Origin of the sequence: Micromonospora haikouensis (assembly GCF_000876225.1) — a bacterium.
GTDB lineage: Bacteria > Actinomycetota > Actinomycetes > Mycobacteriales > Micromonosporaceae > Micromonospora > Micromonospora haikouensis.
The window spans coordinates 3,850,249-3,907,601 of record NZ_JXSX01000001.1 but is presented as its reverse complement, the minus strand read 5'-3'; the positions used below and the strand labels follow the sequence as shown (position 1 = coordinate 3,907,601).

The 57,353-nt window shown below is 75.3% G+C and carries 46 protein-coding genes (2 of these 46 only partly in view); 12 read left to right on the top strand and 34 right to left on the bottom strand.

The features are described from left to right. From TK50_RS15980 to TK50_RS15905, 16 genes are all read right to left on the bottom strand, one after another. Positions 1 to 1,245, bottom strand: the 5' portion of a protein-coding gene (locus TK50_RS15980) for a glycoside hydrolase family 43 protein (protein ID WP_043963453.1). The gene continues 117 nt to the left of window position 1, outside the view; 1,245 of the gene's 1,362 nt are visible here — the first part of the coding sequence; the start codon lies at positions 1,243 to 1,245; its stop codon lies beyond the left edge, outside the window. A gap of 80 nt (positions 1,246 to 1,325) precedes the next feature. Continuing rightward, positions 1,326 to 2,549, bottom strand: coding sequence for a multidrug effflux MFS transporter (locus TK50_RS15975; RefSeq protein WP_043964704.1), 1,224 nt, complete (start codon positions 2,547 to 2,549; stop codon positions 1,326 to 1,328). A gap of 222 nt (positions 2,550 to 2,771) precedes the next feature. Then, positions 2,772 to 3,836, bottom strand: a complete 1,065-nt coding sequence (locus TK50_RS15970; protein ID WP_043963452.1) for a cellulose binding domain-containing protein — start codon at positions 3,834 to 3,836, stop codon at positions 2,772 to 2,774. 453 nt (positions 3,837 to 4,289) lie between these two features. Further along, entirely contained in the window at positions 4,290 to 7,430 is a 3,141-nt protein-coding gene (locus tag TK50_RS15965; RefSeq protein WP_043963451.1) for a M48 family metalloprotease, read from the bottom strand. After that, positions 7,412 to 7,876 carry a hypothetical protein gene (locus TK50_RS15960; protein ID WP_043963450.1) on the bottom strand — a complete coding sequence of 155 codons (465 nt, stop codon included), beginning with the start codon at positions 7,874 to 7,876 and terminating at the stop codon, positions 7,412 to 7,414. Before TK50_RS15960 ends, TK50_RS15965 begins: the two co-directional genes overlap by 19 nt. Before the next feature lie 201 nt (positions 7,877 to 8,077). Next, complete coding sequence (locus TK50_RS15955) at positions 8,078 to 9,232, bottom strand: hypothetical protein (RefSeq protein ID WP_043963449.1); 1,155 nt, start codon at positions 9,230 to 9,232, stop codon at positions 8,078 to 8,080. Between the two features lie 51 nt (positions 9,233 to 9,283). Next, positions 9,284 to 10,792, bottom strand: a complete 1,509-nt coding sequence (locus TK50_RS15950) for a PQQ-dependent sugar dehydrogenase (RefSeq protein ID WP_229406312.1) — start codon at positions 10,790 to 10,792, stop codon at positions 9,284 to 9,286. Between the two features lie 155 nt (positions 10,793 to 10,947). Further along, on the bottom strand, positions 10,948 to 11,478 hold the full coding sequence (locus TK50_RS15945; RefSeq protein ID WP_043963447.1) for a flavin reductase family protein: 531 nt from the start codon (positions 11,476 to 11,478) through the stop codon (positions 10,948 to 10,950). A 31-nt stretch (positions 11,479 to 11,509) separates the two neighbouring features. Continuing rightward, on the bottom strand, positions 11,510 to 12,304 hold the full coding sequence (locus TK50_RS15940) for an alpha/beta hydrolase (protein WP_043963446.1): 795 nt from the start codon (positions 12,302 to 12,304) through the stop codon (positions 11,510 to 11,512). 26 nt (positions 12,305 to 12,330) lie between these two features. After that, complete coding sequence (locus TK50_RS15935; protein WP_043963445.1) at positions 12,331 to 14,067, bottom strand: FAD-dependent monooxygenase; 1,737 nt, start codon at positions 14,065 to 14,067, stop codon at positions 12,331 to 12,333. A 12-nt stretch (positions 14,068 to 14,079) separates the two neighbouring features. Further along, positions 14,080 to 14,940 carry an ABC transporter ATP-binding protein gene (locus TK50_RS15930; protein ID WP_043963444.1) on the bottom strand — a complete coding sequence of 287 codons (861 nt, stop codon included), beginning with the start codon at positions 14,938 to 14,940 and terminating at the stop codon, positions 14,080 to 14,082. Further along, positions 14,930 to 15,802: an ABC transporter ATP-binding protein gene (locus TK50_RS15925; RefSeq protein ID WP_052503804.1), complete on the bottom strand. Its 873-nt coding sequence runs from the start codon at positions 15,800 to 15,802 to the stop codon at positions 14,930 to 14,932. Before TK50_RS15925 ends, TK50_RS15930 begins: the two co-directional genes overlap by 11 nt. After that, the gene (locus TK50_RS15920; RefSeq protein WP_043963443.1) at positions 15,802 to 16,674 is read right to left on the bottom strand and encodes an ABC transporter permease; all 873 of its coding nucleotides are present in this window, start codon (positions 16,672 to 16,674) and stop codon (positions 15,802 to 15,804) included. The genes TK50_RS15925 and TK50_RS15920 overlap by 1 nt, the downstream gene beginning before the upstream one ends. 1 nt (position 16,675) lies before the next feature. Continuing rightward, complete coding sequence (locus TK50_RS34425) at positions 16,676 to 17,659, bottom strand: ABC transporter permease (protein ID WP_043963441.1); 984 nt, start codon at positions 17,657 to 17,659, stop codon at positions 16,676 to 16,678. Beyond that, positions 17,656 to 19,203, bottom strand: coding sequence for an ABC transporter substrate-binding protein (locus TK50_RS34420; protein WP_199486035.1), 1,548 nt, complete (start codon positions 19,201 to 19,203; stop codon positions 17,656 to 17,658). Before TK50_RS34420 ends, TK50_RS34425 begins: the two co-directional genes overlap by 4 nt. Next, complete coding sequence (locus TK50_RS15905; RefSeq protein WP_043963440.1) at positions 19,200 to 20,570, bottom strand: NtaA/DmoA family FMN-dependent monooxygenase; 1,371 nt, start codon at positions 20,568 to 20,570, stop codon at positions 19,200 to 19,202. The genes TK50_RS34420 and TK50_RS15905 overlap by 4 nt, the downstream gene beginning before the upstream one ends. Before the next feature lie 470 nt (positions 20,571 to 21,040). On the opposite strand from TK50_RS15905, the gene TK50_RS15900 reads away from it, so the two are divergent. The 3 genes from TK50_RS15900 (at position 21,041) to TK50_RS15890 (ending at position 23,906) form a co-directional block, all read left to right on the top strand. Then, positions 21,041 to 21,943 carry a LysR substrate-binding domain-containing protein gene (locus TK50_RS15900; RefSeq protein ID WP_043963439.1) on the top strand — a complete coding sequence of 301 codons (903 nt, stop codon included), beginning with the start codon at positions 21,041 to 21,043 and terminating at the stop codon, positions 21,941 to 21,943. After that, a complete protein-coding gene (locus TK50_RS15895; RefSeq protein WP_082106340.1) occupies positions 21,940 to 22,458 on the top strand; it encodes a cupin domain-containing protein in 519 nt (172 codons plus the stop codon). The genes TK50_RS15900 and TK50_RS15895 overlap by 4 nt, the downstream gene beginning before the upstream one ends. Before the next feature lie 221 nt (positions 22,459 to 22,679). Further along, positions 22,680 to 23,906, top strand: coding sequence for an ROK family transcriptional regulator (locus TK50_RS15890; RefSeq protein ID WP_043963438.1), 1,227 nt, complete (start codon positions 22,680 to 22,682; stop codon positions 23,904 to 23,906). Between the two features lie 98 nt (positions 23,907 to 24,004). Here TK50_RS15890 and TK50_RS15885 read toward each other — a convergent pair whose 3' ends face one another. From TK50_RS15885 to TK50_RS15875, 3 genes are all read right to left on the bottom strand, one after another. Then, a complete protein-coding gene (locus tag TK50_RS15885; protein ID WP_043963437.1) occupies positions 24,005 to 25,603 on the bottom strand; it encodes a cellulose-binding domain-containing protein in 1,599 nt (532 codons plus the stop codon). Between the two features lie 148 nt (positions 25,604 to 25,751). Continuing rightward, positions 25,752 to 26,801 carry a hypothetical protein gene (locus TK50_RS15880; RefSeq protein ID WP_043963436.1) on the bottom strand — a complete coding sequence of 350 codons (1,050 nt, stop codon included), beginning with the start codon at positions 26,799 to 26,801 and terminating at the stop codon, positions 25,752 to 25,754. Continuing rightward, positions 26,765 to 27,916 (bottom strand): transporter substrate-binding domain-containing protein, encoded by a 1,152-nt coding sequence (locus tag TK50_RS15875; RefSeq protein ID WP_241774002.1) that lies wholly within the window; start codon positions 27,914 to 27,916, stop codon positions 26,765 to 26,767. Before TK50_RS15875 ends, TK50_RS15880 begins: the two co-directional genes overlap by 37 nt. A 225-nt stretch (positions 27,917 to 28,141) precedes the next feature. On the opposite strand from TK50_RS15875, the gene TK50_RS15870 reads away from it, so the two are divergent. Beyond that, positions 28,142 to 29,782, top strand: coding sequence for an alpha/beta fold hydrolase (locus TK50_RS15870; protein WP_063838582.1), 1,641 nt, complete (start codon positions 28,142 to 28,144; stop codon positions 29,780 to 29,782). Here the strand turns inward: TK50_RS15870 and TK50_RS15865 are convergent. Then, positions 29,775 to 30,260 carry a DUF7144 family membrane protein gene (locus tag TK50_RS15865; protein WP_144420258.1) on the bottom strand — a complete coding sequence of 162 codons (486 nt, stop codon included), beginning with the start codon at positions 30,258 to 30,260 and terminating at the stop codon, positions 29,775 to 29,777. The genes TK50_RS15870 and TK50_RS15865 overlap by 8 nt on opposite strands. A 324-nt stretch (positions 30,261 to 30,584) precedes the next feature. Here TK50_RS15865 and TK50_RS15860 point away from each other — a divergent pair, with 324 nt between their 5' ends. The 3 genes from TK50_RS15860 to sthA all read left to right on the top strand — a co-directional run bounded on the left by TK50_RS15860 (position 30,585) and on the right by sthA (position 35,032). After that, positions 30,585 to 30,974 carry a DUF1304 domain-containing protein gene (locus TK50_RS15860; protein WP_043963432.1) on the top strand — a complete coding sequence of 130 codons (390 nt, stop codon included), beginning with the start codon at positions 30,585 to 30,587 and terminating at the stop codon, positions 30,972 to 30,974. A 528-nt stretch (positions 30,975 to 31,502) separates the two neighbouring features. After that, on the top strand, positions 31,503 to 33,491 hold the full coding sequence (locus TK50_RS15855; protein ID WP_144420257.1) for a family 43 glycosylhydrolase: 1,989 nt from the start codon (positions 31,503 to 31,505) through the stop codon (positions 33,489 to 33,491). A 137-nt stretch (positions 33,492 to 33,628) separates the two neighbouring features. Next, on the top strand, positions 33,629 to 35,032 hold the full coding sequence (gene sthA, locus TK50_RS15850) for a Si-specific NAD(P)(+) transhydrogenase (protein ID WP_043963431.1): 1,404 nt from the start codon (positions 33,629 to 33,631) through the stop codon (positions 35,030 to 35,032). A 61-nt stretch (positions 35,033 to 35,093) separates the two neighbouring features. Here sthA and TK50_RS35440 read toward each other — a convergent pair whose 3' ends face one another. Next, a complete protein-coding gene (locus TK50_RS35440) occupies positions 35,094 to 36,971 on the bottom strand; it encodes a copper resistance CopC family protein (RefSeq protein ID WP_043963429.1) in 1,878 nt (625 codons plus the stop codon). A 216-nt stretch (positions 36,972 to 37,187) separates the two neighbouring features. Between TK50_RS35440 and TK50_RS15840 the strand changes: the two genes are divergently transcribed. The 4 genes from TK50_RS15840 (at position 37,188) to TK50_RS15825 (ending at position 41,330) form a co-directional block, all read left to right on the top strand. Next, complete coding sequence (locus TK50_RS15840; protein ID WP_043964693.1) at positions 37,188 to 37,799, top strand: copper chaperone PCu(A)C; 612 nt, start codon at positions 37,188 to 37,190, stop codon at positions 37,797 to 37,799. After that, positions 37,796 to 39,022, top strand: a complete 1,227-nt coding sequence (locus TK50_RS15835; RefSeq protein WP_043963427.1) for a Dyp-type peroxidase — start codon at positions 37,796 to 37,798, stop codon at positions 39,020 to 39,022. Before TK50_RS15840 ends, TK50_RS15835 begins: the two co-directional genes overlap by 4 nt. Positions 39,023 to 39,121: 99 nt before the next feature. Beyond that, positions 39,122 to 39,715, top strand: a complete 594-nt coding sequence (locus TK50_RS15830; RefSeq protein ID WP_043963426.1) for a copper resistance CopC family protein — start codon at positions 39,122 to 39,124, stop codon at positions 39,713 to 39,715. 157 nt (positions 39,716 to 39,872) lie between these two features. Continuing rightward, positions 39,873 to 41,330 carry a PepSY-associated TM helix domain-containing protein gene (locus TK50_RS15825; protein WP_043963425.1) on the top strand — a complete coding sequence of 486 codons (1,458 nt, stop codon included), beginning with the start codon at positions 39,873 to 39,875 and terminating at the stop codon, positions 41,328 to 41,330. A gap of 49 nt (positions 41,331 to 41,379) precedes the next feature. Here TK50_RS15825 and TK50_RS15820 read toward each other — a convergent pair whose 3' ends face one another. The 3 genes from TK50_RS15820 to TK50_RS35435 form a co-directional block, all read right to left on the bottom strand. After that, the gene (locus TK50_RS15820; RefSeq protein WP_043964691.1) at positions 41,380 to 42,942 is read right to left on the bottom strand and encodes an aminotransferase class I/II-fold pyridoxal phosphate-dependent enzyme; all 1,563 of its coding nucleotides are present in this window, start codon (positions 42,940 to 42,942) and stop codon (positions 41,380 to 41,382) included. A 23-nt stretch (positions 42,943 to 42,965) separates the two neighbouring features. Next, on the bottom strand, positions 42,966 to 44,288 hold the full coding sequence (locus TK50_RS15815) for an NAD(P)/FAD-dependent oxidoreductase (RefSeq protein WP_043963424.1): 1,323 nt from the start codon (positions 44,286 to 44,288) through the stop codon (positions 42,966 to 42,968). Between the two features lie 323 nt (positions 44,289 to 44,611). Next, complete coding sequence (locus TK50_RS35435; RefSeq protein ID WP_277814340.1) at positions 44,612 to 46,372, bottom strand: tetratricopeptide repeat protein; 1,761 nt, start codon at positions 46,370 to 46,372, stop codon at positions 44,612 to 44,614. 260 nt (positions 46,373 to 46,632) lie between these two features. Between TK50_RS35435 and TK50_RS15805 the strand changes: the two genes are divergently transcribed. Continuing rightward, positions 46,633 to 47,223: a DUF4334 domain-containing protein gene (locus TK50_RS15805; RefSeq protein ID WP_229406327.1), complete on the top strand. Its 591-nt coding sequence runs from the start codon at positions 46,633 to 46,635 to the stop codon at positions 47,221 to 47,223. On the opposite strand, the gene cobA is transcribed toward TK50_RS15805, so the two are convergent. The 10 genes in view from cobA to TK50_RS15755 are tightly spaced (at most 29 nt apart) and all read right to left on the bottom strand, a layout consistent with a single transcriptional unit that may run on beyond the window. After that, complete coding sequence (gene cobA / locus TK50_RS15800; protein ID WP_043963423.1) at positions 47,216 to 48,892, bottom strand: uroporphyrinogen-III C-methyltransferase; 1,677 nt, start codon at positions 48,890 to 48,892, stop codon at positions 47,216 to 47,218. The genes TK50_RS15805 and cobA overlap by 8 nt on opposite strands. Continuing rightward, entirely contained in the window at positions 48,889 to 49,482 is a 594-nt protein-coding gene (locus TK50_RS15795; protein ID WP_043964685.1) for a precorrin-8X methylmutase, read from the bottom strand. Before TK50_RS15795 ends, cobA begins: the two co-directional genes overlap by 4 nt. After that, positions 49,479 to 50,642, bottom strand: coding sequence for a HoxN/HupN/NixA family nickel/cobalt transporter (locus tag TK50_RS15790; protein WP_229406328.1), 1,164 nt, complete (start codon positions 50,640 to 50,642; stop codon positions 49,479 to 49,481). Before TK50_RS15790 ends, TK50_RS15795 begins: the two co-directional genes overlap by 4 nt. Further along, positions 50,639 to 50,839, bottom strand: a complete 201-nt coding sequence (locus TK50_RS15785; RefSeq protein WP_357752714.1) for a 4Fe-4S binding protein — start codon at positions 50,837 to 50,839, stop codon at positions 50,639 to 50,641. The genes TK50_RS15790 and TK50_RS15785 overlap by 4 nt, the downstream gene beginning before the upstream one ends. Then, positions 50,836 to 52,536 (bottom strand): precorrin-3B C(17)-methyltransferase, encoded by a 1,701-nt coding sequence (gene cobJ / locus TK50_RS15780; protein WP_043963421.1) that lies wholly within the window; start codon positions 52,534 to 52,536, stop codon positions 50,836 to 50,838. Before cobJ ends, TK50_RS15785 begins: the two co-directional genes overlap by 4 nt. Beyond that, complete coding sequence (locus TK50_RS15775) at positions 52,533 to 53,879, bottom strand: bifunctional cobalt-precorrin-7 (C(5))-methyltransferase/cobalt-precorrin-6B (C(15))-methyltransferase (RefSeq protein WP_043964683.1); 1,347 nt, start codon at positions 53,877 to 53,879, stop codon at positions 52,533 to 52,535. The genes cobJ and TK50_RS15775 overlap by 4 nt, the downstream gene beginning before the upstream one ends. Positions 53,880 to 53,905: 26 nt before the next feature. After that, the gene (locus TK50_RS15770; protein ID WP_043963419.1) at positions 53,906 to 55,057 is read right to left on the bottom strand and encodes a cobalt-precorrin-5B (C(1))-methyltransferase; all 1,152 of its coding nucleotides are present in this window, start codon (positions 55,055 to 55,057) and stop codon (positions 53,906 to 53,908) included. Beyond that, positions 55,054 to 55,938, bottom strand: a complete 885-nt coding sequence (gene cobM / locus TK50_RS15765; RefSeq protein ID WP_043963418.1) for a precorrin-4 C(11)-methyltransferase — start codon at positions 55,936 to 55,938, stop codon at positions 55,054 to 55,056. Before cobM ends, TK50_RS15770 begins: the two co-directional genes overlap by 4 nt. Then, a complete protein-coding gene (cobI, locus tag TK50_RS15760) occupies positions 55,935 to 56,711 on the bottom strand; it encodes a precorrin-2 C(20)-methyltransferase (RefSeq protein ID WP_043964681.1) in 777 nt (258 codons plus the stop codon). The genes cobM and cobI overlap by 4 nt, the downstream gene beginning before the upstream one ends. A gap of 29 nt (positions 56,712 to 56,740) precedes the next feature. Beyond that, positions 56,741 to 57,353: the end of a cobyrinic acid a,c-diamide synthase CobB gene (locus tag TK50_RS15755; RefSeq protein WP_043963417.1), read on the bottom strand. 770 nt of this gene lie beyond the right edge of the window; 613 of the gene's 1,383 nt are visible here — the last part of the coding sequence; the start codon falls outside the window, past its right edge; the stop codon is at positions 56,741 to 56,743.

Sequence of the window (57,353 nt, the reverse complement as noted above, 5' to 3'; positions counted from 1 at the left end):
GTAGGACTCCAGCGAGACCGCGCCGGTGACCGAGCCGGGCCGGGCGCAGAAGGTGGCGTCCCGTCCGAAGATCGCGCTGCCGTCGTTGGCGTCGGCCCGGATCCGGTAGTCGTAGTGCCGCAGGTACCTGCCGTCGGCGGTGCGCAGCGAGTAGCATTTGGCGTCGGCGAGCCCGGCGACGACGGTGAGGGTGGCGTCCTGGCGGGCCTGCGCCGGGCTGGCCGTGGAGACCGGGTCGAGGTAGCCGAGGTTGTCGGCGCGGCGGGCCACGTACCGGTCGGGAAAGTTGACCGACTGCAACGACCGGGTGCCGGTGGGGAGCGTGACGCCGCCGGAGACCGTCTCGCGGAGCACCGTGAAGTGCCGGGCGAATCCGGACAACCCGGGCAGCTCGACCGGCGGGGTCCAGGTGCGCAGCCCGTCGGAGCTGTCGCTGAAGAAGTACTTGCCGACCGTGTACCCGTCGAAGTAGATCCGCCAGCCCCCGTTGTCGAGCGGCACCAGCGCCTGGCCCTCGCGCGGGCCGCCCCAGCCGGCCCAGTCACCGGTGCCGACGAAGGTGTAGGGGCCGTTCAGGCTGCTCGCCGTGGCGTGCTCGATGTACTTGGTGGTCTCCTGCTTGGCGAAGGCGTGGTACGTCGCGCCGACCTTCACCACGAACGTGTCGATGTGGTTGGGGCCGATCCCGGAAAGGAGCGTGGGCGCCCCGAAGGCGGTGAGCGAGGCGTTGGTCGCGCGCAGCCGGTACGGCTTGAAGTCGGCCCCGTTGGTGGAGAGCGAGACGATCACGTTGACGCTGCCGTCGCTGTCGACGAACCACTCGGGGGCCCAGGTGTTCTGCACCGTCATCGGGATGGTGTGGTTGCGCAGGAACGTCCAGTTGACCCGGTCGGTGCTGGTGGCGAAGCCGATCGTGTTGCCGGTCCAGTTGGTGGTGTAGACGACGTAGTAGCGCCCGTCGGTGTGCCGGATGATGCTCGGGTCGCGGATCAGCCCGGTCGGCGGCGTGTAGGCGGGCCCGCGCAGCAGCCGGTAGCCGGTGGCGTCGGCCGACTCGTAGACGTACATGTTGGATTCGCTGCTGTTGGTGAACGCCGTCATCGTGTAGCGGGAGGTCTGCCCCGGTGGAGGCGCGGCGGCCGCCGGGGTGGCCCCGGCGGGCGGCAGCGCGGCGGCGAGCGACGCGAGGACGGTCGCGGCCGTCAGCGCCGCCCGACGCCACGACCGACGGACGGTTCGGACCATCTGCCACCCCCACGCGAGCAATCGAAGTTACTCGATGTTAACGCTCGCCTCACCGGGTGACAACGAGGGCGTGCCGCCGGTCAGTGCGCCGCCACGACCACCGCGTCGGCCGGCAGGCCGGCGAGCCGGGCCGGCCGCACGACGACGAGCAGGACCGCCATGGCCGCCACCATCCCGCCCGCCACCACCAGGGCCATCGCCACCGCACCGGTGCCGAGCATCCCCACCAGGGGCGCGGCCACCGCGCCGACGCCGAACTGCACCGCGCCGAGCAGGGCCGACGCCGTGCCCGCCGCCTCGCCGTGCCGGGACAGCGCCAGGGCCGGCGCGTTCGGCATCGCCAGCCCCGCCGCCGCGAGCACCGCCCACAGCGACGCCAGCAGGGTCGGCAGCCCACCCAGGCCGGTCGCGGCGAAGACGAGCAGCGCCAGCCCGGCCACGGTCCCCGCGCCCAGGGACGCGACGAGGATCCGCTGCGGGGAGTGGCGCCGCAGCAGCCGCACGTTGAACTGGGTCGCCCCGATCAGCCCCACCGCGCCCGCCCCGAAGGCCAGTCCGAACTGCTGCTCGTCGAGGCCGTACTGCTGTTGCAGGACGAACGACGACCCGGCCACGTACGCGAACAGCGCCGCCATGGCCAGGCCGGCGACCAGCACCAGGCCGACGAACGTGCGGTCGCGCAGCAGCGAGCCGTACACGGCCAGGGTGGCGAGCGCGCCGCCGCGCCGCCGCCGCTCGGCCGGCAGCGTCTCGCGCAGGCCGAACACGGCGACCACGACGAGCACCGCACCGAAGGCGGCCAGGGCCACGAACACGCCCCGCCAGTCCGTCCAGCGCAGCAGCCCGCCGCCGAGGGTCGGCGCGAGGACCGGCGCGGCCCCCATGACCAGCAGCAACCGGGACAGCAGCGTGGCGAAGGCCGCGCCGCTGAACAGGTCGCGGACCACGGCCATCGCGACCACCGAGGCCGCCGCGACGCCGAGGCCCTGCACCACCCGCAGCGCGCCGAGGACGGCGACGCTCGGCGCGACCACGCAGAGCGCCGACGCCACGACGTGCAGCGCGATGCCGGCGATCAGCGGCTTGCGCCGCCCGACGGCGTCCGACAGCGGGCCGATCAGCAACTGGCCGACGGCGAGGCCGGCGAGGGTGCCGGTGAGGGTCAACTGCACCGCCGCCGACGTGGTCTGAAAGTCGGCGACGAGCGCCGGGAAGGTCGGCAGGTACATGTCGATGGTCAGCGGGCCCACCGCGATCAGCGAGCCGAGCACGAGGACGAGCCGCAGGCGCTGCCGGCGACCCATCGCGTCGCCCGGCGTCGGCGGGGCTGCCGGTGCCACGGTGGCGGCCTTCATCGGGACGCCCCGGCGCGGCCGGCGCGCGGCCGGGCGGGAAATGATGCAACGGTCACAACAGGCTCCAAATCCGGAGCCCGGCATCTGATTCCCCGCCCGGCGACAGGTAACGCAGGTCACAGGCCGGCGGGCCCCCCACGAAGGGTACGGGCGCGGGGGGCCCGCCGGGCGTCAGACGGTCGAGCAGGTCGCGCCGTTGAGGGTGAAAGAGGACGGTTTGCCGGCGTTGCCGGTGTGGTTCGCCTGGAACCCGATGTCCACCGATCCGTTCGGGGCGAGGCTGCCGTTGTAGGAGACGTTGCGGGCGGTCACCGCGCCGCTGGTGGGCGAGTAGGTGGCGTTCCAGCCGCTGGTGATGCTCTGCCCGGTCGGCAGCGTGAACGCCAGGGTCCAGCCGTTGACGGCCGCGGTGCTGGTGTTGGTGATCGTGACGGACGCGGTCAGGCCGGTGCTCCAGGCGTTGACCGTGTACGCCACCCGGCACGCCCCGGACGCCGGAGGCGTGGTCGGCGGCGGGGTGGTGGGCGGGGGCGTCGTGGGCGGGGGCGTGGTCGGCGGGGGCGTCGTCGTCGGGGGCGTGCCGCCGATGCTGCCCGGCACCGCCCGCAGCGCGTTGTACCAGGCGGTGGCCATCTTGCCGTAGCCCGTCGCGTTGGGGTGGATGCCGTCGGCGAGGTCGGCGTAGGTCAGCGCGCTGCCGATGTCCACGAGGTGCACGCGGCGGCCGGCGTTGACCTTGCCCTGCACGATGCCCGGGATGGCCGCGTTGTACGTCCGCACGGCGTTCTCGGTGCCGGAGCGCGGGATGATCGTCGCGACGAAGACGTCCGCCGTCGGCGTGGTCGAGGTGATGCGGTCGATCAGCGTGGACAGGCGCGACGCGGCGGCGGTCGGGTCGCCGTACATGTCGTTGGTGCCGATGTGCAGCAGCACCGTGCGGGGCGTCGTCGCCCGCAGCCAGTTGACGACGTTGGCGTCGACCTGGGAGATGGTCCACCCCGAGTGGCCCTCGTGGTCGTGGTCGCCGAGGCTGGCCGGCCCGTTGAACATCGAGCCGACGAAGTCGATCCGGTAGCCGCCGGCGGCGAACTTCTGCCACAGGTCGATGCGGTAGCCGCCGGGGACGTTGAAGCCGTCCGTGATCGAGTCGCCGAGCGGCATCACCCGGACGCCGCCGTTGGACTCGGCGTTGGCGGGGGCGATCGCGAACGTGACGGCGGTGGCGACGACCGCCATGACGGCCGCCGCGGCGCCGAACAGGCGAGTTCTTCGTGTCATGCGTATCCTCCCGATGGTGGTTGCCCGGGCGAGGGACACGCCGGGCGAGGTGCGGAATCCGGGCGCGGCGGTGGCCCCGTCGAGGTCCGCCCACGGGCGGACGAGGGTGAACGGAGGCGCGGCGGGTCGGCGCACCACCGCAACTGCCGGGTACGGCATGGGAAGGCCAACCGTCAGCAGTGCCCGTGCGGCTGCGCCGCCGGCCCCGGCGTCCGGGCGGACGACCGGCGGCCCGTGGCTGGAGCGTGCCCTTCACCCTGGCCGCCGACACCATAGCTTGTGACCGCTAACACCCACAATGGATCGTCACCGGGCGATACTTCCAGGCGCGCGGCGGGCCGGACCGGGCCCCGGCTGCGGCGGTCAGAACAGCGCGTACCGGGCGCGAAGGAGGGTACGTCGGGACCGCCGTCAGCGCGGGGTCGACGACGGGGGCGACGGGGGCGCGGACGCCTGCGGCGTCGGGCTGGGCGACGCGCCCAGCGGCCCGTCGAACACCACCGCCGGCCGGTCGGCGTCGCGCACCCGGTGGAACACCTCCATGCGCAGCCGCGCCGCGTCGGCGGGGACGGCGAACGCGTAGTTGAGCCGCCGCACCGCCCCCGCCTCCACCGTCGGGCCGGCGTTCGGGTACTCCGGGTCGGGCACGACGATCGCCGGGGTCAACCGGTCGTCGACCAGCCCCCGGAAGGAGAACTCGTTGACGTCCAGCGCCCCGGGCCGGCCGTTGGTGAGGCTGGCGATCACCACCGCGTACCAGGTGCCCTGGAGCTGGACCCGCTGCGGCACGGCAAGGGTGAGCGTGACGCCGTCGGGCCAGGCGTACGTCTGCCCGAAGGCCAGCCGGGCCGGCGCCGGCACCGGTCCCGTCGGGCCGGGGTCCGGCGGCGGTGGGGTGTCCGGGCCGGGCCGGCCGCCGGTGGGCAGCCACCGGCAGTAGGTGGTGAGGGCCACCTGGGCCCGGCCCGGGCGGCGCACCTCGCCGCGCCGGGTCCCGTCGTAGAGCACCTGACCGAAGGCGCGCAGCCCCGGCGCGTCGGAGCCGGCGGCCCGCCGGCCCACCTCGACGTTAGTGATCGCCTGCTGGTCCACCAGCAGCGGGCGACCGGCCGCGGTCTGCGCGAACCGGCAGACGTCGGCCGCGGCCACGGTGCCGGCGGCCGGCGGGGGCGCGGCGGCGGCGACCTGCTCCGGCACCCATGATCCGCCCCGGCCGGGTATGAACTCGTTGGCGGACAGCCACAACCCGACGACCGGGCCGACGTAGCCCAGCACGACCGGCCCGGTCACGGCGACCACGACGACGCGGGGCCAGCGCCGGGCCCGGCGGGCACCGGCGGGCGCGGCCGGGTGGCCCTGCGGCCACCGCGCGCGGCGCCACCGCACCAGCCGGCCCACCGACGCCACGAGCGTGCCGGCCACGACCGCCGCCGCCAGGCCGAACACCCCGACCAGGGTGTACGCGCCACCGATGGTGAGCACGCCCTGGTAGACGCTGCCGCAGCCGGCGCCCAGGCACAACTCGACGAAGGAGAGCGTGAGCAGCACCGACACCAGCGCGTAGCCGGTGAGCACCGCCGCGACGAGGGCGTGCGCCGGGCCGAGCCCGACGCCGGACCGGCCGCCGAGGGCCGCGGCGACGAACGCGACCACCAGCTGCACGAGCGCGACGACGCCGAGCAGCGCGTAGACGTTGAGCAGGGCCCGCTGGTAGCTGCCCGGGTCCAGCTCACGGCCCAGCCAGGTCGCCGCCGCCACCAGCAGCCGACCGGAGCTGGCCTCGTTGACGGCCAGCGCGACGACGAAGACCAGCGCGGGCGGCAGCAGCGCCGCCGCGGGCCGGATGCGCGGCCGGGGCAGGGCCGCGCCGTCGGCGCGGTCGAGGCGCACCGCCCGCAGGATCCCGCCGCGCCGCACGGCGGCCGTCAGCGGGTACGCCGCAGCCGCGAGCAGCGGCAGCAGCACCCACGGGTCCAGCGCGCTGCCGAACACGCCGACGGGCAGCGCGACGGGCACGCCGGTGCCGGCCACCGAGGTCCCCGTCGACCAGGCCGTCAGGCCGGCGCCGAAGGCGAGCGCGGCCAGCGCCTGGCCCGCGCGTACGGCCGGGGTCAGGGTGCGGCCGGCCGCCGACGGCAGCCACGCCGCCGCCGAGGCCACCGACCAGCGGGCGAACAGCAGGCAGCCCAGGGTGAGCAGCACCAGCGCGAGCACGCCCTGCGCCGGGAACTGCCGCAGGATCGACGGCCAGGTCGCGTCGTCGCTCAACGGCGCGGCGACGAGTTCGCCACCGGCGATGCCGGCGGCCAGCGCCAGGCCGGGCCGGACGCCGGTGGGCAGCGGCGTGCCGGTCACCAGGGACACGAGGGCCTGCCGCCACAGGCCGGTGCCGACGACGGTCACGGTCAGCGCGCCGAGCAGCGCCGAGGCCAGCAACAGGCCGTGCAGCCGGTCACCGCCGAGCAGGTTGGTGGTGATGGTGCTCAGGTACGGCAGCGAGACGCCGACGGTGACGCCGGCCGCCAGCGCCTCGACGGCACCGGCGCGCAGCAGCGCCTCGGGCCGGCGTACCACGTCGGCGCGGTCGCCGTTGGTCGGGTGCAGCCGCAGCAGCCGCCACCACGCGCGCCGCGCCGGCCCGAGCGGCCCGCCCGCCGGGGGCTCCCGCTCCGGGAATGCCTGCGGGTGGAAGGGCGGGTCGGTGCGGTCGGGGCCGGCCACGGACGCGCGCACGTCGGCGTGGTGTTCCCGGGCGCGGATCACCGCGGCCCGGACGAGCCAGAGCAGGGCGACGGCGACGCCGAGCCGCCACCCGACGGGCCACAGCAGGGCGGGCGTCCGGACGGCCACGAACGCCAGCAGCGGCACGGCCACCACCAGCACGAACGCCCAGCCGCTGAGCAACGCCAGGACGGTGCGGTCGACGTCGCGGTTGCGCAGGTGGGCGAGTTCGTGCCGGACCACCGCCCGCAGCGCCAGCAGGCCGTCGTCGCTGGTGTCGTGCAGCAGTCCCCGGTTGAGGCGGACGTGGTGGTGGGGGCGGCAGCCGAAGGCCCGGCCGCCCGGCCCGGTGCGGTACGGGTTGACGACGAAGCGGGGCGGGCGGGTCAACCGCGCCTCGTCGACCAGCCGCGCGATCTCCCGCGCCGCGACCGGGTAGACGACCGGGTCGAGGGGACGCAGCCCCTGCCGGCGGATCAGCCGGCGGGGGTGCCGCCGGTAGCCGACGAACATCGCGGTCGCCACCAGTGCCGCCGCGCCCAGGCCGACCCCCGCCCGGCGGACGTCGACCGCCGAGTTGCAGGCCAGGTAGCCGTCGGTGACCCGCTGCGGCGGCCCGGTCGCGGCGGCGGTGTCGGCGGCGACGACGCACCGCCGGTAGCTGCTCTCCCAGCCGGTCAGGCCGCCGGCCACGGCGTCGTAGGTGTAGGCGGCGGCGCTGAGGGTGAGCGTCATCAGCAGCAGGAACAGCGAGGTGGTCGCGGGCGGGAGGGTGAACGGGTTCAGCCGTGCCCGGTCGGTGGCCGGGTCCGCTACGGCCGGGCGTTCCACCGCTGCACCAGCGCGGCGGCGAGGTCGGCGGCGAGGGCCTCGGGCGCGCCCCGGTCGGCGGCGCGCCGGGCCGCCAGCGCCCTGATCCGCTCCTCCTGGCCGGGCGGGATCGGCGGGGCCGTGCTGTCCTCGCCGACGGCGGGGCCGCGGAACGGCCACCAGCCCGCCGCCCGGTAGCGGCGTCCGGCGGCCTTCGCGCCGGTGACGACGAGGTCCTTGCAGATGTCCACGACCACCGCGGCGGCGAGCACGCCCACCGCATGGCCCGCCTCCTCCCAGCCGGCGGCGGTGGGCTCCGCGCCGGCCCGGCCCGCCCGGCTGGCGGCGGCCGGATCGCGCAGGTAGGCGGTCGCCACGAAGTCGAAGTCCGACAGCTCGTCCGGTGCCACCTCCGCGACGATGTCGCGGGCGATGTCGATGACCTTGCGCTGTTCTGTGACCGGCACCGCGCTCTCCCCTGAATCCGGAGTCAGGGGCAGCGTGGCAGAGCGGCGCGGGGCGAGGTGTCGGCTGACCGACACCGCCCACGCGTTCGCCGGATCGGCCGAGCGTCGGCGCGGCCGATCGGCTGGCGGCTCCCGGTCGGGTGGCGGGCCGGGCGGATGACGGGCAGGGTGGCGAGCCGGGCGGGCGGGTGGCGGGGACGGTCACCGCCCGCCGCTACGGCGGACGCCCCGCGCGCCGACCATCGCGAGGGCGACCAACGCCAGCGCCACCGCGACGCCGCCCACCACGCGGGATGCGGTGCCGCCGCGCCCGGCCCGGTCCCGGGAGCCGGGTCCGGCGGCGGCGCGGTCGCCGGCCCGGTCGGCCGCGCCACGGTCGGCGGCACGCCCGGTCGGCCCCGGTCCGGTCCGGCGCGCGGACGGGGTCGGGCCGGGGGGCAGGGCGTAGCGCAGGATCCGCGGCCGCGTGCCGGGTGGCTGGTTCGCCGTCTCCGAGACAGTGAGCAGGGACCGGCCGTCGGGGCTGTAGCTGACCGACTCGCCCTGCGGTTCGTCGGGCAGGGCGATACTCCTCGGCTGGCCGGTGGTGAGCGCCCCGACGAGATCGCCGTCGGCGACGTCGAACTCGAAGGCGTCGGCGTAGGTGCGCAGCACCACCCGCCGCCCGTCGGGCGCGCTCGCCCCGCCGGTGACCACCCTGCGGCCCAGGAAGGAGTACGGGTTGCCGGTCGTGGTGGACGGCAACCGCACCTGCCCGACCCGGGCCAGCGGCACCGTACCGCCGGCCCGCAGCGGCGCGGCCGGGCGGTACAGGCCCGCGCTGCCGCCCTGTTTCGTCACGATCACGGGCCGCCCGGCCGCGTCGACCAGGAGGGCCTCCGCGTCGTGGGCCCCGTCCGGGTACGTCAGCCGGTGCAGCACCGGGCGGGCCGCGCCGGGCGACAGCCGCCACAGGGCGACCGTCCGGCGGGCCCGGTCGTTGTCTCCGGTGTCGGCGACCCAGATCGTGCCGTCCGCGCCCACGGCCAGGTCCTCGGTGTCGCGGGGCCGCGAGGGGTAACGCACCGTCCGCACCACGCGGCAGCGGTCGTCGAGGAAGAAGATCCGGCGGCGGGACTCCTCGTCGGCGCCGTCGTTGACCACGACGAACCCGTCGTCGGTGGCGACGAGGCCGGAGATCTCGGTCAACCGGTCGTCGCGGATGTCGCACACCGGCCGGCCCGCCGGCGGCGCGGGCGCGGTGACGGGTCCCGCCGCCGCGACGCCGGGGGCGAGGGCGAGGGCGACGACCGTGGCCGCCGTGGCTGCTGCCGCCGACCACCGCCGAGGGTGCCGGATCGATCCGGGGTTGGTCACCCCCGCATCATTCCGGCCCCACCGTCCAGTGGGGAATCCCGGTGCCGCCGGCTACTGGTCGACCTGGCACGCGGCCCCGTTGAGGGCGAAGTCGTCGGGGCGCGGGTTGCTCGTGCCGTAGCTGGCCTGGAAGCCGAAGCTCGCCGTGGCACCCTGCGGCAGACCGGCGTTCCAGTCGACGTTGCGGGCGGTGACACCGGCCCCGGATTGGGTGACCTGCGCGTTCCAGGCGTTGGTGACCCGCTGCCCGGCGGCGAACGACCAGGTCAGCGCCCACCCGTTGAGCGCCGGCCCGCGGTTGGTGAGCCGCACCTCCGCCGTGAACCCGCCGGTCCACTGGTTGGGCGTCCAGGTGACCAGGCAGGGGGCCGGCGCACCGGTCGGCGGGGGCGTCGTGGGCTGGGTGGTCGGCGGAGCGGTCGTCGGCGGGGGCGTCGTGGTGGGCTGGGGCGTGGTGTCGCGCGGCGGGAAGCGCAGGATCCGGTCGTCGGTCGCCGCCGGCGAGCCGCGCCCGTCGCGGTTGCTGGTAGCGACCCAGAGCCAGCCGTCCGGGCCGTACTCCACCGTGCGCAGCCGCCCGTACGCGCCGACCAGCTCGGCGACCGGGGTGCCCGCGCCGCCCGCGCCGTCGAGCGGCACGTTCCACAGCCGGGTCCCGCGCAGCGCGGCGACGAAGAGCCGGTTGCCGGCGATCGTCGCGCCGCTCGGGGACGCCTCGGCGGTCGTCCACACCAGCAGCGGGTCGCGGAAGCGGGGGTCGTTGCCCCGGCCCTCCACCGTCGGCCAGCCGTAGTTGCCACCGGCGACGACGAGGTTGACCTCGTCCCAGGTGTTCTGCCCGAACTCGGTGGCGTAGAGCCTGCCCTGGGCGTCCCAGGCCAGGCCCTGCACGTTGCGGTGGCCGAGGCTGTAGACCAGCGACCCGGGGAACGGGTTGTCCGGCGGGACCGATCCGTCCGGCCGCATCCGCAGGATCTTGCCGTTGCGGCTGGCCGGGTTCTGCGCGTTGGCGGTCTGCCCCGCGTCGCCGACGCCGGCGTAGAGCAGGCCGTCCGGCCCGAAGGCGATGCGTCCGCCGTCGTGGTTGCTGGCCCGGGCCAGGCCGGTGAGGATCGGCGTCTGGGTCTGCGGGGCGGTGAGCCGGAACCGGACGATCCGGTTGTCCGTGGCGGTGGTCAGGTAGACGTAGACGTAGCCGTCCTGGGCGTACGTCGGCGAGACGGCGAGGCCGAGCAGGCCGCCCTCGCCGACCGGGGTGACGCCGGAGATCTGGGCCACCGCCTCGGGCGGCTGCCCCGGCCGCACCCGCAGCACCTGCGCGGAGTTGCGCAGCGTCACCAGGGCGCTGCCGTCGGGCAGGAAGTCCATCCCCCAGGGCACCGTCAGGCCGCTGGCGGCGACCTGCGGGCGGCTGAGATCGAAGTCACCGACGGCCAGGGCGACGCCGGCCGCCGGGCGGGGGCCGGCGGGCGACGGCGGGTCGGCGAGGGCTGCGGCGCCGGCGCCGCTCACCGCGAGACCCGCCACGACCGCTGCCACCATCATCGACCGGGCTCTCACGGCAAACCCCTCCAAACCATCCAGAGAATGACGTCAATATATCCGGCCGGCGGGAAATGCGACAGACAGCGACGCGGGCGACCACGTCGGGCGGGGGCCGGCATCGGCCCGGTCGAGGCGGCCGGCTCGACCGGGCCGGGCCCCGCCGCATCCGGTCAGGCCGCGCCGCGCCTGACGACCGGTTCGGCCCCGGCGGCCAGGCCGGCGTACCGGCCCTGGTGGTAGAGCAGCGGCGAGCCGACGTCGGCGTGCCGGAGCAGCTCCGGCTCGGCCAGCACGATGGCGTGGTCGCCGACGGTCACCCGGTCGACCACCCGGCACAACAGCCAGGCCAGGGTGTCGTCGAGGACAGGCACCCCCTGCGGTCCGGTACGCCAGCGGGTCGGCGCGGCGAACCGGTCGATGCCGCTGGTGGCGAAGGTCCGGGCCAGTTCCTGCTGTTGGTGGGCGAGCAGGTGCACCCCCACGTGCCGGGCCTTCGCGACGGCGGGCCAACTGGACGAGCGCAGGTTCAGGCAGAACGAGACGACCGGCGGCGCCAGCGAGACCGAGGTGAACGAGGTGGCGGTGAAGCCCGCCTTCGGCGGGCCGGGCGCGGTGACCACGACGACGGTGCTGGCCTGGTGGCGCAGCAGCGTACGCAGCGCGTCGGCGGCAGTCGGCGGGGCGTCCAGGGGTGTGGTCATGAACTGGCCTCCGGTTCGAGGGGTCGGTTGGTCACCAGGCGGTGTGTTGCAGCGCGACGATCGGCGCCAGCGGCGCGCCGAGGCGCAGTCGCTCGAGGAAGCCGACGATCTCCGCGGCCACGGAGCGGTGTTGCAGGTCGTTGAGGACGTCGTGGTGGGCGCCCCGGATCACCGACAGCCGCGCCAGCGGCAGGGCGCGCGCCAGCCGGGTCAGCCGGTCCCGGTCGGCGTACGGGTCGGCCTCCCCCACCAGCAGCAGGTGCGCCACCCCGGCCCGGCCGGCATACGCGGCGTCGAGCAGCGGCGCGGGAACCGGCTCGGCGAGGGTGCCCGGATGCACCGACGGGTCGTCGCTGAGCACGCCCCGGTGCACTGCGCAGTGGGTGCGGGTATCCAGTTCGTCGGCCCAGTCGCCGGGGCGGTGGGCGGCCTGGCCGGGCAGCCCGGCCAGCACGACGGCGGCCGGCCACCACACCGCCTCCGGGGTGGCGCGAGTGACGAGGGCGGCCACGACGGCGGCACCCGTGTCGGCGCCGACGAGCACCAGCGGGCGCACCGGGCTGTCGGCACCGGTTCCCTCGGCCGCGTCGTCGCCGGTGCCCTTGACCGCGTCGGCGAGCACGGACGCGAACCGGTCCAGGGAGCCGGCGACGTCGGCGTCGTCGACGATGGGGGCGGGCACGACGCGTACCCGGTAGGAGTCGGCGGCCAGCCGGCGGCCGAGGCGTACGTAGCTGGCCTGGCTCTCGCCACGTCCGGGGGCGACGAGGACGGTGCCTCGGGTCCGCAGCTCGGCGGGGCCGGTGAAGTCGAGGTAGTCGGCCATGAGGGGCCCTTTCTTCGGAGGACGGCTCAGGTGGCGGGGGCGGCGGCGACGAGGGCTCCGGCGGCGTCCGGCGCGACGGTCGACCGGCCGAGGACGCGGTCGAGCACGGCGGCGGCGCCGCCGGCCGGCAGCGTCGTCCCCCGCCAGGCCACGTGCTGGTCGGGGCGGACGAGTACGACGCCGCCCGAGTAGACGTCGCGGGCCGCGCTGTGGGTGAGGTGCACGACGGACAGCCGCAGGCCCCGCGCGGCGGCCTCGGCCGCGAAGGCGGGCGCGACGGCCTCGTCCCCGTCTGCGACCAGCAGGCCGAGGTCGTCGCCGAGCCGGTCGTAGAGGGTGTCGCCCCACGGGTCGACGTACGCGTCGGGTGCCCGGTGTCCGGGGCGCGGGTCGTCGACGTACGCGTCGGCCGCCCACGGGGTATCCGAGGTGAGCTGGTCCGGCTCGTACCAGATGACGCCGGAGGCGTCGTAGCGCTCGTCGTAGGTCACGCCGGGCGCGTCCCCGCCCCGGTCGCCGGCGAGCAGCGCGCCGATCTCGGCGCGGCGGCGGGCCGCGTCGGGGCCCGTGTCGGCGTCGTCGGGCACGCCGATGTCGCGGATCGCCCGCAGGGTGTCGCGGGCGCGGCGGGCCCGGTCGAGGGCGTGGTCGGCGACGCGCCAGTTGTGCGGCCGCCGCTCGTGGTCGTACGAGTCGAGCAGGGCGTCGCCGCCGTGGCCGGCGAGGACGGCGGCGAGCTTCCAGCCGAGGTTGACCACGTCGCCGAACCCCTCGCCGAGGTTGCCGCCGGGGGTGCGCACGTGGGCGGCGTCGCCGGCGAGCAGCACCCGGCCGGCGCGGAACGTCTCGGCGATGCGGGTGGCCTGGTAGAAGGACGTGACCGAGGCCAGCTCCAGGTCGAGGTCGACGCCGAACGCCGCGCGGGCGCTGGCCAGCAGCTCGGCGTCGGCGGGCTGGGCGTCCAGCGGGTACGGGCCGGCGTACACCCGCCACTCGTGGGTGCTGATCGCGGCGAGGAACCCCGACGCCCGCTGGTTGAACACGATGTTCGTGCCGCTCGGGGCGGGGCCGAGACGGTCGGTGGCGTCGCCGGTGCGCACGACGAGGCGGAACATCTTCTCGTCGGCGTACGCGCCCTCGCGGGCGATGCCGGCGAGGCGGCGCACGGTGCTGCTGCCGCCGTCGGCGCCGACGACGTACGCGGACCGGATCGTGCGGGTCTCGCCGGTGGTGGTGGACACGACGGTGGTGTCCACGCCGTCGCCGGTGTCGCGCAGCGCGTCGACCCGCCAGCCGCCGCAGACGGGCACGTCGTGCTGGCGCAGGTGGTCGAGGAAGACCCGCTGGAGGGCGGTCTGCGGGCGGCGGATCGGCCGGGCGAGGGAGAACCGGGCGCGCTCGGCGTCGGCGGCCGGGCGGGGCACGAGGTCGTGGCCCACGAGGGAGGTGGCCAGGCGGATGCCCCGGTTCCACTCGGGTGGGAAGGTCCATTCGGCACGGATGCGGTGCAGCAGCCCCCACCGGCGGAAGTGCTCCACGACGCGGGGTGAGTGTCCCATCGCGCCGGCGCGGACGAGGGCGGCGGAACGGGCGGCGTCGACGACCGCGACCGGCACGCCCCGGGCGGCGAGTTCCACGGCGGCGGCGAGCCCCACCGGTCCCGCGCCGACGACGAGGACGCCGGTGCTCACCGATGGCGTGGTCGACGGAAAGTGGACGGTGTGCACGTCCCGTCCGCCGGTGGCGGAGTGCTGTTCGGGCATGACGGTTCTCCTTCAGGCGTCGGTGGTGGCGTGCGCGGCGGAGTGCAGCAGGTCACGCAGCGCGTCGCGCCGGGTGCGGTCGGCAGCGGCCGAGCGCAGCGTGGGCGCGGAGCCGACGAGCAGGCGGGTGTAGGGGTGCCGGGGCGCGTTGACGACGGACCGGGCGGGGCCGACCTCGACGATCTCGCCCTGGTAGAGCACGGCGATCCGGTCGGCGACGCCGGCGACGGAGCCGAGGTCGTGGGAGATGAACAGCAGCGCCGTGCCGGCGTCGCGCAGGTGTTTGAGCAGCTCCAGCGCCCGTACCCGGTTGGCCGAGTCCAGGGCGCTGACGGGCTCGTCGAGGATGACCAGCTCCGGATCGGTGACCAGGGCCCGGGCCACGGCGACGCGCTGGCGCTGGCCGCCGGACAGCTCGCCGGGCAGCCGGGACAGCAGCGCGGCGTCGAGGTGTACGCGGGCGAGCTGCGCGCGGACGCGTGCGGCGGCCTCCGCCCGGGTCCGGCCGGCGATGAGCAGCGGTTCGACCAGGGACTCCTCGACGCTGAGGTCGGGGTCGAGGCTGCGCAGCGGATCCTGGAAGACGTACTGCAGGACGCCCCGGCGGCGCAGGGCCCGCCACCGGCGGGCGGAGTGGCCGGTGACGTCCTCGCCGGCGACGACGACGCGGCCGGCCGAGGGGCGGACCAGGCCGAGCACGGCGCGGGCGAGGGTCGACTTGCCGGAGCCGGTCTCGCCGATGACGCCCACGGTCTCGCCGGGCGCGACCGACAGGGTGGCGGCGCGCAGCGCGTGCAGGCGCCCGTGCCGGCGGCGGTAGTGCACGTCGAGGCCGGTCACGTCGAGGACGGGCCGGGTCGGGTCAGCCGACATGGTCGAGCTCCTTCGCGTGGTGCGCCGGAGCCCCGGCGTGGGCGTCGGCCGGCTCGCGGTCGTCGAGGAAGCGGTCGAGGCCGTACTGCTCGTGCTCGGCGACGAGCAGCCGGGTGTACTCGTGCCGGGGCCGGAACAGGATGTCGGCCGTGGGTCCCTGCTCGACGACCTCGCCGGCCCGCATGACGAGCACCTCGTCGCAGAGCTGCGCCACGACGGCCAGGTCGTGGGAGACGACCACGAGCGCCAGCCCGGCGCGTTCCCGCAGCTCGGCGAGGAGGTCGAGGATCTCGGCCTGCACGGTGACGTCGAGCGCGGTGGTGGCCTCGTCGGCGATGAGGACCTGCGGGTCGGCCGCGATCGCCGTGCCGATGAGGACGCGTTGCAGCATGCCGCCGGACAGCTCGTGCGGGTACTGCTGGTAGACCCCCTCCGGGTCGCGCAGCCGCAGGGTGGCGAGCAGGTCGACGGCCCGCCGCCGGGCTTCCCGCCGCTTCAGCCGCCGCTTTGCCCGCAGCACCTCGGCGATCTGGGCGCCGACGCGCAGCGACGGGTTGAGGTAGGAGGCGGGGTCCTGGAAGACGGCGCTCACGGTCGCGCCGCGCAGGTCCGTCCACTCCCGCCGGGTGAGGTCGGCGACGTCCCGGCCGGCGAGGTGGATCGCGCCGCCCGCCACGGTGAAGTGCTCCGGCAGGATGCCGAGCACGGCCCGGCAGGTGAGGGTCTTGCCGCTGCCGGACTCCCCCACGATGCCGACCGCCCGGCCGGGGGTGAGCGAGAAGGACACCCCGCGCACCACGTCCCGGTTGCGCACCGCGTCGTGGATGCGCACGTCGCGCAGGCTCAGCACCTCGTCGGCCATCAGGCACTCCCTTCCGCGGCGGCCAGCCGGCCCCGGATCGTCCTGCTGTGCAACAGCGCGCGGCCGGCCTCGCCGGACACGTCGCGGATCGCGTCGGCGAGCAGGTTGCACGCCCACACGGTGGCCATGATCAGCACGGTCGGGGCGAGCGGCGCCCACGGCCGGTAGCTGAGGTAGCCGAGGTCGGAGGCGAGCACCCCGCCCCAGGTGGGGGCGGGCGGGCGTACGCCGATGCCGAGGAACGTCAGGCTGGACACCACGACGAAGCCGACGCCGGCGGTGTTGGCCAGCGCAATCGCGATGGGCGGGAGCACCTTGGCCCAGACGTGCCGGCGCACGATCCAGCCGACGGACGCGCCGGAAATGACCGCCGCCTCGACGTACGGGGAGCGGGCGACCGACAGCGTCGCCGCCCGGGACACCCGGAAGAACAGCGGCGAGACCATGATGCCCACCGTGAGCATCGCCTGCGGGATGCCGTTGCCGAGCAGGGCGGTCACCGCGACGGCGAACACCAGGAACGGCAGCGCGATGAGGGTGTCGGCCAGCCGCAGCGTCACCCACTCGAAGCCGCGCCCGAGGTAGACCGACAGGATGCCGGGGACGACGCCGACGACGAGCGCCATCAGCGTGACCTGCACGGCGCCCAGGACGCTGAGCCGGGAGCCGGCCAGCAGCCGGCTGAACACGTCGCGGCCGAGGTAGTCGGTGCCGAGCAGGTGCCGCGCCGACGGCGGGGCGAGGATGTCGGTGCCGCCGGCCAGGGGGTCCTGCGGAGCCAGCAGCGGCCCGAACAGGGCCAGCAGCGCGACCGCGGCGAGGATGCCCACGGCGATGCGGCCGGAGGTGAGGCCGAGGATCCGGCGGATCATGTCACACCCCTCTCGCCGAGGCCGGGGTGACCCGGCTCAGAACGACGTTGACCAGCAGGTTGAACACGACGACGAGCACGATCGAGACGACCAGGACGCCCTGCACGGCGGGGACGTCGCCGCGCTGGGCCGAGCTGGCGGCGAACTGGCCGAACCCCGGCATCCCGAAGATCGCCTCGGTCACCACCGCACCGCCGAGCAGGTTGGGGAACTTCATCCCCAGCACGGTGAGCGCGGGCCCGATGCCGTTGCGCAGCACGTGCCGGAAGAAGATCCGGCGGGGGCCGAGGCCGCGCACGACGGCCCCGGTGACGTAGTTCTCCCGGTAGGCCGCCACGAGGCCGGAGCGCAGTTGTCGGGCCACGTCGGAGACCGTGTCGAAGCTGAGCGCGATCGCCGGCAGGGTGATGTGCGCCAGCCAGACGCCCAGCCCCCGGTCCGCCGGGGCGTAGCCGGCGGACGGGAACCAGCCGAACCCGACCGCGAACACCGCGACCAGGACGATGCCGACGACGAACGACGGCATCACCGACACGACGGTCATGAACCCGGTGATGGTCCGGTCGACCCAGGTGCTGCGCCGCAGCGCCGCGAGGACGCCGAAGCCGAACCCGAACACGACGCCGATGGCCAGCGCGAGCCCGGCGACGGACAGGCTGATCACCGCGCCCTCGGCGAGCAGTCGGGAGATGTCGGCCCCGTTGTGCCAGCTCGTGCCGAGGTCGCCGGAGAGCACGTCGCCGAACCAGTCGAGGTACTGGGTGAGGAAGGGCCGGTCCAGGCCCCACTGGTGCTCGATTCGGGCGATCGACTCCGGCGTGGCCGACTCGCCGAGTTGCAGTTGCGCCGGGCTGAGGCCGCTGAGGGCACGCAGCGCGAACGTCACGAACGTCGCCACACCGAAGACGGGGACGAAGATCGCGACCGAGCGGGCGGTCACGGCCGCGGTGCGGCCCAGGGCCCGGCGCAGACGGGTCGCGGTCACGGCGTCACCTTGACGCCGGTCCAGTGCAGTTGCCCCGGGACGGCCGGCAGCGCGGACAGCTTGGTGCTCTTGACGAGGATGTTCGGCTGCGAGTAGGTGAAGACCAGCGCCCGGCTGGCCAGCCCGGCCCGGGTGGCCGCCTGAAGGTTGCGGGCGTAGTCGGGCGATTCCAGGGGCGTGCGGCGGGCCAGGGATACGGCCTCGGCGAAGCCGTCGGGCTCGTACGGGGTGCTGAGGTTGAGCGGGCCGTTCGGGCCGAAGTGGGCGGTCAGGGTCTGCACCGGCGACTCGCGGCCGGTGGTGCCGTACAGCGACAGGGTGAGGTCCTTGGCGAAGAACGGCGTGGACCAGTTCGGGTCGACCTTGATGGCGACGTCGATGCCGACGGCGCCGAGCTGGGACTGGACGATCTCCGCGGCCGTCGACTGGGCCGGGACGACCAGGTCGAGCTTGATCTGCCCGGGGGTGTAGCCGGCCTCGGCGAGCAGCTCGCGGGACCGGTCGGGGTCGTAGGGATAGCGGTTGGCCGACTGCTCGTCGTAGGCGACGTAGCCCGGGGGGAACGGCTGGTCGGTGGCCTTGCCGTAGCCGAAGGTGACCTTGTCGACGTACTCCTGGCGGTTGACGGCGTGCCGCACCGCGTCGACGACCTTCGGGTCGTCGAAGGGCTTCTTGTTGACGTTGATGCTGATGTTGGCCGCGTTGAAGCCGGGCTGGAAGACCACGTCGAGCCCGGCGGCCTTGGCCGGCTTGACCTGGGTGGGTTCGAGGTACGCCAGGTCGTAGACGCCGGTCTGCACGCTGGAGACGACGGTGGCGGCGTCCGGCGCGGAGTGCAGCTCCACCCGGTCGAGGTGGATGTTGGCGGCGTTCCAGTAGTCCGGGTTCTTCGCGAGGTAGACGTGCGAGCCGGGCACGTTCTCGGTGACGACGAACGGGCCCGCGCCGACCGGGGACTGGTCCAGCTTGGCCGGGTCCCGGGCGGCCCTCGGGCTGGTGATCTGCGCGACGCGCTGGCCCAGCAGCAGCGGGATCTGGTAGTCCACCTGGGTCAGCCGGACGACGACGTCGAGGTCGCCGCGGGTGGTGACCTCCCTGATGGAGGTGAGGTCGCCGAACAGGGCCGAGTTCTGCTGCGTCTTGGCGCGTTCGAGGTAGAGCTTGACCGCCTCGGCGTCCAGCGGCTCGCCGTCGGTGAACTTCAGGCCGGGTCGCAGGTGGAAGGTCACCTCGTCGCCGGCGGCGTTGTAGTCCCAGCCCTGGGCGAGGCCGGGCACCGCCTTGCCCGACTCGTCGATCTCGGTCAGGGACGCGTACGCCAGGGAGAGGATGCGGAACTGGGCGCCGCTGCCGCTGACGACGGGGTCCCAGTGGGCGGGCAGGGCCACCGCCCACCGCAGGGTGGGCGCGCCGCCGGAGCTGCCGGCGTCGGTGGCGCAGCCGGTCAGCGCCAGGGCGAGCGCCGCCCCGAGCGCGGCGGCCCATCTCGTACGTCGGGCGATGGTCATGGTGGTGCCTTTCCGGATCGTGTCGGGGATGGTCACGGGACGGGGCTGAGGTCGGCGGGGGCGGAGTGCGCGGCGGCCCGGCGGGCGGCGGTGTGCCTGTTCTCGGGGATCGGCAGGCCGAGGTTGCCGCGCAGGGTGCTGGCCGCGTAGCCGCTGCGCGCGACGCCGCGTTCACGCAGGATGGGCAGGACGTCGTCGGTGAACTGGGCGAACTCGCTGGGCACGGTGACGCTGACGTTGAGCCCGTCGAGGGCACCGGCGCGGAACCACCGCTCGATCTCGTTCGCCACGGTCAGCGGCGACCCGACGAACGGCGACCGCTGGGCGTCGAGCAGGTGCTGCACGGTCTGCCGGAGGGTCAACCCGTTGTCCCGGGCGAGCTTCTTGATCCGCTCGGCCTGGGTCCTGAAGCTGCGGTCGCCGGCGGCGCCGACCTCCGGGAACGGCGCGTCGAGGTCGTAGCGGGAGAAGTCGTGCCAGCCGAAGGGGCGGCCCAGCTCGGCCAGCGCCCGGTCGAAGCTCTTGCCGTCGCGGGTCGCGCGCTCCTTCTCCCGGGCCTCGGCGTCGGTGTCGGCGACGACGGGGTTGATGCCGGGGAAGATGAGGACGTGGTCGGGGTCGCGGCCCCTCGCCGCCGCCCGGGCGCGGATGTCGCGGGCGAACGCCTGCCCCTGCTCGATGGTCTGGGCGTGGGTGAAGATCGCCTCGCCGACGGTGGCGCCCAGGTCGCGCCCCTCGTCGGAGTCGCCGGCCTGGAAGATGACCGGCTGGCCCTGCGGGGACCGTTCGATGTTCAGCGGCCCGGCGACGGAGAAGTGCTCCCCCACGTGGTGCAGGGCGTGCTGGCGGGACCGGTCGAAGAAGACGCCCCGCTCCTTGTCGCGGGGGAAGGCGTCGTCCTCGTAGGAGTCCCAGAGGCCCTGCACGACGCGGACGTGCTCCAGCGCCCGGCCGTAGCGGGTGGCGTAGTCGTAGTGCTCGGCGCGGCCGTAGTTGCCGGCGGTGCCGCCGTCACCGGTGGCCACGACGTTCCAGCCGGCCCGGCCGCCGCTGATCAGGTCCAGTGAGGCCAGTCGGCGGGCGACGTTGAACGGGTCGTTGTAGGAGGTGGTGAGCGTGCCGACCAGGCCGATGTGGGTGGTGTGCACGGCCACGGCGGACAGCAGGGTCAGCGGTTCCAGCCGGTTGAGGTAGTGGTGCGGCGAGTCCGGCGTGATGAACTGGCTGTCGACGATGAAGACCAGGTCGAACCCGGCCGCCTCGGCCTGCCGGGCGCGGGCGATGTACCAGTGGATGTCGACGCTGGCGGTGCCGGGGATCTCCGGGTCGAGCCACGTGTGGTGTTGGCCGGGGCCACCGACGCCGAGCAGGACGGCGCCCAGCTTGAGGGTCTTTTCGGTCATGAGGGTGCCTTCTCGGTCAGCAGGGTGCAGGCGGAGGCCACGCCGACGCCCGCCGGGCACAGCCCGGCGTCGGGGCGGAGCGGTCGTGGGGATGCGAGCCGTCGGCCCGCCGGGGCCGGCGGGCGGTACGGGTGGGCGGGGTGCTCGCGACGGTGCGGGGCACCCCGGAGGATCAGCGCGCAGGCGGTGCGGGCGCCTCGCAGGGCGGGCGCGGCGGTGCGACTCGCTCGATCAGCGACGTCGCCGGTTCAGCAACAGAGCGTTGCGCGGCTGCGTGCGTTGTCGAGCCAGCGGCGACGTGTCAGCTTCACGGCGGCTCTCCGACTCATGGGCTCAAGCCTGGCCCCTGAGCAGGGCGGATGTCCAACAACGGATCGTGATGGGGACCGATCACGATTCCTGATCGTTGTTCACGTTCTGTGAAACACTGTTCATAATCCGCGGCTCCCCCGCTCCTAGACTGACCAGCCATGAGCCGCATCCTGGACATCGCCCCGCTGCGCAGCTTCGTCGCTGTCGCGGACTGTGGCGGCTTCCAGCGCGCGGCGACCGCGCTCTACCTGAGCCAGGGGGCGGTGAGCCAGCACGTCCGCCGGCTGGAGGCCGCGATCGGGCGGCCGCTCGTGCAGCGGCAGGGGCGGGGTTCGCGGTTCACCGCCGACGGTGAGATCCTGCTGCGCCAGGCCCGGCTGATCCTCGCCGCGCACGACGAGACGCTGCGCGGCTTCGGCGTCGAGCCCGAGCAGACCCTGGTCGTCGGCTCGACCGAGCACGCCGCCGCGCAGCTGCTGCCGGAGCTGACCGCGGCGCTGGCGCAGACGTTCCCCGACTGGCGCGTACGGTTCCGCATCGACCGGGGCGCCCCGCTGCGCTCCGCCCTCGCCGACGGCCGCATCGACCTCGCGCTGCTGCTCGGCCGGGTGGAGCAGCCCGACGCGCGGATCGTCGGCGAGCTGGACCTGACCTGGTATTCCGCCCCCGACTGGCGGTGGCCGCCCCGGGACGAGCCGATCCCGCTGGTGGCCTTCGACGCGCCCTGCGCGCTGCGTACCCGGGCGCTGGACACCCTCGCCGCGCACGGCCTGCCCGCCGAGGTCGGCTCCGAGGCGGCCTACCTGGCCGGCGTGCAGGCGGCGGTGCAGGCCGGGCTGGGCGTCGGCCTGATGGCCACGCTCGGGCAGACCCCGCAGGGCCTGGTCGCCCGCGACGACCTGCCGGTGCCGCAGCCGCTGGAGCTGTCCGTATGGGCGCGCCGGGGGCTGCGCCCGGACGTGCCCGACAACGCCGCCGACGCGCTGCGCCGCCTGCTGTCCGCCTCCCAGGGGCGTCCGCCGTCGGACGCGACCGTCCTCGCCGCGCAAGGAGCCCGATGAGCATCGTGCACGTTCCCGCCGGTTCCGCCGGCGGCGACCTCGTCCGCACGCCGAGCGGCGTCCTGCTGCCGGCCGACATCGACCCGTTCCACCGGCGGCTGCACCGGATCGCTCCCGACGGGCTGGTCGGGCAGACCACGCAGACGCCGGGGATGAGGCGCCTGGAGGCGGTCAGCGGCAAGACCGTCGGCGCCCGCAACCTGTGGATGGGGCAGACCCACGTCCCGGGGGCAACGGCGTCGGCCAACCATCACCACGGCGCCTCCGAGACGGCGATCTTCGTGGTCTCCGGGACGCCGGCGTTCGTCTTCCTCGACCTGGAGGGCGAGGAGCCGGTGGAGACGCGCGTCCAGGCGGGGCCGGGCGACTACATCTTCGTGCCGCCGTACGTGCCGCACCGGGAGGAGAACCCGGACCCGGAGGTCGAGGCGGTGGTCGTGATCGCGCGCACCACCCAGGAGGCGATCGTGGTCAACCTCGACGCGCTCGACTGGTCGCAGGTCCGCCCCGGCTGACCGGCGTACGTCCACCACCAGGCCACCGCCGAGGAGCCCGCTCCACCCGGGCTCCGCGACACCTGGCTCGGCACCCTCGTCGCCAGCCCCGATCCCGTCGAGCGGCTGCGTCAGGGGCGGGCGGGCTCACCCCGCGAGGCCGGCGGCTACGCGACGGGTGCGACCCTCGCGGTCCCCCGCCGCGATAATGGGGTTCCGCGACGCCGCGAGCCCCGGAGGTCATGGTGGTGGTCCAGGAGGAGATCCGCCGGAGCAACCTCGCCGCCCTGCTCCGGCACGTCCACCTGGACGGCCCCGTGTCCCGGGCGGCGCTGGGCGAACGGATGGGTCTCAACCGCAGCACCATCGGGGCGCTGACGGCGGAGCTCGCCGCCGCCGGCCTGGTCCGCGAGGAGGCGCCGACGGAGACCGGGCGCGCGGGCCGGCCGTCGCTGCTGGTGCGGCCCGAGACCGGCCGGGCGTACGTGCTGGCGTTCGACGTCGCCGTGGACTGGCTGTTCGCCGCCCGGGTCGGGCTGGGCGGGGTCGTGCTGGACCGGCGGCGGGCGGCGCGGCCTCGGGCCGGCCCGGACCTCGACCGGGTGGTTGAGGCGCTCGCCGGGTTCGGTCGCGAGCTGCGGGAGGCGGCGCCGCCGGGCTCGACGTGCGTCGGCGTCGGCGCGTCATACTGCGGGATGATCCGGCCGGGCGACGGCATGGTCCGGTTCGGGCCGGACCTGGGCTGGGTGGACCAGGCGTTCGGCGTCGAGCTCGGCCGCCGGCTCGGGTTCGGTCCGCCGGTGTCGGTGGGCAACGAGGCCCACCTCGGGGCGCTGGCCGAGCAGCAGCGCGGGGCGGGCGTGGGCTTCCGGAACCTGGTCTACCTGCACGGCGACGTCGGCGTGGGCGGCGGGATCATCGTCGGCGGGAGGCTGCTCGACGGTGAGGGCGGCTACGGCTGCGAGCTGGGGCACATGGTGGTGAACCCGTACGACGGACGGCCGTGCGGGTGCGGCTCCCGTGGGTGCCTGGAGGCGGAGGTCGGCGAGCGGGCACTGCTCGACGCCGCCGGGCGGCCCGCCGGGCTGTTCGGCCGCGACGCCCTGCGGGACGTGGTGGCCGACGCCGACGGCGGCGACCCCGTGGCCCGGCAGGCGCTGCGCCGCGTCGGCGACTGGCTCGGCATCGGGGTGGCGAACCTGATCAACCTGTTCAACCCCGGGGTGGTGATCTTCGGCGGGATGCTGCGCGACGTGTACCCCGGCGCGGCGGCACCGGTCCGCGCCCGCATCGCCAGCAACGTGCTGCCGGTGGCCCGGGAGCGGGTGCGGCTGCGCACGTCGGCCCTCGGCGACGACGCGACCCTCGTCGGCGCCGCCGAACTCGGCTTCGCGGAGCTGCTGGCCGACCCGCACGGGTTGCTGGCCCGGACGGCGGCACGGCCGACGGCAGAGCCGCGACGCGGTTAGCCGGGCACGTGCCGACCGGGGTGGTGCCGACCCCGGCGGGTCGGCCCAGTACGGCGACGCACTGGGCCGACCCGCCGGGCGACGGGTGACGGGACCGGTCAGAAGGTCACCGTCTTGCCGCCGAGGGTCACCACGAGGCGGCCGTCGGAGGCGAACGACCACTTCAGGGCACCGGAGTAGTTGGCGCACCGCGAGCCGTTCGAGCCGGTCCAGAACTGGTTCGAGCTGTCGACGTTGCCGACGGTCTTGTCGTTGGACCCGCTGCCGCTGCGGCACGAGGTGTTGCTCCGGAACACCGAGGTGCCCGCGTCGAACGAGAAGTTGCGCTCGGTGTTGTCGATGCTGATGTTGTTCGAGATCGACATCGAGCCCGGGTTGCGGTTGTACGTGAAGCCGTGCTTGCCGTTGCGGAACGCGATGGTGCGGCGCACGGTGTGGTTGACGGCGATGTCCTCGCCGCCGAGCTTGAAGCCGTTGCGGTCGCCGTTGCCCGCCTGGCTGCCGTCGCTGAGGGTGCCGTTGTTGTAGGCGAGGGAGTCCTCGATGGTCACCGGGCCGATCGCCCCCGTGTCGCTCTTGGTGTAGAGGTCCCAGCCGTCGTCGATGTTGTTGTGGGACACGGCGTAGCGGAAGACGTTGCCGCTCCCGACGGTCAGCTTGGCCGCGAACCCGTCGGCGTCCTCGCCGTCGGAGTCGGCGTTGTCGTGCGACTCCGCGCTCAGGACGAGGTTGTTGGCCGGCCACTGGTCGCGGGGCGTGTCGGAGGCGATCCGCGAGATCTGCAGGCCGCTGTCGCGGTTGAAGCGGGTGATCGTCCGCTCGATGATGTTGTTGCTGCCGCCGACGAAGATGCCGTTGTCACCGGCGCGCTCGACGACGACGCCTTGGACGTGCCAGTAGGACCCGTTCAGCGCCAGGCCCCGGTTCGCCGGGTCCTCGCTCATCGCCGAGAAGTTGAGCACCGGGGTCTCGCCCGGGTAGGCGATCAGCTTCTTGCGGGCGCTGGAGGTGCCGTTGTTGCCCGGCGCGATGGTGACCGTCTTGGCGAGGCTGTAGGTGCCGCCGCGCAGGTAGATCGTCCCGCCGGCCGCGACCCGGGTGATCGCCGAGGTGATCGTGGTCGGGTTGGACTGGGTGCCGGCAGCGCCGTCGGTGCCCTGCGGCGAGGCGTACACCGCGCCGCTGGCGGGCGGGGTCGTCGGCGGCGGGGTGGTCGGGGGCGGGGTGGTCGTCGGCGGGGCGGTGGTGGCCGGCGGCGTGGTCGGGGTGACGCCGCCGGTGCAGATCACGCCGTTGACCGCGAAGCTCGTCGGCACGGGGTTGCTGCTGTCGTTCCAGGTGCCGTTGAACCCGAACGACGTGGTGGCGTTGGTCGCCAGGTTGCCGTTGTAGCTCACGTTCGACGCCTGCACGGTGCTGCCGCTCTGGCTGAAGTTGGCGCTCCAGCCCTGGGTGACGGTCTGTCCGGCGGCAAACGACCAGGTGACCGTCCAGGAGGTCAGCGGGTCGCCGGCGTTGGTGAGGTTGACGTTCGCGCTGAAGCCGCCGCCCCACTGCGAGGCGACCGAGTACGCGACCCGGCAGCCGACCGCGGCCTGGGCCGTTCCGGCAGTGACCACGACGCCGGCGGTGGCGGTGAGCGTCGCCGCCGCGACCGTGGAGACCCACAGCGCCCTGCGGCGCTCTCTGCTGTGCATGGTGGTGCTCCTTCACTGGTGTGCAGGACCCCGCGCACGGGGATGCCGCCACCGGTGCCCGGCCGGTGTGCAGGCGGGACGCGTCACAGGAAAGCGCTTGCCCAGGTTAGTGACGCCTGCCTGTCCCGTCAATCGGTCGAGCCGGCAGTCACCGGGCGGCGGGAAGCCGGCCGTCGCAGCGGACGTCCGGGTCGGCGACGGGCCGCCGGGGCATCATCCAGTCCAGGACCGTCTCCTCCACCGGCCAGCCGTGCACCGTCACCACGCTGTACGGCACCCGCGCCGCCTCCGGGCACAGCACCTGCGACCGGACCCGGCCGTTCGGCAGGAACCGCACCCCCTCGGCCCGGTCCAGCACGATCGTCGACGTGTCGGTGACCGTGATGAGCGCGCCGAGCACCACCTCCGGCCCCGCCCGGTCGGCCGGCGCCGGATCCGCGCCCGGGTCGGTGTCCGCGGCGGCGGCGCCCGCCCCCGGCGGGGCCAGCTCGACCGCGGCGGTCGGCAGCACCGGGACCCGGAGGAAGACCGCCCCCATCACCAGCGGGAGCACGGCGGCGACCGCGTACGCCAGGCCGTGCGTCAGCACCGGGGCGCTCCAGCCGGGGATCGGGCCGGTGAGCAGCACCGCGGCGGCGGGCGGCACCGCCAGCAGCGCGGCCGTGGCCAGTTCGTCCTGCCGCAGGGCCGCCCAGATCGCCGGGCCCAACGCGGTGTACGCCAGCACGGCCGCTGCCAGCGGCAGCGCCACGCTCACCAGCAGGATCCGGGTCGGCTGGTCCGGGTGCAGGTAGCGGGTGCGCAGCGCGAGCAGCCAGAGCCCCAGCATCAGCAGCGTCGGCAGGAAGCGCAGCTGCCACGTCAGCGCCCCCAGCGCGACGGCGCCGGTGAGCACCCAGCCCGGGGTGCGCGCCGTCCCGGAGGCCAACAGCGACCGTTCCGGGTCGAAGCGGTCAGGGGCGCTGAGCCGCAGCAGCCGACCGAGCACGCCGAACGTGAGCACGACCAGGGGGAACGCCCAGACCAACGCGATCAGCAGCGCGCTGAGCAGGCCGAGCGGGCTGACGTACTGCACCAGCAGCAGCATGGTCGACATGTCCTGCCGGCTGAGCTGCCACAGCCGCAGCACCAGCAGCAGGACGGGGAACGCCGGTAGGAGCGTCAGCAGCCACTGCTGCGCCTGCCGCGCCCCCGCCATGCGGCGCGGTCGGCCCGTCTTGCCGGGGCCGGCGGCGATCCGGGGTGCGCCGGGGCCGGTAGCGCGATCCTCTCCCACGGCCACTGCCGTACCTCCACCTTCCTCGGCTCCGGCTGCCGCTGTTCTGCGACGGACTGCGGGAGGTTGTACCGCTGCTGCCAGCGCAGGTTCGCGTCGTACGCGTGCTCCCAGGTCGAGTTCTCCTCGTCCTCGGCCGAGGCATAGAGGGCGAGGTCGACCAGGTCCCGCAGCGCCCCGTTGGAGCCGGTGTTGACGCCCCACCTCTCCTGCGCCGAGGAGCCGATGTCCCAGTGCCGCAGCGGCTTGACGCCCCGCAGCTCGACCGGGAAGCGCTGGCCGTCGTCGTCGGGCCGGTCGCCGGTGACGAAGCCGGCGAGGATCGCGGCGTCGGTGGTGACCGCGTACACCTTGCCGTCGTAGAGCATCTGGACGCAGTCGCTGATCCGGTTGCGGCCGATCGGCTTGGCGCCGGCCTCCCGCAGTCGCTGGGCGGAGGTCGAGGTGGTCAGCGTGCAGACCGTCTTCCCACTCAGGTCCTCCAGGCTGCTCACCTGCTCCGCCTCGCCGACGCTGTCCAGCGTGATCACCGACTGCTCGGTGTAGAGGTAGGGGGCGGAGAAGACCGCGCCCTCCTCCTCCCGTTGCTTGGTGATGCTGTAGGAGGCGATCACCAGGTCGACGGTGACGAACCCGTCCCCGTCGCGGGCCTGGCGGCGGGCCCGGTCCTCGCTCTCGATCGGCAGGAACCGCACCTGGGACCGGTCGAACCCGAGATAGCCGGCGATCATGTAGGCGATGTCGACGTCGAAGCCCTTCCAGACGTTGTTCGGAAACCGCTGGGAGATGCCGGGCTGGTCGTCCTTCACCCCGATCAGGAGCTGCTGCCTGCCCTTCAGCCCGGCCTGCTCCAGCAGCTCGTCGCGGGTCGGCGGGCCGAACGCGAGCACGATCGGGATCAGGGCCGCCGCGAGGACGGCCAGCGTGACCGTCAGCCCCACCAGCCGGACCTGCCGGGCCCGCGTGACGCGCGGCGGTGTGGTCTCCGCCGTGGCCGGCTGGGCCGGGCTCGGCTCGCTTGCCTGAGTCAACTGCATCCTCCCCCGCCGCACGGCCACGTGACCGGCCCTCCATTGTGAGCCACCGCCGGCGAGCACGGCGAGCCGCCATCCACCGGCCGGTCGGCCGGATACCGGACACCGCGACCGCCGTCCGACCGACGGGTCCCGATTCGGCGGTATCGCCCCGGGGCGGCGTCGCTCGCGAGAGAGTCGATGCCGAGACAGTCGGCGCCGACCCCACCCGGTGAAGGAGCAGGACCCGTGCCACGATCCCGTCGTCTGCCGGCACTGCTCGCCGTCGCCGGGGGCGTCCCGCTGGTCGAGGCCACGATCCTGACGCGAATCGATTTCGTCTCGCCGCAGGCGCTCGCGCCGCAGGTCACCGCGGTCTGGCCGTACGACACCTACCACGACCTGCGGTGGGTCTTCGTCTACCACAACTCCTGGCTGACCTTCGCCCTCGGTCTGGTCGCGGCGGTCGCGCTCCGGGGCGCCCTGTCCGCGCTGCTGGTCCTGCTCTCCTGGCCGGCGCGGGCGCCCCGGCCGGCCACGGGCGTGCTGGTGCGGCGCAACCTGGGGGTGGCCGCGCTCACCGCCGTCATCGTCACGCCCTTCGCCGCGCTGTCGGTCGCCGCGTCGGCGGTGGCCCTGTCCTGGTACCTGTTCGTCTCGCTCGGTCCGATGATCCTGCTCGCCCCCTTCCTGCAACGGATGGCCGTCGTCCCCCGCGGGTGGCGGGGGCTGCCGTCGGTGGAGCTGTTCGGCTGGTCGCTGCTGGACCTGGTGGTGCTCTCGGTGGCCGGGGGGCTGGTGTGGAGCGCCGCCCCGGCGTGGACGCCGCTGGTCGCGCTGACAGCGGGGTTGTGCAACGGGCTGCTGTGGCACCGGACGGTGCGCGCGGCGCTGCGGCCCGCCCACGTGCGGCTGCCCCGGGTGCCGGTGGTGCCGGTGGTGGTGGCCCTGGCGCTGGCCGTGCCCCTGGTCATCCAGATCCTCGCGGTGCCGCGCAGCGGCATGCGGGACACGTTCGGCCCGCCCGTCTTCTCGCAACCCCTGGCGGCGTCCGTCCCGTACGCGGTGCTCCTGCTCGCCGGGCACGACAGCACCTACGACGGTCGGCCGGCCGCGGACCCCCGGGTGCGGCGCTACTCCTACGCCGGGGTGGACGCGGGTGGCCGGCCGCTGCCCTACCAGGCGTTGGACACCCACCAGTCGCTGGCGACCAGTTCGGAGCGCCTGGCCGCACAGGTCGACGCGCTGCACCGGCTCACCGGGCGGCCGATCGCGCTGCTCGGGGAGAGCGAGGGGGCCATGGTGGCGCGGACCTACCTGCGCGACCGGCCGGGCTCACCGGTGCGCGCGCTGCTGATGTTCAGCCCGCTGGTCCGCTCCGGGCGGGCCTACTATCCGCCGGCGGAGGCCAGCAGCGGGTGGGGGATCGGCGCGGGGTGGGTGCTGCGCGCCATGTTCGGGTTCGCCAACCGCCTCGGCAACGGCACCAGCAATCCCGACGAGCCGTTCGTCCGCTCCCTCATCGACAACGCGCCCTTCTACCGCTACCAGACGATGTGCCCGGTCCCCGGGGTGCGGATGATCGCCTTCCTGCCCACCGTCAGCTCCGTGGAGGCACCGCCGGGACCGTTCACCAGGATCCCGGTCGTCGAGGTGCCCGCCCTCCACGCGGGGTTCCTCGGCCGCCGGATGATCGCCGACGAGATGATCGGCTTCCTCTCCGGCCAGAACCTCGACAAGCCGCGCACCGAGTACGGCGTGCTCCAGCGCCTCGGGGCGGCCTGGCAGGCGCCGCCCCTGACGATCACGCTCAACCCGGCGTGGCGGGGCCAGGTCCCGCCGGGCACGAAGCCGTTCCTGCAGTCGCAGCTCTGCGCGCCGGTCAGCTGACCTCCCGCCCGGCCGGCGGGCCGGGCCGCCGGCGGGGCGTCGCCCGCAGGTGCCCGGCGAGCAGCCAGACCGCCACGGTGGCCAGCAGCCCCGACATCACCCGCTCCACCGGCTGGTACGCGAACAGGGCCACGGTGAGCAGGACGCCGAACGCGCCGGCACCGATCGCCGCGCAGGCGGTGGCCCGCCGGTCGACGGTCAACGCCAGCGCCGCCGCGATCACCGCCAGCCCCGTCGCCAGTTGGAGCCACGCCCACCCCGTGACGTCGAGACGCCGGAATCCCTCGTCGATCACCACGTACGGGTCCACCCGGACGGCGCCCGCGCCGGCCGACGCGTCGATGGCGCCGGCCACGCCGAGGAGCAGCCCGGCGACGAGCCGGTGGCTGCGCCGGGCGTCATCCGACCCGGCCCCGCTCTCCGGGGGCCCGACCCGGCGCGGAGCGGGTCCGTTCGGATTCGATCGATGCCCTCGCATGCCGCTCCACCGTGGTGCGTCCCGGGCGCGCCCGGTGGCGCGGCCGTGGCGGGTCCCCGTCGCCCTGCCGCCGGCAGGGCGGGCCGCCCCGTTGCCGAGAATGCCAGGTCCGCAGTCGGAGGCGGGCAGAAAGGCCATATTCAGCGGTGCGCTGGCGGGCGCGTTGTCGTCGTGTGGCACAGCTGACCGGCCATCCGGCCGCGCCCGACGCCCTCCGACTGTGGGGCCGGGCCCGTGCCGTGGGGGAACGGGGGGAGAATGGTCCCGCCAGCGGCACCGGCGGCCCCGCCCGGCCGGCGGGGCGCGATCGGAGGAAGCGTCATCATGATCATCGCCGGACTCGTGCTGGCCGGCCTCGCCGGCCTCGTCCACATCTACATCTTCTACCTGGAGTCGATCGCCTGGACGGGCGCCCGGGCGCGCGCGACCTTCGGCATCGCCAGCCGAGCGGACGCGGAGACGACGAAGGCGCTGGCCTTCAACCAGGGGTTCTACAACCTGTTCCTGGCGATCGCCGTCGCGCTCGGCATCGTCCTCTTCGCATCCGGCTCGCGGACCGTCGGGGCGACGCTGGTCTTCGTCGGCGCCGGATGCATGGTCGCCGCCGGTCTGGTCCTGCTGGTCTCGGCCCCGTCGAAGGCCGGCGCGGCCCTCAAGCAGCTCGTGCCGCCGCTGCTCGGCATCGCCGCCCTGGCGCTCGGCCTCGCTTTCTGAGTCTCCCCGCGCGCCGCGCCCGATCCGGGGCGCCGACGACTCCGGTCCCACCGACGGCGGGTTCCCCCGAACATCGTTTCAGGTCGATGACTTGCCGATGTGAACGGTAACACGCTAGTGTCCGCTGCAGGAGCGAAGGGCGCGCTCCGACCGGCAGTACGGCCTCCGATCCGGGACCGGAGCCGCAAGCACGAGCGGCACCGACGACAGATGTCCGGGGCCATCCGCCGAGCGCTGCACCATGCCAGGTGCCGGTCGGGGGTGGGAGCCTCTGTCGGCCGGGCCTCGGGCTGATGTCGACAGACCCGTGACGTTCCGCAGCCACGATCGTCCAGTCTCACCAGCCGCGACCGTGCCGGGCTGCCATCCGACCGACCTCCGTCCGCCGGCGCGTGCCGGCGGGTGCGGCGTCACGGCGGTCGGGGTTCTCCGCCTCCCCGGCGTCGCGCCCCGGACGCCAGGCCGGCGCACCCCGCCCGACGTGCCACGACCAGCAGATCCAGGATCGCACAGAGGAGAGGAAAGGCAGTGAAACGCTCGCGTCTTCGGCTCTGGCTCGCAGCGACGACGGCCATCGCCGTCAGCGCCGCCGGGGCCACCATGGCCGTCTCCGCCCAGGCCGCCGCCGGCTGCAAGGTCACCTACGCGGTGTCCAGCCAGTGGCAGGGCGGCTTCGGCGCCAACGTCACGGTGGACAACCTCGGCGACCCGGTCAACGGCTGGAGTCTGACCTGGTCCTTCGCGGCAGGGCAGACGATCAGCCAGCTGTGGAACGGCACGGTCAGCCAGTCGGGTGCCCAGGTGACGGTGACCAACGCCTCGTTCAACGGCTCCATCCCCACCGGGGGCAACGTCAGCTTCGGCTTCAACGGCACCTGGACGTCGAGCAACCCGGCGCCGACCAGCTTCGCCCTCAACGGCGTCACCTGCACCGGCTCGGCCCCCACGGGCAACCCGACCACGCCGCCGCCGACGACCACGCCGCCGCCCACCACTCCCCCGCCGACCACGCCGCCGCCCTCGCCGTCGGGGTCGTTCACGAACCCGGTGCTGTGGCAGGACTTCGCCGACATCGACATCTTCCGCGTCGGTGACGCCTACTACTACTCCGCCTCCACCATGCACTACTCCCCCGGCGCGCCGATTCTGCGCTCGTACGACCTCGTCAACTGGGAGTTCGCCGGCCACTCGGTGCCCCGCCTCGACTTCGGCACCAAGTACGACCTCAACGGGTCGAACGCCTACGTCGACGGCATCTGGGCCTCGGCCATGAACTACCGCAAGAGCAACAACACGTTCTACTGGCTCGGCTGCGTCGACTTCTCCAAGACGCACGTCTACAGCTCCACGAGCGTCGAGAGCGGCTGGAACCGCATCTCCACCATCAACAGCTGCTACTACGACGCCGGCCTGCTCGTCGACGACAACGACACCATGTACGTCGCGTACGGCAACAGCCAGATCAGCGTCGCCCAGCTCTCCGCCGACGGGAAGACCCAGGTCCGCTCGCAGCAGGTCTTCTCCACGCCGTCCAGCGTCGGCACCCTCGAGGGCGCCCGCTTCTACAAGCGCAACGGCAGCTACTACATCTGGCTGACCCGCCCCGCCAACGGCCAGTACGTGCTCAAGTCCAGCTCCCCGTTCGGGCCGTACGAGATGCGCCAGGTCCTGCTCAACATGCCCGGCCCGATCTCCGGCGGCGGCGTCCCCCACCAGGGCGGGCTCGTGCAGACCCAGAACGGCCAGTGGTACTACATGAGCTTCATCGACGCGTACCCCGGCGGCCGGGTGCCCGCCCTCGCCCCGATCAACTGGACCTCCGACGGCTGGCCCCAGATCCAGACCGTCAACGGCGCCTGGGGCGCCTCCTACCCCAACCCCCTGCCCACCCGCCCGGTCAAGCCCATGATCGGCAACGACACGTTCCCCGGCACCACGCTCGGCCCGCAGTACGAGTGGAACCACAACCCCGACGACACCAAGTGGTCGGTCAACAACGGGCTGCGGCTCCAGACCGCCACGGTCACCACCGACCTCTACAAGGCCCGCAACACCCTGACCCACCGCATCCAGGGGCCGACCAGCACCGCCACCATCGAGCTCGACTACTCCACGATGCGTGACGGTGACCGCAGCGGCCTGTCCATGCTGCGCAACTCGTCCGCCTGGATCGGCGTCAAACGCGACAACGGGGCCAACCGGGTGGTCATGACCAACAACATCACCATGGACAGCAACTGGAACACCACCAACACCGGCACCGAGATCGCCGGCGCGGCGATCAGCGGCGGACGCATCTGGTTGCGCGTCAACGCCGACATCAGACCCGGCACGGGTCGGCAGGCCCGCTTCTCCTACAGCACCGACGGCACCAACTTCGTCTCCCTCGGCAACGCGCTCACCCTCGACAACAACTGGCCGTTCTTCATGGGCTACCGGTTCGGCGTCTTCAACTACGCCACCCAGGCCCTCGGCGGTAGCGCCACCGTCAGGAGCTTCAACATCACCACCCCCTGACCCGGCTCGCACCCGCGCCCCGGCACGTCGGCCCACCGGCCGGCGTGCCGGGGCGTACGCCTGTCGGCGCCGATGGGCCGGGGGCCGCCGCCGAACGTGCGGTGGCGCGGGTTGCGGGATCTTGCGAGGCTTACGGCGTGTATGACTACGACCTGTTGGTGCTGGGCTCCGGGCCCAGCGGTCAGAAGGCCGCGATCGCCGCCGCCAAGCTCGGTAGGCGGGTCGGCGTCGTCGACCGCCGCGACATGATCGGTGGGGTGTGCATCAACACCGGCACCGTCCCTTCCAAGACGTTACGCGAGGCCGTGCTCTATCTCAGCGGCATGAGCCAGCGGGACCTGTACGGCAGCAGCTACCGGCTCAAGGAGGAGATCACGGTCGGCGACCTGGCCGCCCGGACCCAGCACGTGATCAGCCGGCAGACCGACGTCATCCGCAACCAGCTGGCCCGCAACCGGGTCACGCTGATCACCGGCACCGGTCGGTTCGCCGACCCGCACACGATCTGGGTGGACGGCGAGTCCGGGCAGGAGTCGCGGGTCACCTTCGACAAGGCCATCATCGCCGCCGGCACCCGGCCGGCCCGCCCCGACAGCGTCGAGTTCGACGAGCGGACGATCGTGGACTCCGACGGGGTGATCAACCTGGAAGCCATCCCCCGCAGCATGGTCGTGGTCGGCGCGGGCGTGATCGGCATGGAGTACGCCTCGATGTTCGCCGCGCTCGGCACCAAGGTGACCGTGGTGGAGCGCCGCGACCGGATGCTCGACTTCTGCGACGAGGAGGTCGTCGAGTCGCTCAAGTACCACCTGCGCGACCTGTCGGTCACGTTCCGCTTCGGCGAGGAGGTGGCGGCGGTCGAGAAGCACGAGAGCGCCGCCCTGTGCGTCCTGAAGAGCGGGAAGAAGATCGTCGCGGACACCGTCATGTACTCGGCCGGCCGCCAGGGCCAGACCGACAAGCTGGCGCTGGAGGCGGCCGGGTTGCAGGCCGACCGGCGCGGCCGGATCACGGTCGACGCGAACTACCGCACGGCGGTGGAGAACATCTACGCCGTCGGCGACGTGATCGGGTTCCCGGCCCTGGCGTCCACCTCGATGGAGCAGGGCCGCATCGCCGCGCAGCACGCCTGCGGGGAACCGGTCCGCGCGCTCAACGAGCTGCAGCCGATCGGCATCTACACCATTCCGGAGATCAGCTTCGTCGGGAAGACCGAGGAGCAGCTGACGGAGAGCTCCACGCCGTTCGAGGTCGGCATCGCCCGCTACCGGGAGCTGGCCCGCGGCCAGATCGTCGGCGACTCGTACGGCATGCTGAAGCTGCTGGTGTCACCAGCCGACGGCCGGCTGCTCGGGGTGCACGTGTTCGGCACCGGCGCCACCGAGATCGTGCACATCGGGCAGACCGTCATGGGCTGCGGAGGCACGGTCGACTACCTCATCGACGCGGTGTTCAACTACCCGACCCTCGCCGAGGCGTACAAGGTGGCGGCGCTGGACGCGTCCAACAAGATCCGCAACATCGTCCGGATCGAGGGCTAGCGCGGCCCCGGCTCGTCGGGGGCGGCCCGCATCGGCATCGGTGCGGGCCGGCCCCCGGGTCTCACCCCAGGTCGAAGGTGAACTCGGCGGTGTGGACCTTGCCGTCGACCTGGAAGTCGAAGTACGCCCGGTAGCGGCTCGGGCCCGGCGCGGTCAGCCAGAACCTGGGCGCCCCGTCGACCAGTTCCTGATCCGGGTGGACGTGCACGTAGCCCAGGTCACCCTCGCGGACGACCACCAGGTGCCCGTACGCGCCCAGGTAGCGTTCCAGGCGCGCGGGCGCGCCGGCCCGGCCCACCCGGAACGACAGCGGCACCGTCGCCCCGATCGTCGGGGTGCCCACCATCTCCACCTCGAACGGCCCGGCCGTCGCCCGCGGCTGGGCGGCCGGGAGGGTGGCCGGGGTGTGCGCTCCGGGAACCTGGTGGTCGACGCCGAGGACCAGCGGCCGCGCGGTGCCGTCGGCGGCGGTCGTGGCGAAGTCGGCGTAGACGCGGTAGCCCCCGGCCCGCTTGAGCGTCAGGGGCACGCTCCAGGTGCCGTCGACGGCCATCGTGGGGTGCAGGTGCTGGTAGCCGCCCAGGTCCCGGCCCACCACGACCAGGTGCATCGGCTTGTCGTGCACGACCGCGAAGCGCGTCTCCGGCCGCCCGTCGGCGCCCACGATCCGGAACCGGTAGTCCGCGTTCACGCCGGCCGGCTGGGACCGCGTCACCGGTTTCAGCGTGTAGCCGCCGGCGCTGACCGTCGTGCCGGTCACCTGCGCCTGCGCCGGGTCGCCGTCGCCGGGATGCGTGTGCGCCCCGGCCCCCGCCGCGTGCTGGTGGCCGTCCCCCGCCGCGACCGGGCTTCCGGTGGCGGGCGACCCGCCGACGGCCGCCGTGGCGGCCCGACCGTCGCCGGCACCGACGCGGCCGAGCCCGAACCCGGCCAGCAGGGCGACCACCAGCCCGCCGACGACCACGGCGAGGCCCCGGTCGCCGAGCCGGGGCCCGCCCGCCGGCGCGGGCTCGGGTGCCTCGCCCGGCCCGGCCGGGTCGCGTCGGGGGCCGCCGCCCCTGGTCGCCGGGCGCGGCTTCGGGCCGGGCGACTTCGCCCGTCCCGCCGCCCGGGCGGCCGGGGCGCGGCGCGGCGCGCGGCCGGCGGGGCGGCGGGTCCACGGCCAGCGGGTTGCCGGGCCACCTGCCCACGCGGCGCGGTGACGCCACCCGACGACGCCGGCCACCGCCGCGACCGCCACGACGACGCCGAGCCAGCCGAGCCAGCCGGGCCCGCCGGCGTCCCCGGCGTCGGCGGGGGCCGCCGCGGGAGGGGCCGCGCCGGGGGCGGCCGGTGACGCGGCGGGCGCGGCCGACGCGCCCGCGGACTGGGGCGAGCCGTGTCCGGACGTCTCGTGCTGTTCGGCGGCGGCGACGAGCGACGGGTCGGGTCCCGTGGTCGGCGGGCGCCAGCCCTGCGGGGCGGCCGTGACCCGACCGGTGTACCGGAAGCTCATCGTGCCCCGCACCGGCTCGCCGTCGGAGGCAACCGACAGGTAGCTGACCGTGTACTGCCCGGCCGCCGGCAGGTGCGCCAGTTTCACCACCGCCGGGAAACCGGTGGTGTATTCGCGCGGCTCGAACTTCCCGTCGACGAGCAGGTATTCCCGCACCGGCTGGTCCAGGGGCGCGGGCGACCCGTGCGTCCAGCCGTTGTCGACCCGACCGCCGCCCGGCGCGGTGACCGCGAAGTACGCGTTGTCGGCGACCCGCTCGGTGAAGTAGAGCTGCACGGTCGCCAACGGCTCGCCGACCGTGGCGCCGGTCGCCGGCGTGGACATGGCCAGGGTGCCGTGCGCCGCGGCGGGCGGGGCGGCCCCGAGGACGGCGACCGCCGCGGCGAGGACGACAGCGAGCAGGCCCGAGACGCAGCGGCCGGGGACCGGAGGGGGACGACGCATCGGATCATCCTCGCCGTACCCGGACTTCCGTCAAGCCTCTGCGAACTTTTTCCGCAGATAGCAAAAGTTTCTCCACCCGCGCGCGGGTCCACCGGGCGCCCGTCGCGACGTCCACCCGACCGGATCCCACGAGTGGCGTGGGTCACGGACAGCCGCGGAACTTAACCCCCCGTGACGCCGACCATCCACCTGCAATCGATCATCGAAGGGGAACCCATGCCCAGCCTCACCGCGCCCCGCCGACCCCGGCGCACGGCAGCCCTGCTCACTGCCGCCCTCACGGCGGCGGTCGCCGCCGGCTGCGGCTCGCCGGACAACGCGTCCACCGCTGCACCGAACCCGTCACCGTCACCGTCGGTGTCGGCGAGCGCCGCCGCCGGGGTGCTGACCGTGCGCGACCCGTGGGTGAAGGCCGCCGACAAGGGCATGACCGCGGCCTTCGGCACCCTGGTCAACGACGGGGACGCGGACGTGACCATCACCGGCGCGGCCACCGACGTGTCCCCGATGGAGCTGCACGAGATGACCATGAAGGACGGCAAGATGGTCATGCAGGCCAAGCAGGGCGGCATCGTGGTCAGGGCGAAGAGCAGCCACGTCCTGGAGCCCGGCGGCGAGCACCTGATGCTGATGAACCTCCGGCAGCCGGTGCGGGCCGGCGACGAACTCTCCTTCACGCTCACCTTCGCCGACGGCCGGACGCAGACCTTCACCGCCGTGGCCAAGCCGTTCACCGGCGCGCAGGAGAGCTACGCCCCCGGCCACGGCGCGACCCCGATGCCGGGCATGAGCGGCACGCCGCAGGTGACCACGAGCCCCGCCGCATGACCGGCACCGCCACCGGCCGTCCGGTGCGCAGGCGCGCCCTGCTCACTGGCGGGGCCCTGGCCGCCGGGGGCACGCTCGCCGCCGCCGCGATCGCCGCCGCCCGCTCCGACGACGCCGACGTACGCCCCGGCGGGGCGGTCCCGGTGGCCGACGTCGGCGGCGCGGTGGTGCCGTTCCACGGCGCGCGCCAGGCGGGGGTGGACACCGAGCCACAGGCGCACGCGTCGTTCGTCGCGCTGAACCTCGCGCCGGCCACCGACCGGGCCGCCCTGGGCCGGCTGCTGCGGCTGCTCACCGACGACGCCGCCCGCCTCTCCCAGGGCCGGCCGGCCCTCGCCGACACCGAACCCGAGCTCGGCCTGCTGCCCGCGCGGCTGACCGTCACGTTCGGCTTCGGCCCCGGCCTCTACCGGGCCGCCGGCCTCGACGAGCGCCGGCCGGCGTCGGTGGCGGCGCTGCCGGCCTTCCGCGTCGACCGCCTCCAGCCCCGCTGGTCCGGCGGGGACCTGCTGCTGCAGATCTGCGCCGACGACCCGGTCACGGTGGCCCACGCCCAGCGGGTCCTGGTCAAGGACAGCCGGCCGTTCGCGACCGTGGCGTGGGTGCAGCAGGGCTTCCGCCGGGCGGCCGGCGCGGAACCGGGGCGCACCCAGCGCAACCTGTTCGGCCAGCTCGACGGCACCGCCAACCCCCGCCCCGGCGGGCCGCTGGAGACCGCCGTGTGGGTGCCCGACGGCCCGGCGTGGCTGCGGGACAGCAGCACCCTGGTCGTGCGGCGGATCAGCATGAACCTGGAGACCTGGGACCTGCTCGGCCGCGCCGACCGGGAGCTGGCCGTCGGCCGTCGGCTCGACACCGGCGCCCCGCTGACCGGCACGGCCGAACACGACGAGCCCGACTTCGCCGCCGTCGATGCTGCCGGGCTCACCGTCATCCCCGACTTCTCCCACCTGACCCGCGCCCGGGTCACCGACGACCGGCTGCGCATCCTGCGCCGCCCGTACAACTACGACGGGGTACCGGCCGCCGACGGCACCGCCGACAGCGGACTGATCTTCGCCTCGTACCAGGCGGACGTCACGACGCAGTTCCTGCCCATCCAGCGTCGCCTCGCCGAGCGGGACCTGCTCAACGAGTGGACCACCCCGATCGGCTCCGCCGTGTTCGCCGTGCCGCCCGGGTGCTCGGACGGCGGCTGGATCGGCCAGCAGCTGCTCGCCTGACCGGCGCCACCGAACGCCCGAGCGGCACCACCGCACCGGCTGCCGACCGCCACCCGGCGCACCGGCTGCCCGAGCGGCACCACCAGGAAAGGGAGCAGCATGCGCAGACCCGTCCGCCACCCCCGCGTCGCGGGAGCCGCCGCCGCGCTGGCCGCCCTGGCGGTCCTGGTCGCGCCCGCCGCGCCGGCCGCCGCCCACAACAGCCTGGCCTCGGCCACCCCCGCCGCGGACGCCCGGCTGGCCACGCCGCCGTCCGAGATCACGGTGCGGTTCCTGCAGAAGCTGAACCCGGATCTCACCACCGTCGTGCTCAGCGACGCCGCCCGGCGGGTGGTGGCCACCGGCGTGCCGGTCGTCGCCGGCACGCGGGCGACCGTCACCGTCGCCGAGCCGCTGCCCGACGGCACCTACACGGTGGCCTACCGGGTCGTGTCCACCGACGGGCACCCCGTGCAGGGCTCCTACCGGTTCACCGTCGCCGACCCGGCCGCCACCGCGACGGCCCCGGTGAGCCCCCCGCCCACCGCCGCGCCGCCCAGCGGAGCACCGGCCAGCGGGGCGGCCGAACGCGCCGGCCGGGACGGCGGGCCCGGGCCGGTCACCGTGGCGGCCGGCGTCGCCCTGCTCGCCTGCGCTTTGGTCGGCGGCGCGCTCGCCGCCGGGCGCGTGCGGCGCCGGCGGCGCGCACGGTAGCCCACGGCGGTCACGCCAACGGGGCCGGGAACTTCCCCGGCTCCGCGCCCGACCACCTCACCGGTGGGCCCCGCGACACCGGCACGACGGGACCCACCCCTGTCGTACGGGGGCAGTCCCACCGGGAAACGATCCCGGCTATTCCGATCGGAAGCATATGTCCATCACCGAACTGCACGGAGGCTCGACGCCGGAGCCGCTCGCCCCGGCCGACGCGCCCGCCCCGGCGGCGCGCCGCACCCCGGCGTGGGCGGCGTTCCTGCTCCGCCTGCACTTCTACGCCGGTGTCCTCGTGGCACCGTTCCTGTTCGTCGCCGCCCTGACCGGCCTGGCGTACACCGTCACCCCGCAACTGGACCGGGTCGTCTACGGCGACGTGCTGACCGCCGCACCGGGTGGGCCGCCGAAGTCCCTCGCCGAGCAGGTCGCCGCCGCCCGCGCGGCCCACCCCGAGGGCACCGTCGCCGCCGTGCTGCCGGGCACGGACGGCGCCACCACCCGGGTCGTGTTCGCCCAGCCCGACCTCGGCGACCGGGAGCACACCGTCTACGTCGACCCGCACACCGCAACCGTCAAGGGGCAGCTGACCACCTGGTTCGACTACACCCCCGTCACCACCTGGCTGGACGACCTGCACCGCAACCTGCAACTCGGCGACCTCGGCCGCCACTACTCCGAGATCGCCGCGAGCTGGCTGTGGCTCCTCGTCGGCGGCGGCGTCGTCCTGTGGTGGCGTCGGCGCGGCACCGCCCGTACCCGCGTCCGGCACCTGCTCGTGCCCGACCTGTCCGCCCGCAAGGGGGTGCGGCGCACCCGGGCCTGGCACGCGACCACCGGGGTCTGGCTCGCCGTCGGCCTGCTCTTCCTCTCCGCGACCGGCCTGACCTGGTCCCGGTACGCCGGTGGGCATTTCGGCAGCGCGCTCGACGCGTTGCGCGCCGGCACCCCGGAGGTCTCCACCAGCCTCACCGGCGCGCCGCCCTCCGGTGGCGGGGAGCACCAGCACGGCGGCGCCACCGCCGGGTCGGCGGACCCCGCGACGTTCGAGCGGGTGCTGGCCGCTGCCACCGGCGCCGGTCTCACCGGACCGATGCGGATCGTCCCCGCCGAGGACAGCGGCGACGCGTGGACGGTCGCCGAGACCGACAGCACCTGGCCCGTGGGCCGGGACCGCATCGCCGTTGACCCGGTGGCCGGCACGGTGACCGACCGCAGCGACTTCGCCGACTGGCCGCTGCTGGCCAAGCTCAGCAGCCTCGGTGTCGCCGCGCACATGGGTCTGCTGTTCGGCCCGGTCAACCAGGTGCTGCTCGCCGCGCTCGCCCTGGGCCTGCTCTGCGTCATCGTCTGGGGTTACCGGATGTGGTGGCAGCGCCGCCCCACCCGGGCCGACCGGCGCGCCCCCGTCGGGACCCCGCCCGCACGGGGCGGACTGCGCGGCCTGCCGTGGTGGGCGCTGCTGCCGGGCCTCGCGCTGACCGTCGCCGTCGGGTGGGCGCTGCCCTGGTTCGGCGGGCCCCTGCTCGCGTTCGTCGTCGTCGACGTCGTCCTCGGGGCACTGGCCCGGCGTCGCCGCCGGGCCGCGCCGGTCTCGCCCGCCCCCGCCGGCGGCTGACGGTACGTGCGGGGCGGCGGGCCGGTGCCGGCCCGCCGCCCACCGGCGGCTACCGGGCGGCGCTGCCGAACGCGCTGGACAGGTACGCCCGCGAGTCGGCGATGGCCCCCTCGATGATGCGGGCCGCCTCCCGGGCCTCCTCGGGCCGGTGGCCGGCCTGCACCTGGAGCCGGAACCGCGACGACCCGGTCGGGGTGACCGGGAACTCCACCATGAACGCGAGCACCCCCCGGTCGAACAGCAGCCGGTTGGCCGTCCGGGCGAGCTTCTCGTTGCCGATCAGCAGCGGCACGATCGGCGAGGGCTCACCCATGCAGGTCAGCCCCCGGCCGGTCAGCTCGTCGCGCAGCGCGTGGATGGCGGTGAACAGCCGGGCGCGCAGCTCGTCGCCCTCGGGGGACCGGATGATCCGGGCGGCCTCCCGGACCACGGCGGTCTGCACCGGCGACAACGCGTTGGAGAAGAAGTGCGAGTTGCTGAACATCTTCACGTACTGCTTCAGGGCCGGGGAGCGCGACGCCACGAAGCCGCCGTTGGAGCAGAACGTCTTCGAGAACGCCCCCATGACGATGTCGATCTCGCCGAGCAGGTTCTGCATGCCCAGCACCCCCGTGCCGCCCGGCCCCATCGAGCCGAGGTCGTGCGCGACGTCGACCAGCAGGGTCGCGTCGTGTTCCCGGCAGACCCGCTGCAGGGTCACCAGGTCCGGCCAGTCGGCATCGACGGAGAAGAGGCCGTCGGTGACGACGAGGATGCCGTTGCGGCTGTCGTGCGACCGGATGTCGGCCAGGTGCTGGCGCACGGCCTCGACGTTGAGGTGCTCGTAGCGGACCACGTTGCGGGTCGCCGCCCGCGCGCCCTGCTGGAGGCAGGAGTGCGCGAGCCGGTCGATGACCACGTGGTCGGACTGGCGGACCAGGCCGACGATCGCGCCGAAGCCCGCCGACCAGCCGGTCGGGAAGAGCGTGACGTGCTCCAGCCCCACCAGCTCGCCGAGCGCCACCTCCAGCTCGTCGGAGATGCGGGTGTTGCCGAGCACCATCGGCGAGCCGGCGCTGTGCGGGCCGTAGTCGCGCATCGCCCGGACCGCCGCCTCCCGGATGGCCGGGTGGGTGTTGAACGACAGGTAGTCCTGCGAGTTGAAGTTGATGCCCCGGGTCCGCTTGCCCAGGTCGTTGGTGATCTCGGCGACGCTGTCCGGGGCCGCCTCCAGGACCCGGGAGTACTGCCAGGTCTCCGTGCGGCGGCGGGCCTGCACCCAGTCGTAGAAGTCCTCGGTGCGGGCGAGCAGGTTGCGGCCGGCGGGGCGGTAGAAGTCGTACGCGTTCTTGTCCAGCGCGTACTCCTCGTCGGGGTCGACGGGGTTGCGCAGGTGCGCCGGCTCCCACATCTCCGTCAGGTCCGCCACGACCCGGGCCAGCTCGCCGTCGGCCCCGGAGGCGTCGAGGGTCGCGAGGTCGTCCCAGGGGATGTGGGTGGCCCAGTTGCGGGTCATCTCGGAGACCTCGGCCGCCTCGCGGGCCATGGTCTCGACGTCGCCGCGCCCGGCGGCGTCGAGGATGGCCTCGATCAGCTCGCCATCGTCGCGCTGGTGCAGGTCGGTGCTGGTCACGGTCTCGGCTCCCTGGTGCGGCATCAGGCGAAGAGGTTCTGCTGGTACGTGCGCGACGTCGCGGCGAAGTCGTCGAAGACCGGGTAGCCGGCGGAGGACTCCTTGGCGGCGTCGTTGAGCAGGAAGAGGTTGGACGCCTGGAAGAACTCGGAGACCGGCGCGATGTCGGCGTGCGTGGCGATGAACCGGTCGGTCTCCTCCTGGTTGCCGCGCAACGCGACGAACAGTTGCAGCTCGTCGTGCCGGTACGGCCGCATCTCGCTCAGGGTGCACACGTAGTCGTAGTAGGCGGCGGAGTTCTGGCTGCGCCGGCGGCCCTCGTACGCGGCCATCGCCTCGTCGAGCGACGACTCGCCGGTCAGCCACCGGTGCAGGGCGGCGCTGGCCAGCTCCGCGTCGCGGAACGCGTGGGTCATGCCGATCGCCGTGCACTGGTCCTTGGCCGACTCGGCGTCGCCGACGAGCACCCAGCCGGGCCCGTGCAGCGGCCGGAGGAACCCCGACTGGTCCAGGGTGCCGTAGATCCGCTCCTCCCGGGTGCCCTCGGTGCGGACCAGCTCGCCCAGCTCGGGGCTGACGAAGTCCAGCGCCCGCTGGACGTTGCCGGGCACGTCGGCGCGGAACTCCCGGGCCCACTCGCTGGGCCCCCAGACGAGGACCATGTTCTGCCCGAAGTTGGTCGGCACCACCGCGCAGCCGAGCCGGCCACGCCGGTGGATCTGCCCCCGGCCGAGGTCGAAGCCGGACCAGTAGCTCCAGTAGGCGAACGTGCAGCGGGGCCGCTCGTCGAAGCGGGGCAGGTCGAGGGTGCGCGCGACGAAGGAGTTGCGGCCGTCGGCGCCGACGACGATGCGGGCCCGCTCCTCGAACTCCCGCCCGTCGGCGGCGCGCCCCCGCACGCCGACGACCCGGCCGTCTTCGGTGATCAGCTCCCGTACGGTGCAGTGCGTGCGGACCTCGGCGCCGGCCTTGGCCGCCGCCTCGACGAGGATCTGGTCCAGCACGCGGCGGCGCACCGAGGCGTAGCTCTGCACGACGCCCGAGTCGTCGCCGTGCAGGTCCCGGAAGTGCTCGCGCAGCAGCGACGTGGGCACCGAGCCGCTCAGCGGGATGCCGTCGTTGACGATGTCGATGACCGTGTGCGTGGGGGTCACGGCGGTGACCTGGTCCAGCAGGCCCCACCGGTTGAGGTAGGACATGCCGTGCGGCCACAGGAAGTGCGTCGAGATGACGTCGCTGGGGAAGGACGACCGGTCCACCACCAGCACCCGGTGGCCCTGCCGGGCGAGTAGCAGGGCGGTGGAGGCGCCCGCGCAGCGCCCACCGACGACTATCGCGTCGTACATGATTCGTAGTCCTTCGAATGAGGTCCGGCTGCCCCGCCGGCCGGGCCTTCGTGCGGCGGCGGACCGGCACGGGGCACGGACCGCCCCCGCGTTGCCACCGGCGAGCGGGAGTGAACCGTCAAGGTACACAGTGGACCGGTCCCGGCTCGGCCCGTCGAATAGGGGTGTGTCCGTGGCCCGTTCGCCGTGACCGCGCTGGTCACCGGGGCACCGGGACGCGGTGCCGCACACCCCCGACGGTCGCTGTCCGAAAGCCGACAGTCACCGGGGTCGACCGGGCGTCGGGGGGGCGGGCGCGGCGGCGGCGCCCCCTCGATCGGTGCTCAGCCGGCCCCGGCGCGGCGGCAGCGGGCCAGTTCCGCCCGCAGGTCGCGGCGCAACGCCCGGTCCAGGCCCGGCTGGGCGAGCGCGTGGGCGAAGTCGCGGGCGGCCTCGTCCCAGCGGCCGAGTCGCATCAGCGCCGTGCCCCGGTTGTAGTGGGGCACCGGTGCCGACGCGGCCAGCGCCACCGCCCGGTCCAGGTCCGCCACGGCGGCGGCGACGTCGCCGCGTTCGAACCGGACGGCGGCCCGGTTGGTCCACGCCTCGACCAGCCCCGGGTCGCCGGCCAGGGCCCGGGTGAACAGCTCGTCGGCCTCGGCGGATCCGCCGCGCTCGGAGCGCACGAGCCCGAGGGTGCACAGCAGCGCGGGTTCCCGCGGGGCCAGGGCCAGCCCCGCCCGCGCGCCCGCCTCGGCCGCGTCGTGCGCGCCGCGCTCCAGGTGCAGGTTGACCAGGGCGATGCGGGCGTCGAGGTGTCCCGGCTCGATGGCGAGCACCCGATCGAGGTCGGCGCGCGCCCGCCCGGGGCGGCCCCGCTGCTGCTGGAGCACCGCCCGGTTGTAGTACGCCTCGGGCAGGTGCGGCCCGAGGCGGATCGCCGCGTCGTAGTCCCGGATCGCGGCGCGGGTGCGGCCCGCCGCCCGGTGCAGGGCGGCCCGGTCGACGTAGTACTCGCAGTTGTCGGGGTCGTGGGCGATCACGGTGTCGAGCTCGGTCAGGGCCCGGTCGGCGTCCCCCAGCGCCAGGTGCACCTGCGCGCGGTTGTGCCGCAGCCGGGCCAGGTCCTGGGGGCGTTCGCCGGGGGCGAGCACCGACGCCAGGCGGGCCAGCCCGTCGTCGATCAGCCGCAGCGCGCGGGCGGGCTCGCCCGCCCTGCTGTCCAGCAGGGCCACGCCCTGTTCGTAGAAGACGGTGGACAGCAGCCGCTGGCGTGGGTCGGCCAGGCCGGCGGCCAGGCGCAGCGCCCGGTGCAGCCAGTGTCGCGCCCGCTCCGGGTCCTGGTCGGCCGCCGGCAGGTGCCGGGCGTACAGCATGGCCGTGGCGTACGCGGCCGACATGGTGATCTTCGGGTCGTCGGTGGCGGCGCGGGCCTCGTCGTAGAGGTCGAGCGCCTCGGTGGCGCGGTCGAGCGCCGCCAGGGCGGTGGCCAGGCCGGTGGTGAACGCCCACCAGTGCCGCAGGTCGCCCGTCGCGGTGACGGCGGCGCGCCCGCGCCGGGCGGTGCGGGCGGCGTGGTGGTAGAAGCCGCGGGCCAGGGACTCCCCCACGGCCGCGCGCAGCGCCGCAGGCGTCGGGTCCGCGACGTCGCGCCGGGCGTCGCCGCCGTCGCGCAGGTCCAGGCGCAGCGGGTACGGCCCGACCCGGCGCGACAGGGCGTCCAGCAGCTCGCGGGTGGTCTCGTCGGCGACGTCGACGTGGTCGAAGCGCACCGTGACCGGGCGGCGGAGGGTGCCCGCCCAGGCGACCACGAACTCGGTCGCGCCGTAGGCGAGGCAGGCCGTGCGGCGGGCGGGGTGGAACCGGATCGGCTCCTCGTCGGCGGCGGGTCGGGCGGCGTGGTCGAGGCCGGGCGCGATGGCGTGCAACTCGACGGCGTGCCGGGACGCCAGGCGGGGACGGGCGGCGGCGACCCGGCCGAGGAACTCGGCGACCCCGGCGTACGGGCCGTGGTCGCGGTGGCAGTCGTAGCCGCCCGGGTCGGCGGCCGGGCCCCGCAGGGGCGGGCGCCCGGGGGCGCCCGCCGCACCGGGTCCTACCAGCACCACTCGATCCAGAGCCGGCGGGCGCCGGACAGCAGGCGCAGGGTGCTCGTGCGACGCACGGTCATCTTCCTCATGTGAACCTCCATTGTGATCACTGCGGAACTGCCCCGAGCGTAGGCCCGATCGGGGCGAATATGAAGAGTGTTCGTGGCCGCCGGGGCTCGGCCGGCGGCCCGGTACGCCCGCAGCCGGCACGATCCGGGCGTACCGTCGATGGCACCACGTCGGCCACCCGACCACGCGACGAAGGAGATGCGACCATGTCGAGCGCGGCGGACCCCGCTCCCGCAGCCGCCCGGCCGGCCCCGGAACACCCGGCCGCCCTGCCGGCCCCGGGCGACCTGGCCACGGCCCTGGCCTGCTTCGACGGCCTCCCGCCGGTCACCGTCGGGGAGATGCTCGGCTCCTGGCGGGGCAGCGGCTTCGCCACGGGCCACCCGCTCGACGGCCTGCTGGAGCGCTACGGATGGCACGGCAAGCGGTTCGACGGCCCCGAGGACGTGCACCCGCTGGTCTTCGCCGCCGGCGGGAGGCTGGTCAGCGTCAACCCGGCGCTGGTGCCGACGGGGCTGCTGCTCCGCCCGCCCGGCGCGGTACGCACGCCCCTGGCCGCGAGGGCCTTCGCGCTGGCCCTGCCGCTGCTGACCACGACCCGCCCGGCGGCGCGGCTGCGGATGACCGAGTACCGGGGGGTCGTGTCGGCGACGATGTGCTACGACCGCCTCCCCATCCACGACGTGTTCCGGCGGGTCGACGAGCGCACCCTGCTCGGCGTCATGGACCTGCGGGGCACCGACCGGCCGTTCGTGTTCGTGCTGACCCGCGAGCACGGGGGTCCTCCCCTCACGTGAGCGCGGTGACCGGGCCGACGACGAAGACCGCCGGGGGCCCGACGTCCTCCCGGGCGGCCAGCGCGCCGATCTCGTCGAGCCGGGCCGCGAGGGTCCGCTGCGTCGGGTGCCCCGCGTCCTGCACCGCCAGCACCGGGGTCTCCGGGGCCCGGCCGTGCTCCACCAGCACCGCGGCGATCTTCGCGATCGTGTCGACGGCCATGAGCAGCACGAGGGTGCCCCGGGCCCGGCCCAGCGCCGCCCAGTCCACCAGCGAGCCGGGGTGCCCCGGCGGCAGGTGACCGGAGACCACGGTGAACTCGTGCGCGACGCCCCGGTGGGTGACCGGCACGCCGGCCAGGGCGGGCGCGGCGACGGCGCTGCTCACCCCGGGCACCACGACCGTCTCCACGCCGGCCGCCGCGCATGCCTGGACCTCCTCGTGGCCGCGCCCGAAGACGTACGGGTCGCCGCCCTTGAGCCGGACCACCCGCCGGCCGGCGCGGGCGTGGGCGACGAGCGCCTCGTTGATGGCGTCCTGCGTCATCGACGGGCCCCGGGGCACCTTCGCCGCGTCGATCACCTGCACCCCGGGGCGCAGCCGGGCCAGCAGCCCGCGCGGGGCGAGCCGGTCGGCCACCACCACGTCGGCGGCCTCCAGCAGCGCCCGGCCCCGTACGGTGATCAGGTCGTCGGGGCCCGGCCCGCCGCCGACGACGGCGACCTGCCCCGGGCGCAGCCCCGCCTCGTGGGCGTGGTGGTGGTGACCGTGCGCGTCGCCGTGGTGGTGATGATGGTGGCCGCCGACCGGGTCGTCGGGGTGGTCGTGCGGGGTCTGCGGCCGGCCCACCTTGTCGGCGAAGCCGGGCATCGCCACCCGGTACGCGCAGGTGTCGCAGTTCATCCGGATGTCCCCGCGCAGCGCCTCGGCGTGCCGTTGCAGGACCAGGTCGGCGAGGGCGTCGCAGTCGCCGATCAGGTCGGCCACCCGCACGTCGAGGTCCGGGTGGGCGGCGGCGAACTCCGCCGACCGGGCCACGATCCGGTCCGGCAGCACCCCGGCGAACAGGAAGTACGGGGCGACGACGATCCGGCGCGCGCCGAGGCGGCGCAGCCGCTCCAGCACGGCCGGCACCGACGGCTCGGCCAGCGACACGAAGCCCGGTTCGACGCCCGCATAGCCGCGCCCCTCCCACAGCAGCCGGGCCACCTTGGTGACCTCGGCGTTGGCGTCGGGGTCGGTGGAGCCCCGGCCGATCAGGGCCACCCACGTCCCGGCCCGGTCGGCCCCGGCCAGCGCGGCGTCGATCCGGTCGGCGAGGGTGTCGTGCAGCAGCGGGTGCGGGCCCAGCGGGCGGCCGTAGGCGTAGCGGAGGCCGGGGAAGCGCTGCTTCTCCCGGGCCAGCGCGGCCGGGATGTCGCCCTTGCCGTGCCCGGCGGCGGCGAGGACCAGCGGCAGCGCCACCAGCCGGCGGTGCCCCCGGCCCGCGAGGGCGCCGACCGCGTCGGTCAGCGGCGGGCGGGACAGCTCGATGAAGCCGCCCTCGACGTCGTCGACGGCGCGGCGGCGGCGGATCCGGTCGACCAGGGCCGCGAACTGGGCGACCCCGGCGGCGCTGCGGGTGCCGTGGCCGACGATCAGCAGCGGGGTGCGGTCCTGCCCCCGCGCTCCTTCGGGTCGGTTCGTCACGTCTCCTCCAGGTACAGCAGGGCGTTGAGGGCGGCGGCGGCGACCGCCGAGCCGCCCTTCTCGCCGACGTTGGACACGGCGGGCAGGCCGCTGGCGCGCAGCCCCGCCTTGCTCTCGGCGGCGCCGACGAACCCGACCGGCAGGCCGACCACCAGCGCCGGCCGCGCGCCGAGGTCGAGCAGTTCGAACAGGGCGGTGGGCGCGCAGCCGACCACCCACACCGCGCCGGGGCCCACCCGGTCGTACGCGACCCGCACGGCCGCCGCCGAGCGGGTGATGCCCGCCGCGCGGGCCAGGGCGGCCGTGGCCGGCTCGGCGATCGGGCAGACCGGCCCGGGGCCGGGGCGGGTGATCCCGGCGGCGACCATCGCCACGTCGGTGACGACCGCGGCGCCGCCGCGCAGGGCGGCCAGCCCGCCGGCCAGGGCCGCCTCGTCGCACACCAGGTCGGTGACGTAGTCGAGGTCGGCACTGGCGTGCACCACCCGCTCGGTGACGGCCCGGGTCAGCGGCGGCAGGCCGGTCAGGTCCACCCGGGAGCGCAGGATCGCGTACGACTGCCGCTCGATCGGGTGCACGACGCGGCTCACCGGTCCGCCGTCCCGGGCGCGGCGCGGTCGACCCGGCCCGCCTCCCCCGGCTCGGCGCGCTCGCCCCGCTCGGCGGGACGGTCGGCGGCCGGGGCCCCGTAGCGCTCGTCGTAACGGCGCAGCTTCCACAGCGCGGCGGCGGCGACCCAGGCCAGGGCGAACAGCGCCACGACTGCGTAGCCGAGCTGCTCGAAGTGCTCGGCGAGGGTGGCGTACCCGGCCAGGGCGGACACCCCGAGGTGGTCGACGAGCAGCCCGGCGAGGTAGACGCTGGCCACGAGCGCACCGACGAGCACGGTCATGCCGGTGGTGGCGAGGTTGTAGTAGAGCCGGCGGGCCGGCTGCCGGTACGCCCACGAGTACGCCCGGCTCATCAGCAGGCTGTCGGCGGTATCCATGGCGGACATCCCGGCGGCGAAGAGCAGCGGCAGGGTGAGCAGGGCCAGCACGGGCAGCCCACCGGCGGCGGCGGTGCTCGCCGACAGGGCGAGCAGGGTCACCTCGCTGGCCGTCTCCAGGCCGAGGCCGAACAGGAAGCCGACGGGCGCCATGTGCCACGACGAGCGCACCAGCGAACGCGCCCGGGAGCCCAGCACCCGCTGCACGAGGCCCCGGTTGAGCAGGTGCAGGTCCAGCTCCCGCTCGTCGAGGTCGCCGTGGCGCAGCCGCCGCCACAGCCGGGCCAGGCCGCCGAGCACCACGGCGTTGAGGCCGGCGACGAGGCTCAGGAACAGGGTGGCGGTGACGATCGCGACGGTGGCGCCCACCTCGCGGGCCTGGGCCAGGCCGGGGCCGGCGAGGCTGGTCGAGGCGAGCCCGACGATCAGGGCGAGCAGCAGCACCACGGCGCTGTGGCCGAGGGCGAAGAAGAAGCCGACCCCGACGGGACGCCGGCCGCGCAGCAGCATCAGCCGGGTGGTGTCGTCGATGGCGGCGATGTGGTCGGCGTCGAAGGCGTGCCGCACCCCGAGGGCGTACGCGAGGGTGCCGGCGCCGGCCAGCCCGCCGGCCGCCGCGGGCTGGCCGTTCCAGTAGAGGTAGAGGCTCCAGCCGGCGACGTGCAGCACGGCGACGGCGAGCACGATGCCGCCGAGGCGTACCCGCTCGGCGCGGCTCCACCGGCCCGCCGGGGGTGCGGCGCTGACCACGGTCGAACTCATCGGGTTCCTCCACAGGGGTCGGTGCCGGTGACGCGGATGGCGTCGACCGGGCAGATCTCCAGGCACTCCAGGCAGCCGGTGCACGCCTGCGCGCGGACCAGCAGCCCGCCGGGGGTGGGTCGGATCGCGTGGGTGGGACAGGTCAGCAGGCACGCGCCGCATCCCTGGCAGCCGTCGATGGTCACGGGGGCGCTCACGCGCGCCACCGGTAGCCGCGCGGGGTGACCATCCGGCCGGCGACGAGCCGGGTGCGGCTGCTGCCGACCACCACCACGCTGTACATGTCGACCACGGCCGCATCGAGGGTGGCGAGGGTGGCCAGGTGCACGCGTTCGCCGGGCCGGCTGGCGTTGCGCACCACCCCGACCGGGGTGTCCGGCGGCCGGTGCGCGGCGAACGTCTTCAGCGCGGCGGCGAGCTGCCAGTCCCGGGCACGGCTGCGCGGGTTGTACAGCAGGGCCACGAAGTCGCCCTCGGCGGCGGCGGCGACGCGCCGCTCGATGACCTCCCACGGGGTGTGCAGGTCCGACAGGCTCAGGTAGGCGTGGTCGTGGCCCAGCGGCGCGCCGAGCAGCGCCGACGCGGCGAGCGCGGCGGTCACCCCGGGGACGCCGACGACGTCGATGCGGTCGTCGGCGTACTCCAGGGCGGGGCTGGCCATCGCGTACACCCCGGCGTCGCCGGAGCCGACCAGCGCCACGGCGTGCCCGGCGGCGGCCTCGGCGACGGCGGCGCGGGCGCGTTCCTCCTCCGCGCCGAGGCCGCTGGCGAGGATCCGGGTGCCGGGTCGCAGCACGTCGCGCACCTGGTCGACGTACTGGTCGAGGCCGACGACCACGGCGGCGCGGCGCAGCTCGGCGAGGGCGCGGGGGGTGCGCAGGTCGGCCGCGCCGGGGCCGAGGCCGACGATCGCGAGCCGGCCGCGCGGGGCGTGCCGGGCCACCGCGACGGTGGCCATCGCCGACGCGGTCTTCGGCGCGACCAGCGCCGCGTCGGCGCGCCGGCCGGGCTCGCCGAGCAGCGCGGCGGCCTCCGCGACGCTGGGCGTGCCGACGGCCGCGCGGACCACCTCGCTGGGGTGCGGCACGTCGACCGCCGCCAGGTCCGCCGCGGGATGCGTCACCAGGGGTACGCCGAGCGCGTCGGCGGTCGCCCGGATGCCCGCCTCGTCGGCCTTGATGTCGGCGCTGGCCAGGCAGCGGACGCTGGCCGGGCTCAGGCCGGCGGCGGCGAGCACCCGGTCGAGCAGGTCACGCACCTGCCCGGCGGGCACGCCCCGGCTGCCGCCCACGCCGACGACCAGCGACGGCGGCCGGAGCACGGCGGTGCGCCCGTCGAGCGGCACCACCCGGTCGGTGACGAGCAGCCGGGGCGCGTCGGCGGGGGCGTCGGCGCGCACGTGCGGCGGCAGGGCCGGCAGCGGCCAGGCCGCGTCGGCGACCAGCCGCACCGGCTCGCCGTCGAGCAGGGCCCGGGTCACGGCGGCGACCGCCCCCTCGACGGGCCAGCCGAGGGTGTCCAGGCCGGGCAGGTCCGCCGCGTCGGTGGCGGTGGTGACCACCGGCCGGGCGTCGAGCAGCGCGCCGACGTCGGCGGCGAGGGCGTTCGCGCCACCAACGTGCCCGCCGAGCAGCGCCACGGCGTGCCGGGCGGCCTCGTCGACGACCACGACGGCCGGGTCGGTGCGCTTGTCGCCGAGCAGCGGGGCGAGGATCCGCACCACCGCCCCGGTGGCGAGGAACGCGACGACGGCGTCGTGGCCGGTGAACGCGGCGCGCAGCGCGTCGGCGGCGGTGTCGGCCTCGACGAGGCGGGCGTGCGGCCAGGCGGCGGCGAGGGTGCGGGCGTGCCGGCGGCCGGCGGCGGTGGCCGCGACGAGTCCGATGCGGGTCATCTGCGCTCCCCGGGGGAAGGTGGGCGGTCGGCGGTGAGGACGAACACCGGGTTGGTGGCGGCGAGCCGCACCGACCCGCCGGGCAGTTCGGCCAGCCGGGCGGCGGACAGCTGCACGCCCTCGGCGCGGTAGCCGTGCCCGCGCAGCAGGTCGAGGGCGGGGGCGACCCGGTCCAGGGCGGCGAGGGCGGCGACCACGCGGGCGGGCCGGCGGGCGGCCACGGCGGCGAGGGCGGCCAGGCCGCCGCCGCCGACGAAGGCGGCGTCCGGGTCGGGCAGCCCGGCCAGCGCCGCCGGCGCGGACCCGGCGACGACCCGCACGTCGACCCGGTGCGCGGCGGCGTTGCGCCGGACGAGGCCGACGGCGTCCGGGTCGCGTTCGACGGCGATCACGGCCGCGCCGAGCAGGGCGCACTCGATGCCGACGGAGCCGCTGCCCGCGCCGACGTCCCAGACGAGGCGGCCGAGGCGGGGCCGCAACCGGGCCACGGCGAGGGCCCGCACCTCCGCCTTGGTGATCATGGAGTCGCGGTGGGCGTAGGCGTCCTCGGGCAGCGCCCAGCCCCCGGCGGGCGCGGCGGCCGGCTGGTTGTCGGCCCGCGCCCCGGCCGCCGCCCCGATCGCCGCCGCGCCGGCCGCCGCCGGGCCGGTGCCGAGATCGGCGGCGGGGCCGGGCGGGTCGGCCGGTGCCGGGTCGGCGAGGCTGAGCAGCACGTGCGGGTCGGCCCAGGCGGTGGCGGCGGCAGCCTGCGGGGTGGTCTCGACGATCCGCTCGGCCGGGGTGCCGAGGTGCTCGGCGACGACGAGCCGGCGCGGCCAGCCGACCAGGCCCGCGCCGATCTCGGCGGCCCCCGCGCCGGGGGCGGTGAGCACGGCGACCGCCGGCAGCGCCCGGGCGGCGTTGAGCGCGGGCCGCGGGTCGCGGCCGTGGGCGCTGACCACGGCCGCGCCGTCCCAGGGCAGGCCGGCGCGGGCGAACGCGGCGGCCACACTGGACACGGCGGGCAGCACCCGCAGGGGCAGCCCCTGGGCGCGCAGCCGGCGCACGATGCCGAACAGCCCCGGGTCGCCGCTGGCCAGCACCACCGTGGGCGTGCCGGCGGCGACGGCGGCGGTGAGCCGGGCCAACGCGGGGGCGAGGGGCCCGAGGGTGACCGTGGCGCAGCCGGCGGGCAGCGCGACGGCGGCGAGGTGCCGGGCCGCGCCGACGGCCAGCCGCGCCCCGGCGAGGGCCTCGGCGGCGGCGGGATGCGGCGGCGCGCCGCCCGCGTCGACGCCGACGACGGTCACGGGGGCGTCGGCGGCGCGGGTCACCCGGCCCGGCGGGGCGTCGCCCGGGAGCACGCCTCCCACCGGCCCCTCCGCGGGGATCACGGCGCCCACCGGCCCGAGGAGGCGACGAGGCGCTCCCCGGCGAAGTCGACCATCGCCACGTCGACGTCGACGGCGTGCCCGGCGAAGCGCAGCAGCACCTGGCGGACCCGGGCGCAGAGCAGGTCCCCGGCGGGGCGCAGCAGCCCGGCGGCCTCCCACAGCTCGTACGCGTGCCGGCCGGTGTTCGCCGCCACCACCTCGGCCACCAGGGCCGGCCCCCCGCCGGCGTCGGCGGTGACCGCGCCGAGCAGCGACAGGTCCACCTTGGAGCGGGTGTAGTGGGTCATCAGCACCCCGGCGGCGAGTTTGGCCAGCTTGCCGGCCATCCCGACGAACGCCACCCGGGTCAGGCCGTCGCCGACGGCGGCGGTGACGGCCGCGCCGGTGAAGTCACCGACCTCGACGAAGCACACCTCGGGCAGGTCGGGCAGCAGGGCGCGGGCGGCCCGTTCGGTGCGCCCGCCGGTGCACAGCACCACCGTCCGCTCTCCCTGGGCGGCCATGACGTGCACGGCCTGCACCACGCTGGCCCGCCAGGACGCCGTCGAGAAGGGCCGCACGATCCCGGTGGTGCCGAGGATGGAGATGCCGCCGAGGATGCCGAGCCGCCGGTTGGTGGTCTTGCGGGCCATCACCTCCCCGCCGGGGACGCTGATGACCACCCGTACCCCGACCTCGGTGAGGTCGACCACCTCGGCGACGGCCTGGCCGATCATGCGGCGCGGCGTCTCGTTGATCGCCGGGCCGCCGACGGCGAGCCCGAGGCCCGGCTTGGTGACGGTGCCGACGCCCGGCCCGCCGGCCAGGTCGAGGCCGGGGGCGTCGCGCCAGCCGACGGTGGCGGTGAGGTGCGCGCCGTGCGTGACGTCCGGGTCGTCCCCGGCGTCCTTGACGACCACGGCCTCCGCGCCCGCGCCGGGCGGGTCGGCGAGGTCGCAGCGGGCCACGGGGAAGGCGACCCGGCTGCCGGCGGGCAGGCCGATCTCCACCTGCCGCTGCGGCACGCCGGTGACCAGCGCGGTCACCGCCGCCTTCGCCGCCGCGGTGGCGCACGCGCCGGTCGTCCAGCCGGTGCGCAGCGCGGTGGGCCGGACCTTCGCGGTACGCGGCAGGTCCGGCTCGCGCAGCTCCGGCTCGGGGTACGTCATCCGGCCCGCCCTGTCCCGGCGGCCCCGCCGTCGTCGCCGGGGGTCTCCTCGCGGCGGCGGCGCAGCTGCGCGCGGGCGGCCGGCTCGGCCCGACGGAAGGTGTGGAAGTGCCCGGGGTGATAGAGGTGCGAGCGGGTGCCGGCGGCGGCCAGCGCCGGCCCGACGAGGAACAGGGTGTGCTTCCACAGCCGGTGCCGCTTGACGGTGGCCTCCAGCGTGCCGACGGTGCAGCGCACCACCAGCTCGTCCGGCCACGTCGCCTGGTACGCCACCACGGTCGGGGTGTCCGCCGGGTAGCCGCCGGCCAGCAGCTCGGCCTGCACCTGCCCGGAGCGGGCGGCGGAGAGGAACAGCGCCATGGTGGTGCCGTGCCGGGCGAAGTCGCGGACCCGCTCGCCGGGCGGCATCGGCGTCCTGCCGCCCTCCAGCCGGGTGAGGATCACCGACTGGGCGACCTCGGGAATGGTCAGTTCCCGGCCGACGAGCGCGGCGACGGCGGTGAACGCGGACACCCCGGGCACCACCTCGACGGCCAGCCCGAGGGCCCGGCACAGGTCGAGCTGCTCCTGCACCGCCCCCCACAGCGCCGGGTCGCCGGAGTGGATCCGCGCCACGGTCAGCCCCCGGGCGGCGGCCCGCTCGTAGAGCGGCAGCACGCCCTCCATCGGCAGCTGCGAGGAGTCGACGATCTCGGCGTCGGCGCGGGCGTGGTCGAGCACGTCGGCGTGCACCAGGCTCGCCGCCCAGACCACCACGTCGGCCGCGCCGATCACCCGGGCGGCGCGCAGGGTGAGCAGGTCGGCCGCGCCCGGCCCGGCCCCGACGAACCACACCTTCCCGGTGGTCGCCGGCGCGCCGGCGGTGTCTCCTGCGGTGGTCACAGCTTGCCTCCCCGGGTGTCCCGGCGGGCCGGGACGAGCAGCGTCGACAGGTACGGCGGGTCGCCGTCGTCGGGGTCCGCCGGGCCGATCCGTTCCCCGGGCAGGCCGAGACCCCGGCCCAGCACCGCGTCGCCGAGGCGGCCCTGCCGGCGCAGCTCGGCCACCAGCTCGGGGTGCCGCCGCCAACCCTTGTACGCGACGACCGTCCCCGGCCCGGCCAGGGCGGCGGCGAACAGCTCCGGCCCGGCGGTGGCGGGCAGCAGGGTCAGCGGCTCGCGCCCCTCGCAGAGCACGGTGCCGCTGCGGGCGGCGAGGTCCTGCATGGCGGTGATCCCGGGCACCGTGTCGACCCGCACCGCCGGCCGCAGCGCGCGCACGCCGTGGGTTAGGTAACCGAAGGTGGAGTAGACGTTCGGGTCGCCGATGGTGGCGAACGCGACCCGCCCCGCCCCGGCGTCGAACGCGTCGGTCACCGCGCGGGCGGCGGCGTCCCAGGCGGCCCGGCGGCGGGCGGTGACGCCGCCCCGGTCGTCGAGGGCGAACGGCAGCCGTCGCACCCGGCGACCGTCCACGTACGACCGGACGGTCGCCTCGGCCCGCCCGCCGCCGTCCGCCACCCCCGGGCCGGTCCCGGTCCCGTCGGGGCCGGCCGGGGTGCCGGGGTGCTCGGCCATCACCGGGACGAACACCACGTCGGCCTCGCGCAGCACCCGCACCGCCTTCACGGTCAGCAGCTCGGGGTCGCCCGGCCCGACCCCGACGCCGGTCAGCACGGGCCCGTCGGGGCGCGCCGCCGGGGCGGTCACCGGCACGCCTGCACGAGGCGGCGGGCGGCGTGCGGCTGGCCGGCCCAGTGGACGTGCAGGTAGGAGGCGTGCACCCGGCCGTCGACGAAGCCGTGCGCCGCGCCGTCGAAGCGCCACGCCGGGGTGTCGCCGTGGCCGGGGTCGGTGACGGTCCGGTGGAACTCGTGGCCGCGTACCGGCTCGCCGGCCCGGGTCACCGGGGAGTCGGCGGCGGCCACCGCCTCCCGGTAGCCGAGGGTGAGCCGGCCGGTCATCCGGGCGGTCAGGTCCAGCCGCCCGCACATCGGCGCCCCGTCGAGGGAGCGGCCCAGGTAGAGCAGGCCGGCGCACTCGGCGACGACGGGCCCGTCGAACGCGGCCAGTTCGGCGCGCAGCGCGGCGTTGCCGGCGAGCGCGTCGGCGTGCGCCTCCGGGAAGCCGCCGCCGATCACCACCGCCCGGGTGCCGGCCGGCAGGCCGGGGTCGCGCAGCGGGTCGAACGGGGCCACGGTCGCCCCGGCCGCCGCGAGGAGTTCGGCGGTCTCGGCGTACGAGAAGGTGAAGGCCGCCCCGGCGGCGACCGCGACCGTCGGGCCGCCGGTGCTGGTCGGGCCGCCGACGGGGGCGGTG

What these genes read in the sequence shown, in the direction of transcription:
- TK50_RS35440 (WP_043963429.1), bottom strand. Translation starts at nt 36,971, where the DNA reads ATGCGTCGTCCCCCTCCGGTCCCCGGCCGCTGCGTCTCGGGCCTGCTC.
- TK50_RS15770 (WP_043963419.1), bottom strand. Translation starts at nt 55,057, where the DNA reads ATGACGTACCCCGAGCCGGAGCTGCGCGAGCCGGACCTGCCGCGTACC.
- TK50_RS15930 (WP_043963444.1), bottom strand. Translation starts at nt 14,940, where the DNA reads ATGTCGGCTGACCCGACCCGGCCCGTCCTCGACGTGACCGGCCTCGAC.
- TK50_RS15895 (WP_082106340.1), top strand. Translation starts at nt 21,940, where the DNA reads ATGAGCATCGTGCACGTTCCCGCCGGTTCCGCCGGCGGCGACCTCGTC.
- TK50_RS15935 (WP_043963445.1), bottom strand. Translation starts at nt 14,067, where the DNA reads ATGCCCGAACAGCACTCCGCCACCGGCGGACGGGACGTGCACACCGTC.
- TK50_RS15830 (WP_043963426.1), top strand. Translation starts at nt 39,122, where the DNA reads ATGCGCAGACCCGTCCGCCACCCCCGCGTCGCGGGAGCCGCCGCCGCG.
- TK50_RS15905 (WP_043963440.1), bottom strand. Translation starts at nt 20,570, where the DNA reads ATGACCGAAAAGACCCTCAAGCTGGGCGCCGTCCTGCTCGGCGTCGGT.
- TK50_RS15975 (WP_043964704.1), bottom strand. Translation starts at nt 2,549, where the DNA reads ATGGGTCGCCGGCAGCGCCTGCGGCTCGTCCTCGTGCTCGGCTCGCTG.
- TK50_RS15835 (WP_043963427.1), top strand. Translation starts at nt 37,796, where the DNA reads ATGACCGGCACCGCCACCGGCCGTCCGGTGCGCAGGCGCGCCCTGCTC.
- TK50_RS15945 (WP_043963447.1), bottom strand. Translation starts at nt 11,478, where the DNA reads ATGACCACACCCCTGGACGCCCCGCCGACTGCCGCCGACGCGCTGCGT.
- TK50_RS15875 (WP_241774002.1), bottom strand. Translation starts at nt 27,916, where the DNA reads ATGCAGTTGACTCAGGCAAGCGAGCCGAGCCCGGCCCAGCCGGCCACG.
- TK50_RS15865 (WP_144420258.1), bottom strand. Translation starts at nt 30,260, where the DNA reads ATGCGAGGGCATCGATCGAATCCGAACGGACCCGCTCCGCGCCGGGTC.
- cobJ (WP_043963421.1), bottom strand. Translation starts at nt 52,536, where the DNA reads ATGACCCGCATCGGACTCGTCGCGGCCACCGCCGCCGGCCGCCGGCAC.
- TK50_RS15860 (WP_043963432.1), top strand. Translation starts at nt 30,585, where the DNA reads ATGATCATCGCCGGACTCGTGCTGGCCGGCCTCGCCGGCCTCGTCCAC.
- TK50_RS15925 (WP_052503804.1), bottom strand. Translation starts at nt 15,802, where the DNA reads ATGGCCGACGAGGTGCTGAGCCTGCGCGACGTGCGCATCCACGACGCG.
- TK50_RS15900 (WP_043963439.1), top strand. Translation starts at nt 21,041, where the DNA reads ATGAGCCGCATCCTGGACATCGCCCCGCTGCGCAGCTTCGTCGCTGTC.
- TK50_RS15825 (WP_043963425.1), top strand. Translation starts at nt 39,873, where the DNA reads ATGTCCATCACCGAACTGCACGGAGGCTCGACGCCGGAGCCGCTCGCC.
- TK50_RS15940 (WP_043963446.1), bottom strand. Translation starts at nt 12,304, where the DNA reads ATGGCCGACTACCTCGACTTCACCGGCCCCGCCGAGCTGCGGACCCGA.
- TK50_RS15790 (WP_229406328.1), bottom strand. Translation starts at nt 50,642, where the DNA reads ATGAGTTCGACCGTGGTCAGCGCCGCACCCCCGGCGGGCCGGTGGAGC.
- TK50_RS15920 (WP_043963443.1), bottom strand. Translation starts at nt 16,674, where the DNA reads ATGATCCGCCGGATCCTCGGCCTCACCTCCGGCCGCATCGCCGTGGGC.
- TK50_RS15880 (WP_043963436.1), bottom strand. Translation starts at nt 26,801, where the DNA reads ATGGCGGGGGCGCGGCAGGCGCAGCAGTGGCTGCTGACGCTCCTACCG.
- TK50_RS15805 (WP_229406327.1), top strand. Translation starts at nt 46,633, where the DNA reads ATGTCGAGCGCGGCGGACCCCGCTCCCGCAGCCGCCCGGCCGGCCCCG.
- TK50_RS15815 (WP_043963424.1), bottom strand. Translation starts at nt 44,288, where the DNA reads ATGTACGACGCGATAGTCGTCGGTGGGCGCTGCGCGGGCGCCTCCACC.
- TK50_RS15970 (WP_043963452.1), bottom strand. Translation starts at nt 3,836, where the DNA reads ATGGCGGTCGTCGCCACCGCCGTCACGTTCGCGATCGCCCCCGCCAAC.
- TK50_RS15890 (WP_043963438.1), top strand. Translation starts at nt 22,680, where the DNA reads ATGGTGGTGGTCCAGGAGGAGATCCGCCGGAGCAACCTCGCCGCCCTG.
- TK50_RS15885 (WP_043963437.1), bottom strand. Translation starts at nt 25,603, where the DNA reads ATGCACAGCAGAGAGCGCCGCAGGGCGCTGTGGGTCTCCACGGTCGCG.
- TK50_RS15840 (WP_043964693.1), top strand. Translation starts at nt 37,188, where the DNA reads ATGCCCAGCCTCACCGCGCCCCGCCGACCCCGGCGCACGGCAGCCCTG.